42 protein-coding genes, 1 other RNA gene and 1 pseudogene are annotated in these 46,948 nt (G+C 48.6%); 22 read left to right on the top strand and 22 right to left on the bottom strand.

The window, feature by feature from the left end; translation table 11 throughout:
* Nucleotides 1-290: 290 nt before the first annotated feature.
* The 4 genes from NDI44_RS26170 to NDI44_RS26155 all read left to right on the top strand — a co-directional run bounded on the left by NDI44_RS26170 (nucleotide 291) and on the right by NDI44_RS26155 (nucleotide 3,692).
* Nucleotides 291-512 carry a hypothetical protein gene (locus NDI44_RS26170; RefSeq protein ID WP_190414601.1) on the top strand — a complete coding sequence of 74 codons (222 nt, stop codon included), beginning with the start codon at nucleotides 291-293 and terminating at the stop codon, nucleotides 510-512.
* Nucleotides 490-747 carry a hypothetical protein gene (locus NDI44_RS26165; RefSeq protein WP_190414600.1) on the top strand — a complete coding sequence of 86 codons (258 nt, stop codon included), beginning with the start codon at nucleotides 490-492 and terminating at the stop codon, nucleotides 745-747. The genes NDI44_RS26170 and NDI44_RS26165 overlap by 23 nt, the downstream gene beginning before the upstream one ends.
* 378 nt (nucleotides 748-1,125) lie before the next feature.
* Complete coding sequence (locus tag NDI44_RS26160) at nucleotides 1,126-3,105, top strand: long-chain fatty acid--CoA ligase (RefSeq protein WP_190414599.1); 1,980 nt, start codon at nucleotides 1,126-1,128, stop codon at nucleotides 3,103-3,105.
* A gap of 137 nt (nucleotides 3,106-3,242) precedes the next feature.
* Nucleotides 3,243-3,692, top strand: coding sequence for a YlqD family protein (locus NDI44_RS26155; RefSeq protein WP_190414598.1), 450 nt, complete (start codon nucleotides 3,243-3,245; stop codon nucleotides 3,690-3,692).
* Between the two features lie 74 nt (nucleotides 3,693-3,766).
* Here NDI44_RS26155 and NDI44_RS26150 read toward each other — a convergent pair whose 3' ends face one another.
* Nucleotides 3,767-4,282 carry a hypothetical protein gene (locus NDI44_RS26150; protein ID WP_190414597.1) on the bottom strand — a complete coding sequence of 172 codons (516 nt, stop codon included), beginning with the start codon at nucleotides 4,280-4,282 and terminating at the stop codon, nucleotides 3,767-3,769.
* Between the two features lie 198 nt (nucleotides 4,283-4,480).
* Here NDI44_RS26150 and NDI44_RS26145 point away from each other — a divergent pair, with 198 nt between their 5' ends.
* Nucleotides 4,481-5,818, top strand: coding sequence for a dihydrolipoamide acetyltransferase family protein (locus NDI44_RS26145; RefSeq protein ID WP_190414596.1), 1,338 nt, complete (start codon nucleotides 4,481-4,483; stop codon nucleotides 5,816-5,818).
* A gap of 75 nt (nucleotides 5,819-5,893) precedes the next feature.
* Here the strand turns inward: NDI44_RS26145 and NDI44_RS26140 are convergent, their stop codons facing one another.
* Nucleotides 5,894-6,388 (bottom strand): Uma2 family endonuclease, encoded by a 495-nt coding sequence (locus NDI44_RS26140; RefSeq protein ID WP_348235333.1) that lies wholly within the window; start codon nucleotides 6,386-6,388, stop codon nucleotides 5,894-5,896.
* 82 nt (nucleotides 6,389-6,470) lie between these two features.
* Complete coding sequence (locus NDI44_RS26135) at nucleotides 6,471-6,647, bottom strand: hypothetical protein (protein WP_190414594.1); 177 nt, start codon at nucleotides 6,645-6,647, stop codon at nucleotides 6,471-6,473.
* Nucleotides 6,648-6,680: 33 nt separating this feature from the next.
* Here NDI44_RS26135 and NDI44_RS26130 point away from each other — a divergent pair, with 33 nt between their 5' ends.
* Complete coding sequence (locus tag NDI44_RS26130) at nucleotides 6,681-8,363, top strand: GspE/PulE family protein (RefSeq protein WP_190414593.1); 1,683 nt, start codon at nucleotides 6,681-6,683, stop codon at nucleotides 8,361-8,363.
* Between the two features lie 72 nt (nucleotides 8,364-8,435).
* Here NDI44_RS26130 and NDI44_RS26125 read toward each other — a convergent pair whose 3' ends face one another.
* Together NDI44_RS26125 and NDI44_RS26120 are read right to left on the bottom strand one after the other, a co-directional pair.
* Nucleotides 8,436-8,813, bottom strand: coding sequence for a hypothetical protein (locus NDI44_RS26125; protein WP_199300591.1), 378 nt, complete (start codon nucleotides 8,811-8,813; stop codon nucleotides 8,436-8,438).
* Nucleotides 8,814-8,815: 2 nt separating this feature from the next.
* Entirely contained in the window at nucleotides 8,816-9,025 is a 210-nt protein-coding gene (locus NDI44_RS26120; RefSeq protein WP_190414592.1) for a hypothetical protein, read from the bottom strand.
* A gap of 277 nt (nucleotides 9,026-9,302) precedes the next feature.
* Here NDI44_RS26120 and NDI44_RS26115 point away from each other — a divergent pair, with 277 nt between their 5' ends.
* From NDI44_RS26115 to NDI44_RS26105, 3 genes are all read left to right on the top strand, one after another.
* The gene (locus NDI44_RS26115) at nucleotides 9,303-9,542 is read left to right on the top strand and encodes a helix-turn-helix transcriptional regulator (protein ID WP_190414591.1); all 240 of its coding nucleotides are present in this window, start codon (nucleotides 9,303-9,305) and stop codon (nucleotides 9,540-9,542) included.
* Between the two features lie 117 nt (nucleotides 9,543-9,659).
* Nucleotides 9,660-9,887, top strand: a complete 228-nt coding sequence (locus NDI44_RS26110; protein WP_190414607.1) for a type II toxin-antitoxin system HicB family antitoxin — start codon at nucleotides 9,660-9,662, stop codon at nucleotides 9,885-9,887.
* Nucleotides 9,880-10,104 (top strand): type II toxin-antitoxin system HicA family toxin, encoded by a 225-nt coding sequence (locus NDI44_RS26105; protein ID WP_190414590.1) that lies wholly within the window; start codon nucleotides 9,880-9,882, stop codon nucleotides 10,102-10,104. Before NDI44_RS26110 ends, NDI44_RS26105 begins: the two co-directional genes overlap by 8 nt.
* Nucleotides 10,105-10,263: 159 nt before the next feature.
* Here NDI44_RS26105 and NDI44_RS26100 read toward each other — a convergent pair whose 3' ends face one another.
* The 3 genes from NDI44_RS26100 to NDI44_RS26090 all read right to left on the bottom strand — a co-directional run bounded on the left by NDI44_RS26100 (nucleotide 10,264) and on the right by NDI44_RS26090 (nucleotide 17,015).
* Nucleotides 10,264-12,309, bottom strand: coding sequence for a DHH family phosphoesterase (locus NDI44_RS26100; protein WP_339380762.1), 2,046 nt, complete (start codon nucleotides 12,307-12,309; stop codon nucleotides 10,264-10,266).
* Nucleotides 12,310-12,389: 80 nt separating this feature from the next.
* Nucleotides 12,390-15,575, bottom strand: a complete 3,186-nt coding sequence (locus tag NDI44_RS26095) for an efflux RND transporter permease subunit (protein ID WP_190414589.1) — start codon at nucleotides 15,573-15,575, stop codon at nucleotides 12,390-12,392.
* 78 nt (nucleotides 15,576-15,653) lie between these two features.
* Complete coding sequence (locus NDI44_RS26090) at nucleotides 15,654-17,015, bottom strand: efflux RND transporter periplasmic adaptor subunit (RefSeq protein WP_190414588.1); 1,362 nt, start codon at nucleotides 17,013-17,015, stop codon at nucleotides 15,654-15,656.
* Between the two features lie 186 nt (nucleotides 17,016-17,201).
* On the opposite strand from NDI44_RS26090, the gene NDI44_RS26085 reads away from it, so the two are divergent.
* A complete protein-coding gene (locus NDI44_RS26085; RefSeq protein WP_190414587.1) occupies nucleotides 17,202-18,209 on the top strand; it encodes a zinc-dependent alcohol dehydrogenase family protein in 1,008 nt (335 codons plus the stop codon).
* Nucleotides 18,210-18,222: 13 nt separating this feature from the next.
* Here NDI44_RS26085 and NDI44_RS26080 read toward each other — a convergent pair whose 3' ends face one another.
* From NDI44_RS26080 to lgt, 3 genes are all read right to left on the bottom strand, one after another.
* The gene (locus NDI44_RS26080; RefSeq protein ID WP_190414586.1) at nucleotides 18,223-18,834 is read right to left on the bottom strand and encodes a hypothetical protein; all 612 of its coding nucleotides are present in this window, start codon (nucleotides 18,832-18,834) and stop codon (nucleotides 18,223-18,225) included.
* Between the two features lie 166 nt (nucleotides 18,835-19,000).
* Complete coding sequence (gene cobM, locus NDI44_RS26075; RefSeq protein WP_242037136.1) at nucleotides 19,001-19,852, bottom strand: precorrin-4 C(11)-methyltransferase; 852 nt, start codon at nucleotides 19,850-19,852, stop codon at nucleotides 19,001-19,003.
* Nucleotides 19,853-20,238: 386 nt separating this feature from the next.
* Nucleotides 20,239-21,123, bottom strand: a complete 885-nt coding sequence (lgt, locus tag NDI44_RS26070) for a prolipoprotein diacylglyceryl transferase (RefSeq protein ID WP_190414585.1) — start codon at nucleotides 21,121-21,123, stop codon at nucleotides 20,239-20,241.
* Between the two features lie 416 nt (nucleotides 21,124-21,539).
* Here lgt and NDI44_RS26065 point away from each other — a divergent pair, with 416 nt between their 5' ends.
* Nucleotides 21,540-24,449, top strand: coding sequence for an ATP-binding protein (locus NDI44_RS26065; RefSeq protein WP_190414584.1), 2,910 nt, complete (start codon nucleotides 21,540-21,542; stop codon nucleotides 24,447-24,449).
* A gap of 28 nt (nucleotides 24,450-24,477) precedes the next feature.
* Nucleotides 24,478-25,605 carry a 23S rRNA (adenine(2503)-C(2))-methyltransferase RlmN gene (rlmN, locus tag NDI44_RS26060; RefSeq protein ID WP_190414583.1) on the top strand — a complete coding sequence of 376 codons (1,128 nt, stop codon included), beginning with the start codon at nucleotides 24,478-24,480 and terminating at the stop codon, nucleotides 25,603-25,605.
* A gap of 30 nt (nucleotides 25,606-25,635) precedes the next feature.
* On the opposite strand, the gene NDI44_RS26055 is transcribed toward rlmN, so the two are convergent.
* Nucleotides 25,636-25,818, bottom strand: a complete 183-nt coding sequence (locus tag NDI44_RS26055; protein WP_190414604.1) for a replication restart DNA helicase PriA — start codon at nucleotides 25,816-25,818, stop codon at nucleotides 25,636-25,638.
* Between the two features lie 698 nt (nucleotides 25,819-26,516).
* Nucleotides 26,517-28,853, bottom strand: coding sequence for a glycoside hydrolase family 31 protein (locus NDI44_RS26050; protein ID WP_190414582.1), 2,337 nt, complete (start codon nucleotides 28,851-28,853; stop codon nucleotides 26,517-26,519).
* Nucleotides 28,854-29,305: 452 nt separating this feature from the next.
* Between NDI44_RS26050 and NDI44_RS26045 the strand changes: the two genes are divergently transcribed.
* The 3 genes from NDI44_RS26045 to NDI44_RS26035 all read left to right on the top strand — a co-directional run bounded on the left by NDI44_RS26045 (nucleotide 29,306) and on the right by NDI44_RS26035 (nucleotide 31,474).
* Nucleotides 29,306-30,142 (top strand): dienelactone hydrolase family protein, encoded by an 837-nt coding sequence (locus tag NDI44_RS26045; protein ID WP_190414603.1) that lies wholly within the window; start codon nucleotides 29,306-29,308, stop codon nucleotides 30,140-30,142.
* Between the two features lie 372 nt (nucleotides 30,143-30,514).
* A complete protein-coding gene (locus tag NDI44_RS26040; RefSeq protein WP_190414581.1) occupies nucleotides 30,515-30,997 on the top strand; it encodes a flavin reductase family protein in 483 nt (160 codons plus the stop codon).
* Between the two features lie 123 nt (nucleotides 30,998-31,120).
* On the top strand, nucleotides 31,121-31,474 hold the full coding sequence (locus NDI44_RS26035) for a phenylpyruvate tautomerase MIF-related protein (RefSeq protein ID WP_190414580.1): 354 nt from the start codon (nucleotides 31,121-31,123) through the stop codon (nucleotides 31,472-31,474).
* A 248-nt stretch (nucleotides 31,475-31,722) separates the two neighbouring features.
* On the opposite strand, the gene NDI44_RS26030 is transcribed toward NDI44_RS26035, so the two are convergent.
* Entirely contained in the window at nucleotides 31,723-32,691 is a 969-nt protein-coding gene (locus NDI44_RS26030; RefSeq protein ID WP_242037135.1) for a pentapeptide repeat-containing protein, read from the bottom strand.
* 109 nt (nucleotides 32,692-32,800) lie between these two features.
* Nucleotides 32,801-33,757, bottom strand: a complete 957-nt coding sequence (locus NDI44_RS26025; protein ID WP_190414578.1) for a type II secretion system F family protein — start codon at nucleotides 33,755-33,757, stop codon at nucleotides 32,801-32,803.
* A 285-nt stretch (nucleotides 33,758-34,042) separates the two neighbouring features.
* Here NDI44_RS26025 and coaD point away from each other — a divergent pair, with 285 nt between their 5' ends.
* Both coaD and NDI44_RS26015 read left to right on the top strand, forming a co-directional pair.
* Nucleotides 34,043-34,594: a pantetheine-phosphate adenylyltransferase gene (gene coaD / locus NDI44_RS26020; protein WP_190414577.1), complete on the top strand. Its 552-nt coding sequence runs from the start codon at nucleotides 34,043-34,045 to the stop codon at nucleotides 34,592-34,594.
* Nucleotides 34,504-35,214 (top strand): DivIVA domain-containing protein, encoded by a 711-nt coding sequence (locus NDI44_RS26015; protein WP_242033260.1) that lies wholly within the window; start codon nucleotides 34,504-34,506, stop codon nucleotides 35,212-35,214. The genes coaD and NDI44_RS26015 overlap by 91 nt, the downstream gene beginning before the upstream one ends.
* Nucleotides 35,215-35,417: 203 nt before the next feature.
* Here NDI44_RS26015 and cysC read toward each other — a convergent pair whose 3' ends face one another.
* Nucleotides 35,418-35,951: an adenylyl-sulfate kinase gene (cysC, locus tag NDI44_RS26010; RefSeq protein ID WP_190414576.1), complete on the bottom strand. Its 534-nt coding sequence runs from the start codon at nucleotides 35,949-35,951 to the stop codon at nucleotides 35,418-35,420.
* A gap of 121 nt (nucleotides 35,952-36,072) precedes the next feature.
* On the opposite strand from cysC, the gene gor reads away from it, so the two are divergent.
* From gor to NDI44_RS25985, 5 genes are all read left to right on the top strand, one after another.
* The gene (gene gor / locus NDI44_RS26005) at nucleotides 36,073-37,473 is read left to right on the top strand and encodes a glutathione-disulfide reductase (RefSeq protein WP_190414575.1); all 1,401 of its coding nucleotides are present in this window, start codon (nucleotides 36,073-36,075) and stop codon (nucleotides 37,471-37,473) included.
* Between the two features lie 291 nt (nucleotides 37,474-37,764).
* Nucleotides 37,765-38,346, top strand: coding sequence for a sigma-70 family RNA polymerase sigma factor (locus tag NDI44_RS26000; RefSeq protein WP_190414602.1), 582 nt, complete (start codon nucleotides 37,765-37,767; stop codon nucleotides 38,344-38,346).
* Nucleotides 38,343-38,705, top strand: a complete 363-nt coding sequence (locus NDI44_RS25995) for a hypothetical protein (protein ID WP_190414574.1) — start codon at nucleotides 38,343-38,345, stop codon at nucleotides 38,703-38,705. Before NDI44_RS26000 ends, NDI44_RS25995 begins: the two co-directional genes overlap by 4 nt.
* Before the next feature lie 129 nt (nucleotides 38,706-38,834).
* A complete protein-coding gene (locus NDI44_RS25990) occupies nucleotides 38,835-39,347 on the top strand; it encodes a Spy/CpxP family protein refolding chaperone (protein WP_190414573.1) in 513 nt (170 codons plus the stop codon).
* A 33-nt stretch (nucleotides 39,348-39,380) separates the two neighbouring features.
* The gene (locus NDI44_RS25985; RefSeq protein ID WP_190414572.1) at nucleotides 39,381-40,013 is read left to right on the top strand and encodes a YqiA/YcfP family alpha/beta fold hydrolase; all 633 of its coding nucleotides are present in this window, start codon (nucleotides 39,381-39,383) and stop codon (nucleotides 40,011-40,013) included.
* A gap of 581 nt (nucleotides 40,014-40,594) precedes the next feature.
* Here NDI44_RS25985 and NDI44_RS25980 read toward each other — a convergent pair.
* The 6 genes and pseudogenes from NDI44_RS25980 to NDI44_RS25955 form a co-directional block, all read right to left on the bottom strand.
* Nucleotides 40,595-41,617: a hypothetical protein gene (locus NDI44_RS25980; RefSeq protein ID WP_190414571.1), complete on the bottom strand. Its 1,023-nt coding sequence runs from the start codon at nucleotides 41,615-41,617 to the stop codon at nucleotides 40,595-40,597.
* 866 nt (nucleotides 41,618-42,483) lie between these two features.
* Entirely contained in the window at nucleotides 42,484-43,302 is an 819-nt protein-coding gene (locus NDI44_RS25975) for a peptidoglycan-binding protein (protein WP_190414570.1), read from the bottom strand.
* Nucleotides 43,303-43,452: 150 nt separating this feature from the next.
* Nucleotides 43,453-44,733: a pitrilysin family protein gene (locus NDI44_RS25970; RefSeq protein ID WP_190414569.1), complete on the bottom strand. Its 1,281-nt coding sequence runs from the start codon at nucleotides 44,731-44,733 to the stop codon at nucleotides 43,453-43,455.
* Between the two features lie 111 nt (nucleotides 44,734-44,844).
* Entirely contained in the window at nucleotides 44,845-46,113 is a 1,269-nt protein-coding gene (locus NDI44_RS25965; RefSeq protein ID WP_190414568.1) for a pitrilysin family protein, read from the bottom strand.
* Nucleotides 46,114-46,309: 196 nt separating this feature from the next.
* Nucleotides 46,310-46,491: non-coding RNA, 6S RNA (ssrS, locus tag NDI44_RS25960), on the bottom strand.
* Nucleotides 46,492-46,852: 361 nt separating this feature from the next.
* Nucleotides 46,853-46,948 (bottom strand): annotated as a pseudogene (locus tag NDI44_RS25955) (IS5/IS1182 family transposase); the annotation flags it as partial.

Here is a 46,948-nt window from a genome sequence, read left to right as displayed (position 1 = left end):
TTTCGGACAGCGATGTCTTTCCGTTTTATGGAGTGGGTGAACGCTAATCGAGATGTATTCTCAGCCTATAAAGCTGCTTTGGGTTTTATTTGGGCTTGAAATCTGTTTAAGTCCCGTTAATCAAAGTTGATCCTAGAGTAGAAGTCATTGCCGCTCTCCAAGAAGCCTGCCAAGATGAAGATGAAAGTGTTCGACAAGCGGCTAAGGAAGCGCTAAGACAGATTCAAGAGCAAAGCTAGTGGTTGGGCGAGCGCATAATAATATAAAGGGATTTCCACAGACTTTTCTCTATGACTACCTTGTTAGAAATCGAAGCAGCAATCAAACAGCTTCCAGAAGGTGATATTCGTAAATTAGCAACATGGCTTCAAACCTATTTGGATGAAAAGTGGGATCGGCAAATCGAAGAAGATTTGACATTAGGTAAATTAGATAGCCTCATTGCTAAAGCAGAAGCAGATATTGCAGCAAATAATGTGAGGGATCTTGATGAAATCCTCCACAACACCTGAGTTTTGGAAAGCCTATGCAGCGCTGTCTTTAGAAATGAAACAGCAAGCTCAAAAAGCCTATCAACTTTGGCAAGAGAATCCATCGCATCCATCTTTACATTTCAAGAAAGTGGTCAAGAATCCCTGGTCGGCTCGGATTACCGACAGCTACCGAGCCTTAGCTTTAAAAAAGGGTGACGATTATTACTGGTTCTGGATTGGCTCTCACCAAGACTATGATGCTTTGCTGAGTTGAGTAGCGCCGCAACTAACATGAACACAATCAGACATCATTAGCGATCGCATTCTTTCGCTAAGCCGTATATTAGATGCGATCGCTTCTCGTATCTAAGTAGAGAGTAAGTACGAGCGCTTCATTATACTGAGGTATTGCGTTTTAAAAAATTTATGGGTGTGCCTCTTTGAGTTTTTCTTGGGCGCATGGATTCCCATTCTCAATGAATATACTGTCAAGTAGCAATAGTCAAGTATCAATTATTACAAATAATTAAATGCGATCGCTCTGCACAGATAGCATAGACACAATCAATTCTGTCCCTAAAACCTGTTATTGAAGCAACAGAGGAGTATTTTGGAAAAAGAGCTGATTAACGATTGCAGCGATTAATAGAATATGTCGAAAGCCCCTAGTTCCTTCCAACTCAGCGAGCGAGACCGTGCTAACCTTAGCCGCATGGTAGATTACAGTTCGGTGGAATCTCTACCCGCGATCTGGCCGCTGGCGCGATCGCACTTTGGTAATACCATTGCCCTCCACGACCCCCACGCTCAACCAGAAGTAGTCATAAATTACACCGAACTAGCTCAGCAAATTCAACAGTTTGCCGCTGGGTTGCAGGCATTAGGAGTCCAGCCAGAATCTCGCCTCGCCCTGATTGCCGATAATAGTCCGCGCTGGTTTATTGCCGACCAAGGGGCGATGACCGCTGGGGCAGTTGATATCGTCCGTAGCTCTCAGGCAGAGCGGGAAGAGTTACTATTTATACTGGCAGATAGCGGCAGCACTACTTTAGTGGTGGAAGACCTGAAGACGCTGAAAAAACTTAGGGAACGCCTCAATGACCTCCCGATTCAGCTAGTCGTCTTGCTCTCCGATGAAGAACCCCCCGAAGAATCCACTCTGAAAACGCTGAACTTCTCTGGAGTCATGGCAGCAGGGGCAAATCAATCCTTGCAGCCGGTGAAGCAAAACCGAGAAATGCTGGCGACGCTCATTTATACTTCTGGTACGACCGGCAAGCCGAAAGGCGTGATGCTAACGCATGGCAACCTGCTCCATCAGATTACCAACTTGGGAACCATCGTTCAGCCGCGACCAGGCGAACCTGTCCTGACGATTCTCCCCACTTGGCACAGCTTCGGGCGCACTGGCGAATACTTTTTCCTCTCCCACGGTTGCACCCAGATTTACACGAGCATTCGCCACATCAAAAAAGACTTTAAAGAATTCCAACCCCATTATTTAATTGCTGTCCCTCGACTGTGGGAGTCTATCTACGAAGGCGTCCAGAAGCAGTTCCGCGAACAACCTGCAAACAAGCAGAAACTGGTTAAAAATCTGCTAAGCATTAGTCAGCGCTACATTGAAGCTCGCCGTACTTGGCAAAACTTGCGCTTACAACCTCAACCTCCCTCCATGCAAGAACGGCTATTAGCTGGAAGCCAAATGGTTGCTTTGGCTCCTGCCCATGCGCTTGCCGAGAAATTAGTGTATGGAAAAGTCCGAGAAGCCACCGGAGGCAAATTAAAGTACGTCATCAGTGGCGGCGGCTCCCTCGCCATGCACCTGGAAAACTTCTTTGAAATTATTGGACTTGAGGTGCTGGTGGGCTACGGTCTTACAGAAACATCCCCCGTCTTAACAGCTCGTCAGTCTTGGTGCAATTTGCGGGGTTCATCTGGGCGATTCCTGCCAGGGACGGAAATTAAAATTGTTGACCCCGAAACCCGCAAACCCCTTCCGGCTGGGAGTCGCGGTCTGGTTTTAGCACGAGGGCCACAAGTGATGCAGGGATATTATCAAAATCCCCAAGCGACTGCCAAGGCAATTGACTCTGAAGGTTGGTTTGATAGCGGCGACTTGGGTTGGCTAACAGAGGCGAATGACTTAGTGCTGACAGGTCGGGCGAAGGATACGATAGTTTTAACTAACGGCGAAAACATCGAACCCCAGCCGATTGAAGATGCCTGTCTGCGGAGTCCTTATATTGACCAAATTGTGCTGGTGGGTCAAGATGAGCGATCGCTTGGTGCTTTAATTGTGCCCAATCTGGAAGCTTTGCAAAAGTGGGCAGCAGATAACAATCTGCACTTGCGGCTTCCAGAGGAAACTTCCTCACCCAGCAATCTCCCTACTGCATCCACTCAAGAAATTGACCTGAATAGTAAGATTGTTCAGGAATTATTCAAGAAAGAATTAAACCGGGAGGTGCAAAATCGTCCTGGTTATCGCCCAGATGACCGGATAAGTCTCTTTAAGCTGATTCTGGAGCCGTTCTCCATTGAAAATGGCATGATGACCCAGACGTTGAAAATCCGCAGACCTGTCGTAATGGAACGCTACCGCGATATGATCGACGGGATGTTTGCCTGATTTGGTCGGAAAGTTGGAAAAAAGTCTGAAGGATGAAGTGTAGTGCGAACTACACACACCGCCTTCATCCTTTAGCTCTCACCCTGAGCGCCTTTCCTACAAACCTTTACTCTTTAATTTTTCCAAGCAAAACGGATATGGATGTTTCTCAATCACACCTGCTGCTGAAGCGACCCGTTACAATCAAGGCCGTTGTTACTCCTCGTTGGAAAGAGGAAGCACAGCAGCAACTCCAGGCGCAAATTAACCAGCTTGACTCTCAGTTGCAACAGCTTGAAATGCAAGGACAGCGGGCAATCTCAGAAATTCAAAAGCAGAATCTGCAACCCCCTGGCCCTCAAGTGATGCAACAAATTGACAATATCCAAATCCAGGTTAATCAAAAGAAAAGCGAACTGCTTGAGCAGAAAAATCAACTTCTGCAACAGTTGCAACAAGTGCAGCTGATAGAACTCAACGACGAAGTGAATCACGGTCAGATTGAAGGCTTCTTTAAAGTAGAGCCGGGAGATAATCTGATTCAAAAAATGCAGGTAGAAATTCTCCTGCGCGATGGAATTGTAGAAGAAATTCGCGGGGAAATTTAATGCGAATGGTTAATGGCGAATGGCGAATGGGTAATTCGGAGATTGCCATTCGCCATTTGCCAATATTGGGGCATCTACTGACAATTTTGAGTTGACCAATCTTGATGACCTCGCCCCACATGACACTTGACTTGGGAACCAGCCCATGCCAATTTCCATTCCTTGGGTGTTTGAGCTGATGGGGAGGTCGGCACCAATTCAACGCGATGCCTGATAGCACCGACAGAATCATCTGCAACGCCGGTTTGGGTAATCGTTACAACCGCTAGATTTTGTTGCGGATACTCAAGCGTAACTTCCCGCGTCCCCCCCTCGGATTCAGTTTGACCGAAGTGAGCAATTGCGATCGCTTTGGGGTCAGTTCCCTTCAAAGAGTTAGCGGACTTAATCTCTTGTAGCGGTATCGGTTTATACTTAGTTCGCTCAGCTTCTGCTACAGGTGCATTTTGGCTTACCTGTTGGGAGGATTGCTCAACACTTGGACTGCTGGCAGGCGTGGGAGTTGATTGAGTGCTGTTGCTGATGCTGCAAGCACTCAAGCCCAGTGCCATACCGACTAACACCACGAGGGATTTAAACTTGCCAGACATCGTTATAATAGAGAGTTTGAATTAGTTTTCTCTATCCAATTCTATTCAGCAGCACCAACGTCCGGAGAATTCGGCGTTGAAGGATACAAACTCAATAGACTGTTGTAGAGTCGGATAGTTGTAATGACCATCGGTCAAGATACAATTCAATCTGGCTTTAATCTTGTTTATATAGACTGTCGATTCGGAAGACACCCCATGATTCACGAAGTTTTCATGCCCGCCCTTAGTTCCACCATGACCGAAGGCAAAATTGTCTCCTGGGTCAAATCTCCCGGCGACAAAGTGGAAAAAGGCGAAACCGTGGTGGTTGTCGAGTCGGACAAAGCTGATATGGACGTGGAGTCCTTCTACGAAGGATATCTCGCCACCATTATCGTACCTGCCGGTGAAGCAGCTCCGGTCGGGGCTGCGATCGCGCTCGTCGCCGAAACCGAAGCCGAAATCGAAACAGCCAAGCAACAGGCTCCTGGTTCTGCCCCCGCAACGCCATCGGTAAACGAATCCGCTCCCGCTCCTGCCCAACCTACCGCAGCCCCAGCCACCGCAGCCCCAGTCCCTGTAGAAACGACACCAGCCGCCGCCCGTCGCAATGGACGCAGCATTGTCTCCCCCCGTGCCCGGAAGTTAGCCAAAGAGCTGGGCGTCGATTTGAGTACCTTGCAAGGCAGTGGCCCCCACGGTCGGATTGTGGCAGAAGATGTGGAAGCATTGGCGAATAAGGGTAAACAACCCGTCGGTACAACTGCCACACCGACAATGACGCCAGTGGCTCCCCCGCCAGCCGCACCCGCCGCAGCCCCGCCAGCCGCACCCGCCGTTAAACCCGCCGCCGCAGCCACCGTACCCGCCGTTGCCGTATCCGGTAGCGTCGTCCCCTTCAATACGCTGCAAAACGCCGTGGTGCGGAATATGATGGCAAGCCTGCAAGTGCCGACCTTCCGCGTCGGTTATACCATCACCACGGATAATCTAGATAAGCTCTACAAGCAGATTAAATCCAAAGGTGTCACCATGACCGGGCTACTCGCCAAAGCAGTAGCCGTAACCTTGCAAAAACATCCCTTGGTGAATGCCAGCTTCTCAGACCAAGGAATTCAGTATCACAGTGCGATTAACGTTGCCGTAGCCGTGGCAATGGATGGCGGCGGCTTAATTACGCCAGTTCTGCAAAATGCCGACCAGCAGGATATTTACTCTCTATCTCGTACTTGGAAAGATTTAGTCGAACGCTCCAGAAGCAAGCAACTGCAACCCGCAGAATACAGTTCTGGCACCTTTACCCTCTCGAATTTGGGGATGTATGGGGTAGACAAGTTTGATGCCATCTTGCCGCCAGGAACAGGTGCTATCTTGGCAATTGGCGCGTCGCGTCCTCAAGTCGTCGCCACAGAAGACGGGATGATGGGAGTGCGCCGACAGATGCAGGTAAATCTTACCGCCGACCACCGGATTATCTATGGTGCCGATGCTGCTGCTTTCCTGCAAGATTTGGCAAAATTGATTGAAACCAATGCCCAATCTTTAACTCTCTAATGTAACCTTCTAAAAAGGGTGGGCAGTGCCCACCCTTTTTACTTTTTGACTTTTAAAAATTAAATAATCCACACCTCACCCCAATAATTCATCGACTGCCACGCTAAAGCCTTGTAGCACAACTTGAGTGCTAGCAACTTCGCCAGAAATAAATACAAGTCGTTGATTTTGAGTAACTACAATAATCCAACGATTATCAGGAAACACTAGCCAAACTTCCTCAGCACCAGACTGTAAATATTCTTGAGATTTGGCAATTACATCTTCAGCAATATCCGTAGGCGAAACAATTTCAGCAATTAGCGGGAAATTCTTGGGAAATACAGCAGGTTCTCCAAACTGGTTAATTAGTTCTGGTGTTAAATAAGCAACATCAGGAGAACGTCCTTGTTTATTAGTGCGACAGGGAGGTGAAATATAGACGCTTCCCCCTTGAGTGCTAGAACGCCTGTAATTTTCCCAGTATGCAGAGAGTCCAGCTTGAATTCGACCATGAGTTAATGTAATTCCGTTTTTCTCTACTAATTTCCCATCCACCCATTCTGTGTTGTTATAGGGGGGATTTTGCATCCAATCTTCTAGTGAGTATTCCTTTGAGATAGTAGAAGTTACCATTGCTATCTACTCGCTTTTATAACACTTGCCTTTATTATTACTTAGCTGTTTCTTTTCCTACTCTGGGCAGCAAAAAAATAGCGTAGGGCAAAGTTTGGAGCAATCGCGATCGCATTCCCTCCATTACAGAGCGATCGCTTCGCCTTAGACTCCGTTTTACGTACACTTCTGATGTCACAGAGCGATCGCCTAAGTTAGGCTGGTGTAGTCTCAACCCCCAGCTGTTGATTTTTCGCTGGAAACAAGAATGCAAACCTCCCCTCCTGCTTCATCCGCTTGGCAACGGCTGAAAAATCGTGAAATTAACTGTGAAGAAGCGCTAAAACTCCTGGTAGACGAGCAAGGAACGCTCCACTTAGCTCTGTTGGATCGAGAGGTCAGTTACCGATTTTTTCGAGAATTTCCGGATCGAAAGTTTTTACCTCCGGTAGTTCCCCTGCTGCTGTGGCGAAACTGTTACTACCTGGGAAGTCCGATGGCTCTTTCTCTAGAGGCGATTAGAGAATTGAGCGATCGCACTTTAACCGATATGAAAATTATCCCCATTGCCGACAAGAGCTATCGCACCTGGTATCACACCCAAAACCTAGACCCCAAACGTATTTCCTCGACTCCCTTAGTGAATCCCCTCACGGGTGAGCAAGAGCAAGAAAACATCAGTGAAACGACTGAGCTATACCTCTCCAAAGCAGTTGACCAAATTGGACGACTGAAAACCCTGATTTCGGGAGCATTGCGGAACCGCGCCAGCGATATCCACATGGAACCCGCGCCAGAAGGCTTGAGAGTCCGCTATCGCATTGATGGCGTCTTGCGGGACATTACCACTCTGCCCGTCGATGTCAGCCGCAAGGTCATCGTCGCCCTCAAAGTCATGTCTGAAATCGACATCGCCGAAAGCCGCCGCCCCCAGGATGGACGGATTGGAGAGAAATATGCTTCTGGCGAAGAATTAGAACTGGGAATGGATATGCGCGTCAGTACCCTTCCCTGTGTGGGTGGGGAAAAAGCGGTGATTCGCTTACTACCGCGCAAAAACCCCTTTTCTAAAATCCAAAACTTAGGATTCACTCCCACAACCCTCGAAACCTACAAAACCTGGTTGGAACAGCCCCAAGGGATGATTATCCTCACCGGACCGACAGGGAGCGGGAAAACCAGTACGCTGTACACCAGTCTGCAATCCGTCGCCAGGGAACACGTCAATGTGGTGACGGTAGAAGATCCGGTAGAGTACATTTTGCCCCGCATCACCCAAACCCAGGTAAATGAAGCGGCGGGAATGACCTTTGCGGCAGGCTTGAGATCAATTTTGCGCCAAGACCCGGATATCATCATGGTGGGAGAAATCCGCGACCACGAAACCGCAGAAACCGCAGTTCGAGCGGCGCTAACGGGTCACTTAGTTTTTACCACGCTGCACACGAACGATGCTCCTGGTGCGATTCCCAGAATCAAAGATATTGGCCCAGATCCTGGCTTAATTAGTGATGCTCTCTTGGGAATTGTGGCTCAGCGCTTGGTGCGCCGAGTCTGTCCTCACTGTGCAGCACCCTACAAGCCAACGGAGAAGGATTTGCAGGTACTGAGTTTGGAGCCAACTCAGGCAAATTTAACCACTTGGCGCAAGGGTAAGGGCTGCGCCAAGTGTTTCAATTCTGGTTATCTGGGGCGAGAGGCAATTGTCGAGTTGCTGGATATCGATGATACGGTGCGCGAAATTATCTATGACGGCACGATGACGCAGCTGAATCGCTACCTACGGGAAATCAAATTTTTCTCTTTCGGGATGGCAGCCGCAGAAAAGGTAACAAATGGGATCACAACGGTTGAGGAAGTGTTGCGCGTCCTACCCCGCAGTGCCTTCTCGCGCCGCAAGTCTATGGGCGGAAGCCGCACGGAACAGTTTACGCCGTTGGGGGTGGGATAGCGATCGCGCTCTTGCGGTAAGGCTGCATAAGCTTCGCTCTCGCGCTTCCCCAAAGGTACTATTTTCCTGACTTTATGCGGCGCTTTCCTTTCCTGGTAAGCTGCCCAGATAGTCTCGGCGTTTTACCCAAAGTTGGCGGAGGTCTTCCATCATCTCTTGGTAGTAGTCGGAGAATTTCTGGCTGTCTTCTTTAATCTGAAGTCCGAGTTGTTGCAGTGCGCTAGGGGTGTGGCACGTTTGAAATAAAAGCGCGATCGCATCCCACCAGAGTCGCAATTGACGATAGCTCACAAATTGTCCGCCGCGATCTGTGCGATGTACAAAAAGGACATTTTGCCAACACTCGAATCGCACAATGAAGGATTCTGGTATTTTCAGGTATTTCGCCAAGAGTGCAACAGTGAGGCGAAATGTCTTTGGCGGTTGAATCCGGCGAAACAATGTTGTCACAATCAATTCACTCCAGGTTTAACTCTTGAGTCGCTGGTTTCTGGCGTGGTGTCGAAAATGATGGAGTAGGGAACGTTTGGAGTATTCGCTTTGAGGATTTGCAAATGCGCTTCGGCATCGCTGCGACGACGAAAACGGGCGATAATCAGAGATCGCATATCAGGAAGGGATCGCACGATGCACCACGGATGGAGTTTGGAGTAATACGTCATAAAACTCTCCCAGTCATAGCTGCGAGTTACTTAGTTATGGGTTTTGAATGGATTTTTACAAGGCTGTCGCTAACAAACCCAGCCAAAGATAGCGATCATGCGATCGCGTGACAGTTATGTAAGAAACTAAAGTCAGGGCAGGCATCAAAGAAAGTCGGACGGCAATTTAGCTAGATGGTAGCTTTTTAAGTTACCTGCTCATTTATAGTCTCTTACTTATCCAAACACGCTTGTAATGACTTTGTCAAGCCTGCTTGGATAAGCTTGTTTGGAAAGTATGACAGAAGAACGACAGCAAGAGCGAGAGTCTCCTTTAAGGCAGCGAAGAGAGGAATTAGGCTTAACTCAAAGAGACATTGCACTGGCTCTGGGTAAGACTGACCAAACAATTAGCAATTGGGAGACAGGTATGTATGAACCAAAGCTCACCCCCCGTGAAATGAAAGCGCTTTGCCGTCTGCTGAAATGGACGCTAGAAGAACTGCCAGATGAGTTTGGCTCATTGCGATCGCAGTGAGGCGCGATCGCATTTTTGGTGTGGAGATGCGATCGCGTTTTTAGTGTGAAGGATGCGATCGCGCATCTTAAACTAGGCTTACAGGTAATGGATAAAGTATCCAAAAAAGAAGTAAATATGAAAAAAAATCAACAATTTACTGCCATCATCGAACGAGAAGGGGATGGATATGTATCGCTTTGTCCAGAATTAGATATTGCCAGTCAAGGTGATACAGTCGAACAAGCAAAAAATAACTTAATTGAAGCATTAGAGTTATTCTTTGAAGTTGCCGATCCTCTAGAGGTACAAAATCGCTTGCGGACGGAAGTTTTTGTTACCAGAGTAGAGGTATCTGTTGGGTAAGTTACGAGTTTTATCAGCGCGAGAGGTTTGCCAAATCTTAGAGCAAAATGGCTTTGCGGAAGTGCGGCAAAGCGGTAGTCATATTATTATGCAACGGCAAACAGATGAAACTACGATTACTGCTGTTGTTCCAAATTATGCGGAGTTACGCATTGGAACTTTACAGTCAATTATCCGCCAGTCTGGATTACCGCGTTCTCTGTTTGAGGTGCTGTGATGGCTAAAATATATCACTTTGATATTTAGGATAAACGTGAATATAAATTCAAGTTTTTGTTAGAAAATGACGTTTATACAGTTAACCGGGCAGAGGATGCGATCGCATTTTTTGGGCGAAGGATGCGATCGCCTTTCACTAAATCTTCAACTATTTTGGCTACAAGCAATTATAGGCAAATTGGTTAAGACTTTTTTGAAACGCTTTTAGATTCTCAGCGGGCATAGAAAAGCCACCAGCGATTTTGTGTCCGCCAAACTTACCGAGTAAATCTTGACAAGATTGTAACGCTTGAAATACATGAAATCCTGAAATTCCTAATCCATAACCGCGAATCCTGTTTTCATTTTCGTAGGTGCCAATGAATGTAGGAACACTATAGCGTTCGACTAACCTTCTTGCTACAATCCTAAACACACCGGGATGCCAATTATGTTTAACAATTACCAATACAAGCTCTTGCTCTAAATTAATCTGACTTTTTTCAATCCAAGCTACAGCTTCGCGTTCAATTTTCTCACAGAGTACCTCACATTTCTGGTTTACTTTTTCACACTGGATTGCTCGTTCCAGAGCTATATCACTATCATCTGTTATTAGCAACTCAACCGCAGTTACAGGGTCAGAAATGCTTCCTACTGCTTCAATTGATTTAACTAAGTGAAAGCGAACATCTTCTAGGAGCAGGGATTCTCTCTTATCACTTAGTCCTCTCACCTGCATTAAAGCCTGGATACCTACTAGCTTAGATTCAGGCAGTTGCTGCAAACCTCGCTTGATCCATAGTAAGTTTATGCCTGTCAATGGTGGTGGATTGTCAATATCAGTAAGTATTCCTAGCGTAAACAGTTCCAGCAGTGACTTCACTAATCCCTGAGTTTTACTCAGTTGTTGAAGAAGAGATATAGCCAATACAGTGACAACTCCGACACCAGCCAAAACTCGATAAGGTGAGGATTCAGAAATTAGCTTGGAGTTGAGGATGGCATCAGCGGGGGCAAGTTTTGCTGGGATGTCATGGTAATCGATGATAATCACCTTCATCCCTAGCTGTCGCGCTCTAGCAAGAGGTTCAAAAGCAGAAGTGCCATTATTTACAGTTAAAATCAGCTTCACACCTTCTCGGTAGAATGCTTCAACTATCCGTTGATTAATTCCATAGCCTTCATTCATGCGGTTCGGAATGGCGTAATCTACTGATACGTTTAACCAGCGTAACGTTCGTAATAAAATAGCCGTGCTTGCCATCCCATGAGCGTCGTAATCACCACAAATGGCGATTTTTTCTTGAATATCTATTGCCCTCTTTAACAACTCTATACTAAGTGCTAAATCAGGAAATTCCTCAAGTGGCGAAGGCAAAAAATGAGGCTCTAATTTCCCAATTTTGTTATATTTATTTAATTTTGATTTTGAGGAAAATGAAGAAAAAGTATTAACTGAAACCTGTTCAATTGGTTGACCATCATGATAGGTAGGCTGTAGTTGTTGCATTTTTTCTTCATGATTGCCTTTGACAGATTCTAGATAACTGCATAGCCCTCCGCTGTATAGTAAATCTGCTATGCTAAATGAGGCTTTCCCCTTATTTGAATCAATCATGTTGCTTGGCATAAACCCAGCCAATATGAGATTATATCGAACTTGCCTATCATCAAATTCTTCTTGACTGAGAATGCAGACTAAAACAGCATTCTTCTTAACTTCTTCTGCGCTTATTTCCCATTGAACTCTATCAATGCTACCGTAACGAGTTTTAACTTGGATTCCCACAGATGGGTCAGAAGTTAGTCTAAAATCGACTTTGCCATCACCGCCAAGTCGTTTTTCATAGTCAACTTCAGTAACAAAATCAGCCAGACGAATTTTGACAACTTCCTCACCCAGTTTGCCTTTTAAGTTGTTGTTAAAGACGTTACGGACTGGGTTGTTTTGCTTGTACTTCTCAGCCATCTCCCAGCAGAAGTCAACCAACTGCTTTAACTTTTGACCTGAGATAACGGTTAATTCACTGTGCTGACCTACAGTTTCACAATGCAGGAAATTACCAGATTTCAGCCTTTGAATGAAGTCAGCTTGTTGCGATCGCAGTAGCGTAATCCAGTCCATATCCAGTTTTACAGCTTTGTTATGACTACCTTTAACACTTCGACTGGCGATAGAACATCCGGAGCAATACCCAACTGTTACAGTTGTGCTTTCCACCTCACAAGCGCGATCGCTCCTATAAAATAAAACCCCGTAGGTTGATACTTACGGGGTTTTAGTTGTGAAACGCACTCTAACTACTTTTTACCGACTGGGAATTTATCTTGCTCTGGGTTGGGAGTAGTGGGAAGCGATCGCTTCTCCTGTGACTTTGTTTTACGCACCCCTCCATTTTTGTGCCCCCGTTTTCTGCCAAATCCGCGCTTCGGCAGTTGCACAAGCCAGCGCTGCAAGTTGTCCACGTAGGTGAATAGAACTGGCACCACCACCAGCGTTAGCAGCGTTGAAGTCGTGAAGCCGCCCATCAGCGCAATTCCCATCGGAGCGCGGACTTCAGCCCCCGCACCAATACCCAAGGCAAGGGGAATCGTACCCGCAATCGTAGCGAGAGAAGTCATCAAAATCGGTCGCAGACGATCCATCCCAGCGGCGATTAACGCCTGATATTGCGACTTGCCTTCTTCCTGGTTAATCAAGGTATAGTCCACCAGCAAGATGGAGTTTTTCGTCACAATCCCCATTAGCAAGACAATCCCAATTAGCGCATATAACCCCAACGCTTCTTGGGCAATCATTAAGCCCAACAGTGCGCCGCCTAAAGAAAGAGGCAACGCCACCATGATTGTCAGGGGATGGAGGAAGTTGTTGTACAGCAGCACCAGGATGGCATAGATACACATAATTGCCAGTCCGATTGCCGAACCAAAACGACCGAAAATCTCCTGCATAATCTCGGCATCTCCAGCGGATTCCTGCGTGACCCCGGCGGGAAGATTTTTGAGGGCAGGTAGCTGCTGCACCGCTTGCACCGCATCTCCTAGCGCAACACCTTGCAAGTTCGCTTGTACCGACACCTGACGAGCGCGATTAAACCGATCGATTTGCGCCGGACCGCTGCCAAAGCGGATATCTGCCACCGACAGTAAGGGAACCAGATTCCCGTTTTGACTAGGCACCTGAAGATTTTTGAGGGTGTCAATATCCTGCCGCGCATCGGGATTTATCTGTACTCGAATCGGAATTTGCCGATCGGGGAGGTTAAACTTAGCCAGATTCGCTTCGTTGTCGCCAATGGTGGCAAGGGATGCAGTACGCGCGATCGCCTGCACTGTCACGCCCAAATCTGCTGCTCGTGCCGCATCGGGAATAATCAGAATTTCTGGTTTCACCAAACTGGCAGTAGAGGTTGCTTCCACTAAACCGGGCACGCTTCTCATCTGCTTTTCCAGAGCATCCGCTGCCAAGTTCAAAGCTTCCGGGTTTTCACTTTTGAGGACAATTGATAAATCCTTGCCCGCTCCACCGGCTCCCTGGCTTTGGAAACTAATCCGCGCCCCCGGCACTTGGGAGAACTGTTGGCGCATTTGATTCTCAAATTCCTTTTGAGGGATATCCTCTCGTTGTTCCTTCGGCTTTAAGTTGACAAAAAGATTGGCAGTATTGACTTCTGTCGTTGCCAAGACACTCTCAACAGCTGGGCTTTGCTGAATTAACCGAGTTGTCTGCTGTACAACTTTTTTAGTATCTTCCAGCGTCGAACCGGGAGGAAGTTGCACCGCAACTTCCGAGAAACCAATATCCCCGTTATTAAATAATCCCTTGGGGATAAACGGGACTAGCGCCAAACTGCCCAGGAAAAAAGCCAACGCGATCGCCATCGTGGTCAGGCGATGCCGCAAAGCCCACTTCAGCACAAAGCGATACGGTTGAAATCGATTTTTTTTCCGGCTGTTAGCGCCGTTCCCGTTCCCATTTCCGGGTGCATGATTGGCGGGTGAGGCTTTCTTCTTCGGTTTGAGCAAATAAGCGCCCATCATTGGGGTAATCGTCCGTGCCACTAGAGTAGAGAAGATTGTCGAGACCGCAACCGTCACCCCAAACGGCTGGAAAAACTGCCCCGGAATTCCACCCATAAACGCAACTGGCAAAAACACCGCGATAATCGTCGCCGCGCTCGCCAGCACTGCCAAACCCACCTCTGCTGAAGAATCTAAAGCCGCTTGGAAGGGCGTTTTGCCCATATCCATGTGGCGATCCATATTCTCAATTTCTACAACGGCATCATCCACCAAGTTCCCCACTGCCAGCGCCAATGCCAGCAAAGTCATATTGTTGAGGGTGTAACCCAGCAAATATTGCACGGCAAAGGTAGGCAGCATGGACAACGGCAGCGCCACGGCAGTAATCAACGTGGCACGCCAGTTCCGCAAAAAGATTAGAATTGTCAGCACTGCCAGCCCGGAGGCTTGGATCAAGTCATCAATCGTGCCTTCGTAGGATTCGCGGATAAAGTCAGCGCGAGTAAAGATGAGTTTTAGCTGGACATCCGTCCCCAGAGTTTTTTGCAGTTCTTCTACTTTCTGGCGTACCCCTTCTTCCACCGTCACCAGGGTGCTGCCAGTGCTACGCAAGACGGAAAAAGACACGACGGGTTGATTATTCAGTAGTGCCGCCTGCCGGGGGTCGGCAGAGGCATCGCGGATCTCTCCCAAGGCGGACAAGGGTACCGAACCCCCATTCGGAAGGATAATCTCATAGTTTTGCAACGCCTGGACGTTCGGCGCACTGCCTAAGGTGCGAATGCTTTGTTCGCTCCCGCCTAACTCCGCGCGTCCGCCGGGTAAGTTGACGTTGAGGGCGCGGATTTGGTCGTTGACTTGAGTGGCTGTAATTCCCAGAGCTTTCAGACGATCGGGATCGAGATTGACGCGAATTTCGCGGTCAACACCGCCAACCCGCTTGATTTGAGCGACTCCCTCCACCGACAGCAGGGCGCGGCTAATCGTTTCGTCAACTAGATTACTTAATTCTTCTACCGATTTTTGCTTAGAAATGACGGCGTAGTTCATAATCGGCCCACCGGAGAACTCCAGCCGTTGCACGATCGGTTCGTTGATGTCTGCGGGTAAACTTTGGCGAATTTGGGCGACGGCATTGCGGACATCATTCGTGGCGCGATCGCTATCTGTCCCCAATACAAAATTAACGACGGTGGTAGAGACGCCGTCGTTAACTGTTGAATTTAATTGGTCTATATTTCCCAGACCCGCTACAGCATCTTCAATCGGTTTCGTCACCTGAGATTCCAGTTCCGCTGGTCCCGCCCCTGCCTGGGTGACGGTAATCGAAACCGTTGGTAGATCGATATTTGGGTTGATATCAATGCCCAAACCTGTAAAAGAAAACCAACCTACCACGGTCAAAATCAAAAATAAGACCAGGGTAGGGACGGGTTTGCGAATTGACCAGCCGGAAATGTTCATAAAAGGCGAATTGAAAGATTAAAAGATTGCTGATTGCTCGTGGCTAATCGCTGATTATCCTTCGCGATTAGCCATTGGCTATTGACTATCGACGACTCGAACTTTGTCGCCTTCTTTGAGATATCCGGCACCCGCGACGACGACGCGATCGCCTGGTTTTAACCCGCTCTTAATCTCCCTTGTGTCCCCGCTCGCCACTTCTCCTAGTTCTACCTTCCGAGCTTGAACCGTGTCTTCACCCGATAGCAGGAATACAATTGCACTACCATCCGGCTGAGGGAGTATCGCCTTGGCAGGTACCGTTACCCCAGTTGTCGTAGTAGTCGTAATTGCGGCACGGGCAAACATCCCCGGTCGTAAAGACAAGCTTTCCCCACTTGAAGGTTGGGGCAGATCAATCGTGACGGTTGCTTCACGCCTTTGCGCGTTCACGAGGGGCGCAATTTCTCTGACTCGCCCCTGCAAGCGAATGCGGCTATCGTTATCCGAGGTGATCGTGGCGGGTGCCCCAATTTTTACTTGCGGCAGTTGGATGGCGGGAAGTTGTGCCTCTAGTTCCAGTTGTCCGTTACGGATGATGGAAAAAAGCGGTTTACTGCCAGAAGTGACATCTCCAATCCGGGCTATTTGCTGAATTTCATCATCTACTTTTGGTCTGGTAACAATGCCGCTAGCCGGAGCGCGAACCTGGGTTTGCCCTAGCTGAGTTTGCAGTTGTTGCAGATTTGCCGCACTGCTCCTGACCTCGGCTTCGGCACTATTGATATTCGCTTGGGCAAGGCGAACCTCTTCTCTAGCGGTTGCGGCAGTGGTGGCGCGAGCATCTAGCTCTTGACGACTAATCGCGCCTGCCTGAGCCAGTTGCTGATAACGCTGGAGGTTCCGTTGGGCTTCTGCAAGGGTGGCGCGGCTTTGCGCTAAGGCAGCTTGTCTTTGCCGGACAGCGGCTTGGCTTGATTCTAGCTGTGCCTTCCCCCGATCGAGTTGCGCTTGTAGGACGGAATTATCCAGAACTGCCATTACCTGTCCGGCTTCCACCGTTTGTCCCTCGTCCACCAAAACTCTCTGGATTTGTAAGCCGGTTGTCTGGGACAAAACGGGGATGAGTTCGCGGGCTTCTACTGTGCCGCTGGTTGTCAGAGTGCGGGCAACTTCGGCGGATTGGGCGACAGTTGCGGTGACACTTTGGCTGGGTGGTGCTGCCTGTTGCGTGGCATCTGGCTTCTTCGCAGTCTTAGGCTGTGAAAGCAGTTTCATTCCGCCTGCGGTGAGGGCGATGCCTATCCCTACGCCAAGCGCCACACCCTTCCAACCAGACAGACCTCTTTTTTTGCGATCGCTCCGCTTCCAGCCATCGTCGGAGGATTCTTCGTCACCGTCCCAGGTTTCATCTAATTCATCTAATTCATTAACTTCTATCTTTTTTGGGGCTTCGTCCATCACCGCGCTCCCTCCACGCTTTCACCTTACTGGCGGCAACCTTGTGCAAAGAAATGTTGCAAGGGCTACTTTAACTATGATGCAAAATTTCTGGTAAAAGATGCGATCGCAATGTGACGCTAGGAACCCAGACTTGCGGTAGAGTTCTCAATAAAAGACCCTTGGCTTAGCAACAAGAACGACCTGATGAAAGCAGTTTTGATGACAGCATCTGGCGCACCGGAAGTCTTGCAACTTCAGGAAGTCCCAAACCCGACGATTGAACAAGACACAGAAATCCTCGTCCGTCTCCGGGCGGCGGGAATCAACCCGATTGACACTAAATTGCGGCAGCGGGGCACCTTCTACCCAGACCAAATGCCCGCTATTTTAGGCTGTGATGGGGCGGGAGTCGTGGAAGCGGTCGGTTCTGGCGTCCAGCGGTTTAAGGTTGGCGACGAAGTGTATTTCTGTGCGGGTGGATTGGGGGCAAAGCTGGGAAATTATGCTCAAATGGCGGTTGTCGATGAGCGATTTGTTGCCAAGAAACCCGCCTCTATAAGCTTTGCAGAAGCCGCCGCTGCCCCTCTGGTTCTGATTACCGCTTGGGAAGCCTTATTTGAAAGGGGGCGGCTAGAACCCAAGGAACGGGTGCTGATTCACGCGGGTGCTGGCGGTGTCGGTCACGTCGCCATTCAACTAGCTAAGCTAAAAGGTGCGGAAGTTTGTACCACCGTTAGTTCTCAGGACAAGGCTGATTTTGTCCGCGAATTAGGTGCCGATGAGGTAATTTTTTATCAGCAAACTGACTTTGTACAGGCGGTTCTAGATTGGACTGGAGGAGAGGGCGTAGACTTAGCCTTTGATACGGTGGGCGGGGAAACCTTCTATAAAACGTTCCCCGCCGTGCGGGTTTATAGCGATTTGGTGACGATTTTGGAGCCAGACCCCGCTTACTCTAATTGGAAGATTGCGCGATCGCGCAATCTCCGGATTAGCTTTGAATTGATGCTAACCCCTGCATTGCAAGGACTTCTGGAAGCTCAACAGCATCACGCAGAAATTTTAGAACAGTGTGCAACCTGGATTGATGAAGGTTCGCTGAAAATTCATCTGGCTAAAACTTTCCCTCTAGAAGCCGCCGCCGCCGCCCACCAACTGTTGGAAGCCGGATCGATTACAGGTAAAATCGCCTTGCTGATCGAGGGTGAATAAAACTAACCAGCGATCAACCCTCATTGCGTGGCTTCATTAGCTGCAAAAGTGCTGTCAAAGCCTTGTCTTCCGAGGCATTGACCCGGCGATCGAGCAAGGCAATGCTGACCGCTTTGGGAAGTGCGATCGCTGCGATGTCTGGATCGAGTCCTTCCATCAATTGCTCAAGCGACTGGGGCACTTTCAATGCCGATCTGACACCGAGCAGCATGGGTTCTTCTAAACCGAGTGCCTGAAGCTGACGAGACCAAACCTCCCAGCTAATCCTGACTTCCGGTTCCGCCGCTTGAATCAAATAAGCCAGCAACCGCTGTAGCTTACTTTGTTGCTGGGGGGTTAGCTGAGGCTGGGAATGTTCTTCTGGGTCGGTATCGACAGTTTCTTGGTTAAGGTTGCTGACAATTTGCTGCCAGTCTTGTTTGTCGCACCCTTCGGGTTGGTCTACCGTCAGCGAAATGCTAATTTTTTGGTCTGAACCGGCGTTGAGCTGAGTAACTTGGGCACGTACACCGAGAAAGCCCAGCCACTGGGCAATCGTCCCAATCAGTGTGGAACGAGTTGCCTGACAGCTAGCGAGTAACCGGATTTGAGTGCGAACCATTGGGCGCACGATTTGCGAAAGCATAGTTTACAAAATTGCCTCGATTATTATCTGGTTATTAACGCTTCATCTGCATTGGGTGCTGTTACCAATCAGACTTTTCTCACCTTACATTTTGCACCGGGAAACTTCTTCCCTACAGGTGTAGGTTATTGACGATTTCGGAGCCTTAAATATTCAAAACCGACCCTTATAAGGAGGAGTTGGGGGAGTTCGCGGATTTCTGGCGAAACAGATGAGTATGTTCAGGATCGTACAGACGCGAACGACGTTTCGCTGTCCCCAAAGACTCTGGCGTATTTTCCACCGTCCCCAGCGCGGGACTAATCACATAAAGCGTCGTCCGAATCAAATTTTCCTGCTGTGTCACAGTTGCCATTTGATCCAAAGGAACTAAGAAGATTTTCTCATCAGGCCAACCGACTCGAAAGCAAATCGCCACAGGTGTATCGGCGGGGTAGTGCTGCATCAGTTTCGCTTGCGCGTCTTCGACGTGACGCGCCGCTAGATAAAGGCATAAACTTGCCTGATGCGCTGCTAGGGAGGCTAATTCTTCTCGTTCCGGCACCGCTGAAGCGCGTCCGCTAATCCGGGTGAGGATAATCGTCTGCACCAGTCCTGGCACCGTTAGCTCAACTTTGAGCTTGGCGGCGGCTGCCTGGAAAGCACTGATGCCGGGGACAATTTCAAAAGGAATGTCAGCCTCTGCCAAGGCTTGCATTTGCTCAAAGACAGCACCGTAGAGGCTGGGGTCGCCAGAGTGGAGGCGGATCACAGATTTATGCGATCGCACTCGTTCAATCATCACTGGCAGAATTTCTTCGAGGGTTTTATTCCCGGTGCGAATAATTTCCGCATCCGCACGCACCCCCTGCAAAATTTGCACCGGCACCAGAGAATCGGCAAATAAGATTACATCCGCAACCGCGAGTAGTTTCTGCGCCTTAACCGTCAATAAATCTGGATCTCCCGGCCCTGCACCGACAATGTAAACGGCTGGTGCCAGGGGAGACAATGATTCGCCAATAAATTTAGTCGCCAATTCAGACAAACCTCTTCTAGAGTGTGTAACTTATCAGTCATCTGTTGATCGTTCTGCAATTTTGTCAAAATTGCAGATTGCTTCTGATTCCCGTACAGCGGTACCTATCTGCGCCTACCGAGTCAAAAAAATTAAATTGATTACGGACACTTTCCGGATTCGTTCCACTTCCCCGGTAATTAAGGAATGGTAGATGCACCCTGGTTTTGCTCTAGAGTTTGACTCTAGAGCATTTTTTTTGGGATTTTTTTGGGAATAATTTCTCCTGAAACCTGGCTTTTTCTACCAATTCACTTGATTAACGCGACACTTCAATTCTTAAAGCCCGATCGGAAAGACGGTTGAGGCATCTGAGGTGTAATCTCACCCCCGTGAAATGGGATGATTCATCGTTGGGCATTCTCGCTGGAAGCATTCTCATGACTAGAGGCTGACACGACATCTGGCAGAGAACGACGCAACAAATAAACCCAAGCCAGACCCGCCAATCCCAGCGCCATTCCCAGCAAACTGATCGCTTGTGCCATTCGCAACGGCCCCAGCATCAAGCTATCGGTGCGTAACCCCTCAATCCAAACGCGACCGGCGCTATAAGCCACCATGTAAACCAAAAACAGCGTACCTGCCTTGAGACGTGGTCTCTTCAAATCCCGAAAAAACAAGGTCATCAGCAACCCAAAAACCATTAAATTCCAAAGAGATTCATAGAGAAAGGTGGGATGGAAGTAGGCAAAATTTTGGTAATCGGGCGGACGGTTCTCGACCGGAATCAAGAGTTTCCAAGGCAAATTTGTGGGTGCCCCGAAGGCTTCAGAATTGAAGAAATTACCCCAACGCCCGATGGCTTGACCCAAAATGACAGAGGGCGCGACTAAATCGGCAAGTTGCCAGAAAGAGATTTTTTGGATTCGGGCAAAAATCAAAGCTGCCAAAGTGCCACCGATGATCGCCCCATGAATGGCAATGCCTCCTTTCCAGATGGCAATGATGTCACCCGGTCTTTGGGCGTATTGTTCCCACTCAAATAAAACATAGTAAAGTCGGGCACTGGGAATCGCCGCTACAACTAGCCAGAGTGCGAAATCGCCCGGTATATCTGGGTTGATGTGACGGCGGGACGCCAGATATCGAGAAAGGGTGACGCCAATTAATACGGCTGAGGCAATTAATAGACCGTACCAGCGAATGGTAAACGGTCCCAGCTCAATGAGGATTGGGCCTGGAGAGGTAAATTCAAATGCCAAAGGCAGAGAGGAAATATCAAGAAGCATCGGCTTTGATTGAGTTCCAGCGTAGCCCGGACAAGACTCGCTGCTAGCACTTCATAGTTTATCGAATGCTTGATTCAAGTCTTGCATAGCAGCAGCTAGATCGCGATCGCTCACACGCCTCTAGCCAATTCTCAGTCCCCTAGTCTCAGTCCCCTGGTCTCAGTTCCGTGGAAATCTGGACACGCTGACACCCCTTTCCAAGGGCAATCAACATTCAATCAATCAAATTACTGCTGACCCTTGCGAAAAATGTCAAATTGTGCAACTAAACAAGTTTCACGATCGCAAGCAGCAAGATTAAGACAAATAGCGGTAGCGAGTACCGATCCGATAGATAGATATTGATATTGCAACTGTACTTATATACGACCGTGATGGCAGCACTCGCGGAACCATCACGCTGAGATCGAACAGAGATGACTGAAGACCGAATTACTCAAAATCTTATCGTTGAAAATCGTAATCTGCGCCTAAATCAGCGTTCATCTATGCACCTGCCGCGCAGCCTGAGTGCCTTAGAAACTTGGGGTTTTGGGTTCACAGGTCATCTAGCCTGGATTGGCACAGCCCCGCTAATTCATGCAGCATTAGGAGCATCTGCCATCTTTGTGTGGTTGCCCGCAGCGATTGTGGGCATGCTGCTGAATCTGCAAGTGAAACGCTTAGGAGAACACTGGCCTGAAATATCGGGAGGAACTCCAAATTACACGACTAAGTTACTCAAAAACTATCCCGGTCTAGCTCGTTATGCGGCGATCGCGTACTTCATCGGCTGGGCAGGATATCTGCCAATCAACCCAATTATCCTGACGAATCTCATCAAGACTAATCTAGAACCTTTAGGGATTGATTGTCCAGAAACGGCTCTGAAAATAGGATTCACGCTGATTGCTTATATTGTCGCGTTCAGCGGCACGCGAGCTTTAGCAATCTTGCACACGTTTTTCATTCTTCCAGCAGTCGGATTCTTATTGGTGTTTTGTCTTCAAGGTCTAGGATGGTTAGCCTTCTCGCCCGCGAGTCCCGGATTTTTTCCTAGCACCTGGTCAACCTTAAACTTTGTGGATTGGGCAAAGTGGTCTTTTTTCGCAATCTACATTGCCTACGCCTGCGAGACAGCCTCCGCATTTGTCGCCGACAGCCGACGCCCTGGAGAAACGCTGCGATTTCTCAGCTTGGCAGCTTGGCTAATGCCGCCGGTCATTCTGGGCGGTTCTTGGGTACTCATGCGCTTGGCAACTGTACCAGACTTGGGCGAAGACACGTTCTTGAACTTTTTCACAGCAGCAAAGCCCTTCTGGGGCGAGTCAGCTTCCTTAATCGTGACCCTCCTGATCGTCTCTAGCTGCCTTCTCGCTTGCGCGACTGCGGTTTCTAATTCTCCCCGCATTTTGTACCAACTTGCCCTAGACGGACACCTTTCACCCGTCTTCGCGGTCGTCTCCCGGCAAGGCGTTCTGCAACCTGCCCTAATATTTTCCCTTGGCATCAGCTTGATCTATTTGCTTTGGGGAGATATTTCTCGAATTGTGGTAGTAACGGGTACTGGCTATCTTGTCGCCATTATGTCAATCCAGCTGGGCTTGTGGTTGCAGCGAGGCAAACCCGAAGTGCGCTGGCCTTGGTGGTCGCTGGGCTTCTTCGCCCTCGAGGCGGTTGTTCTGGTAGTGGGGGGTTTAAGTTGGAGCTGGCAAGATGTGCTAGTTGGGCTGCTGTCTCCGATCGCTGTTTTGGCTTGTGATGCAGCGATTCGTCGGATCGCATTTGAGCCTTTCCACCCAGCCTGGTGGATTGAGCGTTACCGGGTGAAAAGCTTTCAGGCCAAAGATTTTGTTGCCTTTCAGGTGATCGTCCTGATTCTATTGGTTTGTAGTGCGACAGCGATCGCCTGGGTGCTTCGGAACGGGATTGGGCAGATTTCTGGGAATGCCAGTAACAATCTTTTAGTCATTTTGCTGATGACGCTCGCTTTTGTAGCGATCGCAGTTGCCTGCTGGACTAGCTTGCCTCAAGTGGCTGCGATCGCTGAAGCACGGGAACACGCGGAAAATCTTTTTATCACTGCCCTAGACACGGTTCCGGATACCATTCTCGTTTTGGATGAGAGCGGCGCGATTCGTCAAGCCAACCCAGCCGCTGTTGCCCTTTTCGAGATGGACGCTCATCAGCTGATTGGGCGTCGCCTCAACGATTTCCTCCCTGGGTTAGCTGGGTCGCCTGAGATTTGGCAAAGTCGCAGCGAACAGACATTCCGGCAGGATGAAACAAGCTTACGCACGATCGAGGTGACGCTTTCCCACCGCTCAAATCGCCAACTTCAAGAATATATTGTCATCCTACGCGACATCACGGAGCGCAAGCTCTCAGAAGAAACATTGCAGCAATCGGAAGAGACTGCTAGAAAGCAAGCGATCGCTCTAGAAAAAACTCTGCGAGACCTGCGGCAAACCCAAGCTCAATTAATTCAAACTGAGAAAATGTCTAGCCTCGGTCAACTCGTTGCGGGTGTTGCCCATGAGATTAATAACCCTGTCAACTTCATCTACGGAAATCTGACCCATGTGGGTAACTACACTCAGGATCTTCTCGGTTTAGTTAACTTTTACCAGCAGGGTTATTCCTACACTGACCCCAACATTCAAGGCTTGGTTGAAGAGATCGATCTTGATTTTCTAATTGAGGATTTGCCGAAAACTTTGTCTTCGATGAAAGTAGGGGCAAACCGCATTCGGGAGATTGTTCTGACTTTGCGTAACTTTTCTCGGTTAGATGAAGCCGAGATGAAACCTGTCAACATTCATGAGGGAATCGATAGTACCCTCGTGATTTTGCACAATCGCCTCAAGCATAAACCAGAGTTTCCGGCTATTCAGGTTATCAAGCAATATGGCAACTTGCCGCTGGTGGAATGTTATGCCGGACAAATGAATCAGGTATTTATGAATATCTTGAATAATTCGATTGATGCTTTGCAGGAGCAAGATAAAGCGCGAAGCTCAGAAGAAATTAAAAAGAAACCCAGCACTTTAACAATTTCTACCCAACTTTTAGACAAGAATTGGGTGAGAATCGGGATTAAAGATAATGGGCCGGGGATGAGTGCAAGTGTACTAGGGCAACTGTTTGACCCGTTCTTTACAACAAAACCAGTCGGTCAAGGCACTGGACTGGGTTTATCGATTAGCTATCAAATTGTTGTAGAAAAGCATGGCGGAAAGATGAAGTGTCTATCTCGACCTGGGGAAGGTGCAGAGTTTCAAATTGAGATTCCGATCGGGCAAACTTATAAAGTGAACCCCAGCGTCGATCGAGAGGTTCTAGGATAGAGATCCTAGCGAAAACTTTTGATTATTTATGTCTGCTACGTCCCGCTCTCAGGTTCAGTCTTCTACAGACAGTCAGCATCAAAATCAGTTTGATGAAACTGCTCCCGTTGCTAAACAGGGGGTAACGAATAAAAACCCAGCCAGAACGATTCCTCCCCTTTTAGGGGCAAATTTAGCTGAATTAACCCAATGGGTGCTTGCTCAAGGACAACCGGCTTACCGGGGACAGCAACTGCATCAGTGGATTTATGAAAAAGGAGCGCGATCGCTTTCTGAAATTACTGTATTTTCTAAGCAGTGGCGCGACCAAGTAGCAGATGTCCCGATTGGACGCTCTACGATACATCATCGTTCTGTTGCTCCAGATGACACGGTGAAGTATCTGCTGCGGTTGGCAGATGGTCAAATTATCGAAACAGTCGGTATTCCCACAGAAAAGCGCCTCACGGTGTGCGTGTCTTCACAAGTGGGTTGTCCGATGGCTTGCGACTTCTGCGCTACTGGGAAGGGTGGTTTTACCCGCAATCTCGCACGTCATGAAATCGTCGATCAGGTGTTAACGGTTCAGGAAGACTTCAAGCGACGAGTCAGCCATATTGTATTTATGGGGATGGGCGAACCTTTACTGAATACGGTAAATGTTCTGGGAGCGCTAGAGATACTAAATAAAGATGTGGGAATCGGACAGCGTTCGATGACACTCTCCACCGTGGGAGTACGCGATCGCATCCTCGATTTAGCGCAACATCACTTGCAAATCACCCTTGCAGTTAGCCTCCACGCACCCAATCAGGCACTTCGGGAAAAACTTATCCCCACAGCTCAGCGATATCCCCTGGAAGATTTGTTAGCAGAATGTCGGGAATATGTTCAATTAACAGGTCGCAGATTGACATTTGAATACGTCCTGCTTGCGGGTGTGAACGATCTTCCCCAACACGCCAATGAACTTGCATCCCGCCTGCGGGGATTCCAAACTCACGTCAATTTAATTCCCTACAATCCTATCCACGATGCTGACTATCAGCGTCCGGATTCTACTCGGATTCAAGCTTTTGTGGCAGCTCTAAAAAAACAGCATATTGCTGTTAGCGTTCGCTACTCTCGTGGTTTGGAAGCCAATGCTGCTTGCGGACAACTTCGAGCTTCTAAATAATCAGTAAAAGCAATTCTTTGAGGATTGCTTCTACAGACGACTTGCATCAAGACCGGGTGCGTATGCTTCGATTACTCTCCCGGTTCGAGAACAAGTCACCATCAAGTAGTCACAAGTACGGCATTGTGTCCGCGTTAGCTGGCTGCTAGAAATGTAATGCCGTTCACCCGGACTGCCACAGTTAGGACAGCGAATTGCTTGGACGAGCTGCATTGTTAAAGTTTTCATGTCAGTAAGTTTTTTAAAACAAGAGAATTGCTAGATTTGACCCCGATACCATCCGGTAAAAGTGTAGCTAAAGTAACAATTTAGCTACATGCAATGAGTGAAAAATCAATTTACCTTTCTAGACTATTATGGCAACCTTTTTGATAATTATCCATAATCAATTGAATGATTTATATGAATCATTCTTTAGGAATATGAGTCTATCTAGCTTTGATCCCCATTGTGAACTTATGCAAATGCGGGAGGTTTGCACAGGCATTTAACATCGTTTAGACATTTCTGACGTGTTGATTTTGTAAAGTTGGGCAGTTCTTTAGTAAGAATTTATAGAAGTTCTCAACATCTATCAGAATTAAATTTACAGCTAAAATAAAATTCTCTGGTTAAACTTTATGTGGATTTAAGGTTTAATAAAATTCTGGCATCTGTCTATAGAGATATTTCTTTTTTACAAAATAGGGTTGAGCGAGAAGATTGCAGATAGGGGCATCAGCGATCGCTCTGATGAAACGTAAAGGATGCCAAAAAAAGCGATTCACCCTCAAGAGCAAATCGCTGACCGTTAAGGATTGAGATTAAATCCGGTTGATCGCGCCTCCCATTAGAAGCACCTCTTCACTCCGGCTCCGGCTCCCCTCTCCGTGAAGGTCGAGGGTCTGGGGGTGAGGTTCTATCAAGCCAATTTAAAAAGTCAGTTGACGCGCCGTACTATCGTCAACGAAACGCTGTTCGCCAACACCCACTAGCTGCACGATAGTTTCGCGGCTGGGTGGCGTCCAATTGCCTTCTCGTGCTGCAATTGCAACCCTGGTTTGTTGCCCTTGGGAATTAACGCGGTAGGTTGTGGTGGCAAAAGCACCCGTTTGATATTCAAACGTATGCCCATCATCTTCATAGAGCCTAAACTCGCCATTTCCAGGCCAGATGCGGAGGGTGAGTTCGTCAAGGGGACGCTCATCCGTGGATTGCATCACCGGCTGCATGGGGATAATCGCTCCCGCACGCACATATAGCGGCATTCGCTCTAACGGTGCATGAGCTAAGATATGCGTCGCGCCTTGGTAACGTTCTCCTGTCCACCAGTCGTACCAAGTGCCTTCGGGAAGATACACTGCGCGGTATTCCACCCCTGGTCGATAGATGGGTGCTGCCATTAGGGAAGAACCGAGCAATACTTGGTCGTAGAGTTTATAGGTTTTCGGGTCGTTGGGGAAATGATAGAGTAAGGGACGCAAAATTGGTGCGCCAGTAGTTGCAGCTTCCCAGAAAAGCGTGTAAATGTAGGGCAATAGCTGGTAGCGGAGATTAATATATTCACGGCAGATGGCTTCAACGCGATCGCCAAAAACCCAAGGTTCGTGTCTTGCCGTACTCATTGCCGAGTGACCGCGCATCAACGGGTAAAGCATTCCCACTTGCATCCACCGAGCAAATAATTCCGCCGTGGCGTTGCCAGCAAAACCGCCAATATCGGAACCGACAAACGCCACACCGGATAGTCCCATATTGCAGAGCATCGGCAGGGACATTTCCAGATACTCCCACAGCGATTGATTATCGCCCATCCACACCGACGACCAACGCTGAATTCCGGCAAAACCGGAGCGTGTCAGCACAAACGATCGCTCTGTAGAACGCAGCCGCTTCAGCCCTTCGCAAGCCGATTGAGCCATTGATTGCCCATACAGGTTGTGAGTTTCGGCATGGGTAGTGCGTTCTTCCGGCGAACCTTGGGGGGCATCTAAGGGAAAGGATATTTTATTCCCCGGATCTCCAAACGGGCGATCGTCTATCGCCGGTTCGTTCATATCGTTCCAGATACCCGCAACGCCGACTTCAGTTAGGCTTTTGTGCAAGTCGCCCCACCACTGGCGCACTTCCGGACGCAGAAAATCGGGAAATACTGCTTTGTCGGGCCAAACGTAGCCGTGGAATAGCTCACCCTCTGCCTTGCGGATAAAATAGTCATTTTCTATGCCTTGGTCGAAGACGTGGTAATCGGCTTCCGGCTCGTACTTGACGCCCGGATCGATAATTGTCACCGTCTTGAAGCCATCCCGCCCCAAGTCATTGACCAATTGGGCAGGATCGGGGAACCGTTTGGGACTCCAGGTAAACACCCGGTAGCCCTTCATGTAGTCGATATCGAGATGAATCACATCGCAAGGGATGCGACGGTTGCGGAATTCCTGGGCAAGTTCTCGCACCACCTCTTCAGATTCGTAACTCCAACGGCATTGGTGATAACCAAGCGACCATTTCGGTGGAAGTTGCATCCGACCTGTTAGCTGGGTGTAGGTGCTAAGAATTTGCGCCGGTTCCGGGCCATAAATGATGTAATAATCCAGCTCATCGCCCCGCGTTTCCATCCGATAGACGCCCGGTTGTTCTGCACCAATGTCGAACTGGCTCCAAAAAGTAGTGTTAAAGAAGATACCGTAGGCGAGTTCTGGACGCAGCGCTATCAAAAATGGAATCGCCTGGTACATTTCATCGGTAAATGAACTGTAATCGAGGGCGTCAACTGTCCAGTTTGTTTGGACTTCGCTGAGTTTGTCGAGTAGCTTGGTGCGTTCGCCAAAACCGTAGAAATGTTCATCAGCTTCGATGCGTTTCCAGGCAGCGATCGCGCCCATACGTCCAGCCATCCCCATTCCGGTGTCTTGCGCGAAAGGTCGCCCGGTTTTATCAAAACACTCGATCCGACACCCTTGGCGGTGGATGTACACGCGCATCTGGTCGGTTTCGATTTCTACTGCTGCGTCGGTTTCCCGAACTTGGAAGGGGACAACTGACCATTCTGCATCATCCAAGGTCACTGCCCAAGAACGACGCGGCATAAATTCGCCATTCGGTGCCCACCGGACTCGGACTAAGTTCGGTGCCAGTATGCTAATTGCAAGGCGCGAATTCTCACAATCGCAGTAGATTCCTCGATCGTGGCGTTCTATTGTTTTTAGCGTTCCAATTGTTGACCAAGATGTCCCTGTCGTGGGCAGTTTTCCAAAATATTGCGGCATCACCCCTCCCGATAAACTGTGAATTTGAGTAGAAGCGATTGATAAATTGCCCCTACCGCTAGCGATCGCTAATGAGCAAAATGCTTTTACTCACCTCGATCCAGCTTGTAACAGTTGATCGGCTGCGGCTTCTTCCAGGGGGAAGGTTTTGCTGCGGAGAAGCAGGGCTTTGAGAAGTCCGTTTAACATAGATCAGGACTTACGCTCTCGTTATGGAAAAACGAACCGCCAAGGACGCCAAGGACGCGAAGGAATAAGAGTTTTAGAGAGTTATTGCGTAAGTCCTCATAGGTGTCAGCATCAATTTAAAGCGTATGGGATATGATTGCGCGATCGCGTTAGCGAAGCGAGGCGTTAGCCTAGCGCTGAAGGCTGCTGCCGAGAACATCGGCAGTTATCCCCGCCCAACTGATGCACAATCTAGACTTGAAGAAGTTTTTTGGAGAAAACTGCTGATGAAATTCACGCGCCGCGAATTTATCATGGCCTCTACGCTGGCGGCAGGGTTTGCCGTAGCAGTTCGCCCCATTTCTGCCCAAGTCATCACGACCGATAAGAAAGGCTTGGTGGCGGGTGAAGTGAAGATACCCGTAGAAGATGGGCAAATCCCCGCTTATCGGGCGATGCCTGCCAAAGGTAAGAATTTCCCCGTCGTGCTAGTTGTGCAGGAAATCTTTGGCGTCCACGAACATTTGCAAGATATCTGTCGCCGCTTTGCAAAACTGGGTTATTTAGCGATCGCGCCGGAACTCTATGCGCGTCAAGGCGATGTTTCCCAGATGAGCGATATTCAAGAAATTATCACCAAAGTAGTTTCTAAAGTCCCCGATGCTCAAGTTATGTCAGATTTGGATGCAACGGTTGCTTGGGCAGCCAAGTCCAGTAAGGGCAACACTGATAAACTGGGAATTACAGGCTTTTGCTGGGGTGGGCGAATCGTTTGGCTGTATGCGGCTCACAATCCCACGCTAAATGCTGGCGTTGCCTGGTACGGACGCTTAGTAGGCGAGTCTTTGCCCCTCATTCCCAAATATCCTCTCGACCTAGTTGATGAGCTGAAAGCGCCCGTACTGGGACTCTATGGTGGCAGCGATACCGGCATTCCGAACGAAACTGTCGAGAAGATGCAGGAGGCACTAAAAGCAGCAGACAATGCTTCGGAAATTATCCTTTATCCGGACACGCCCCACGGCTTTTTTGCCGACTACCGCCCCAGCTACCGCAAAGAGGAAGCAGAAGACGGCTGGAAACGCCTACAAGCTTGGTTTAAGAAGTACGGGGTTGCTTAGGAAGCGATCGCTCATTCTACGATTCGGTTGCTTCTAAGTCTACTTAAGCCCTGGCGATTGGAAATCGCGGCTATACAAACGAAGTCCGCCTTGCGCGGACTAAGAAAAAATCAGAAGCTTTAAACCTGCGTTAGCGAAGCGTTCCGAAGGCTAGGCAGGTTTTGTCTGTATAGCTGCGGTTTCAACCGCCAAGCGTGAAGTCTTTGAACCTGTGAAGGCAGGTTTTGTCTGTATAGCTGCGGTTTCAACCACCAAATCTTAATTTGAAACCGCTGTGCAATGTCATGCCCCTATGGAACTATCTCCAGATTGATGTTTCTTCCCAAGACATTGATAAACTAAGCGATGTATCAGTAGCTGTCAGGTAAAACTTTGCTAGACGAACAAGCCAAAAAAACTATTCTGCGTAAGATTCCTCACGGACTCTATATCTGCGGTGTCAAAGATGGCGAAGAAGTTAACGGCTTCACATCCAGCTGGGTGATGCAAGGCTCGTTTAAGCCACCGCTGGTTGTGAATTGCGTTAAGCAGGATTCTAAATCCCACGCCATGATCAAAGCCAGTGGCGTCTTTGCACTTAGTTTCCTGGATGAGGGACAGCAAGACTTAGCGGAAAAATTCTTCAAGCCGCAGCGCCGCGTCGGGAATAAATTTGAAGAGGTGGAATTTTATCTAGGACAAGAAACCGGCTGTCCCATCATCTCCGATTCCCTTGGTTATGTGGAGTGTAAGGTTGTCGGTGCTGTGGAACACGGCGATCATACGGTTTATGTCGGGGAAGCGATCGCTGCTGGCGTCCACCGCGAGGGTAAACCGCTTTTACTCGAAAATACTCCTTGGCAATATGGTGGGTAATTGGTAATTGGTAATCGGTAATTTGTAATTGGTAATTGGTTAGTAGCAAAGGACTAATAACGAATGACTAATAACGATTACCCATTACCTAATGCCTTTTGAAAGGAATTAGAGTAAAAGATTATGCCGCTAATCAAAGTTCAAACTTCTGTTGATTCTCCCGATTGGGGTGCTGTTGAGGGTCTGCTGAAAAGTCTTTCTGCTAAATTAGCGAAGCATACAGGCAAACCGGAATCTTATGTGATGACGGCTTTTGAGCCGAGTGTAGCGATGACATTTGGGGGGACTCTCGATCCCGTCTGTTACGTCGAAATTAAAAGTGTCGGTAGCATGAGTCCGTCGCAAACAAAGGCAATGAGCCAAGATTTTTGCCAGCAAATTAATGAGAAACTTGGTGTATCTACAAACCGAATTTACATTGAGTTTGCTGATGCAAAGGGTTCAATGTGGGGTTGGGATGGGTCAACATTTGGTTGATTAAATCCTACTTGATAATGCCCGCACCTTGAAGGCTGGGGCTACACAAATAAAGCCCGCCTGCGTGGGCTAAGAAATTGGAAATATTGAGGTTTGTAATTGGGTGCAATACATTGTGACCTCTCCCCAACCCCTCTCCTACAAGGAGAGGGGCTTTTCCCCTTCCCTACAAGGGAAGGGGGTAGGGGGTTAGGTTCTATATTTGATTCAAATAACAAGCATTATATTGGGGCGATCGCATTTGTCTCTCACTCAGCTTGCGTCCAATGTACAGGTCTTTCCAGATTGTCCGGCAAGATAGTTGCGCTATCTCCAAATGCTATTTTAATTTGCTCTTGTTTAAGGTTTTGAGCTAATGCAAGGTCTGCCCCTTGCAGGTTAGCTTCCCTGAGGAATGCCCCTTGCAGGTTAGCTTCAATGAGGAATGCCCCTTGCAGGTTAGCTTCAATGAGGAATGCCCCTTGTAGGTTAGTTCCACCAAGGTCTGCCACGTGTAGGTTAGCTTTACTGACATATGCCCCTTTCAGGTTAGCGTCGCTGAAGTCTGCCTCTTGTAGGTTAGCTTCAATGAGGTCTGCTCCTTGTAGGTTAGCTTCACGAAGGTCTGCTCCTTGTAGGTTAGCTTCACGAAGGTCTGCTCCTTGTAGGTTAGCTCCGCTGAGGTCTGCCCCTTGTAGGTTAGCTCCGCTGAGGTCTACTCGCTCAAGGTTTGTATTTTGTAAATTAAGTCTCTGATTGTTCGGATCTCTTTTTACGTCGCGCTGTCCGATAATTGTAAGTGCTGCTTGAATATCCGTAGGAATTTTTGGTAATTGCTCCTGCTGTATTTCTTCTTTCTTCAAAGGAGCCTTCTCTCGCACAAAAGCAGTCAACACTTTCATAATTGTCCAATGGTCTTTTTCGGAATCCTTAGCGATTCGTTCTAGGGCGTAAATTCCCCCTAAACGGATAGAGATATTCTCAGAAGCAAGAAGTTCAACAGCCTTAGTAAAGCGTTCTGTGATTTGCTTATCTTGTGCTGCTTCTGCATTTTTTAGAGCAGCTTTAGCGTTATCTAGAGCAGCTTCAGCACTTTTATTGGCAGCGATCGCGCTATCATCCATCGCTTTTGCTCGCTTCGCCGCATAGAAAACGTTAAAGAGGATTGCGGCTCCTCCAAAAGTTGTTGCAACAACTTTTAAAACTTCAATAATGGTTGGTATAACCGGATTTTTCAAAACCTCGCTATTCAATGAAACATAGCAAACTATCAATACTATCAAAGCAAAAAAAACTACCAAACTTATAAGCCGGTTTTTTAATCCCTCTATTTCATCACGCATAAAGTTATCCTGGCAGAGAGTTTATCAGCGAATTAATTGCTCGAATTGCGACTAAAAGCACTAAACCTCCAATCGCTAATAGGCTCAAAGGACGCAAGATTCCCTCCAACTGCCTCAACCGTTTCTCTAAGTCGCTTTCGTAATATTGCTCCAATTTTCGCAGCGCCGCATCTAGATTGCCGGTTTCTTCACCAGTGCGAATATATTGGATTGCAAGTGGGGGTAACTTGGTTTGCAGACTCTCGGTGAGGCTTCTACCGAGACGAATTTGCCGAGCAGCTTTTGCTACGTGGGTTGCCATCTGAGGATCGGGGATGCGATCGCGCAACAATTCCAGCGCGGCGAGAATTGGCACCCCGCAACTTAAAGGCAACGACAACTCAGTAAAGTAAAGGAGCGATCGCGCTTGCATGACTTTATCCAAACCGGGAAGTTGCGCCGCTAACCGCTGTAAACCGCGTCCGGGAAAGCGAGAATTCAGGATAGCTACCCCAACCAAAAGCACTGCTAATCCAAAACTGCACAGCCAGAAACCAGGATGGGTAAGCTTTTGAGGATTTCGCTTGAAAAGTGCGGCGGCAAGTACCAGCAGACTCCAAATCAGGGCGATCGCGGCGATTCCCACGGAACGATAGAGACGTTCCCGTTTGACTTTCGCTTCCGCCGCCGTTGCCAATCTCTCAAAAGTCTCTGCTAGCGATCCGCTGTATTCTGCTAACCGAATGAGGCTAATCGTCCAGCCATCAAAATATCGAGCGTCTAGTGTCAAAGCAGACGCCAAATCTTGCCCAGAATCCACCGCTACACTGACTGTTTGCAGATAGCGCCCGAAGGGAGAATTGCGATCGCGCTCAACCAAATTTAAGCTTTGCTGTACTGAAATGCCAGAATTCAGCAAAGTGGCGAACTGCTGGAAAAATTGAGCCTTTTCCTGGTTTTTCAACTTTATGTGTAGATTCACTAATCGGATTTTAGCTTTTGCTGATTTTCTAACGAATCTCTTGAAAGTTAAGGAGTGGCTCTGGTTGCACTAATCTAGAGACTCTCTGCGATCGCAGCAGAGGGCGATTGCTGGCTCGTGTATGCCGCGAGAAGAGGCTGCTGACGCGATGAATCCTAATCTGGTTGCGATCGCTCTCGTTTAGTGGTCGGTGCTTCTCGCTAAAACCGGAGACTTTTAACAATTCGTAGTTTTAGGGGTACTGTATGAGTACAATTTCCTTAAGCTAGCTCACACACCTCTTCCGTGATTGCAATCTATCCTGGCAGCTTCGATCCAATTACTCTGGGGCACCTCGACATCATTAAGCGCGGTTGTCGGCTTTTTGATGGGGTGATTGTTGCGGTGTTGCGGAACCCCAACAAAACGCCCCTGTTTACAGTACAGGAGCGCATCGAACAGATTCGTCTATCGACGCGATCGCTGCCGAATGTAGAAGTTGACAGTTTTGACGGTTTGACGGTCAACTATGCCAGAATCCGAGAAGCGGGCGTGCTGCTGCGCGGTTTGCGGGTGCTTTCTGACTTTGAACACGAGCTACAGATGGCTCATACAAATAAAACTCTGGACGACCGGATTGAGACGGTTTTTCTAGCAACCTCTAACGAGTACAGTTTCTTAAGTAGTAGCTTAGTGAAAGAGATTGCCAGATTCGGCGGCTCTGTCGATCATCTTGTTCCCCAGCACGTCGCCTTAGATATCTACCGATGTTACGCCAAGACTCTTCCCGCCTCGAACCCGATAGTAATGGACGCTTCCCCGAAGGTGAATTACCCGACAGTGGATCGGGAAGTGTAGATATTCAGCGGGAACTCGACCGCATCGAAGAAATGATTCTCGATAGTACGCGCATTCCCTTGACTAGCCTGCGCTTAGTCGATGAGAATCCGTTACTCGATCAGCTGGATTTGGTGCGGATCAATCTGCCACCAGCTTTTCAGGAAGCCGAAGAAATTGTTCGGCAGAAGGAAGAAATTCTCCTGCAAGCGGAGGATTATGCACAGCAGATTATTGAGACAGCAGAACGCCGAGCCGATCAGATATTGGATGAAATGGGCTTGATTCGGCAAGCAGAACGGGAAGCGCAAGCGATCCGGCAGGCGGTGCAGCAGGAGTGCGACGCCATCCAAGAACAAACGATCGCAGAACTAGAACGGATGCGCCTACAAGCACAACAAGAGCTAGAGCAGATGCGATCGCTTGCTATCCAAGAATGCGAGGACATTCAAAACGGAGCCGATGACTACGCCGACCAAGTTCTCACGAATATCGAGCAGCAGCTCAACGATATGCTCAAGGTCATCCGCAACGGTCGGCAACAGTTACAAAATGACGCTCCTCCACCGCCGTCGCCGCGTACTCCCACGGTTAGAGAAGTGGAGGGGGACAGAGGCAGAGGCGCAGATAAGAAGAAGTAAGTGTTGGGTGGGCGGTGCCCATCCACGATACTTTTGTGCTTTAGCTCTCAAACCTTCCTATTAGATTTGTGTAATTATCCATAATAAAAGAACCCCACCCCCAGCCCCTCCCCGCAAGCGGAGAGGGGAGCCGGAGCCGGAGCCGGAGCCGGAGCCGCAGGTGAGGGCGGGGAGGGGTTCCTCTTAATTGCGGTTTATCCTTACTAGAGGTAGCCCAGTTCTTCCAGCTTTCTCAAAACTTTCTCTGTGCTTTCCTCTATCGTTTCTTGGTCTGTGTGGCATTCGATTTGAGGATGCAGGGGCGATTCATAGGGGTCATCAATCCCAGTGAAGTTTTTGATTTCCCCAGACCGCGCTTTCTTATACAACCCCTTCACATCTCGCTGTTCGCAAACCGCTAACGGTGCATTCACATAAACCTCGACAAAATCTCCAATACGCGATCGCACTTCTTCTCGAATTTCCCGATAAGGCGAAATTGCCGAAATCAGTACGACCACACCGTTCCGAGTCAGGAGGTGAGCCACAAAACCAATGCGCCGGATATTCTCATCCCGGTCTTCTTTACTAAACCCCAAACCTTTGGTCAGATTTTGGCGCACCACGTCTCCGTCGAGGATTTCCACCTTGTATCCACGTTTCTGCAATTCTTGCGCCACTTCCTGGCTAATGGTGGTTTTTCCCGCACCGCTTAAACCTGTAAACCACACGGTGACACCACGATGCTCTCGATCCATTGTTCTTCGCTAAAACTGACGGTATTCTCATCCGACTTTAAGCGATCTGCGGAAAATGGGAAAGCAGGAGCATCATCGTTACATCTTTTAAACTAAATGAAGAAAGAGAGGACTTCCAGTCATGGCATTTGATTACGATTTGTTTGTCATTGGGGCGGGTTCGGGAGGATTGGCGGCTTCCAAACGTGCGGCTAGCTACGGAGCAAAGGTAGCGATCGCAGAAGGCGATTTAGTAGGTGGTACCTGCGTCATCCGGGGCTGTATTCCCAAAAAATTGATGGTTTACGCCTCTAAATTTTCTCATTTGTTTGAGGATGCCGCAGGCTATGGCTGGACTGTGGGCGAGAGAAGCTTAAACTGGGAACATCTGATAACGACTGTCGATAAGGAAGTCCACCGTCTCAGCCAGTTGCATATTGGGTTTTTGGAAAAAGCTGGGGTGGAGTTAATCAAGAGCCGCGCCACTTTAATAGATCCGCATACTGTGGAAGTGGATGGACGCAAAGTCACGGCTGATAAGATTTTAATCGCCGTGGGAGGGGAAGCCATCAAGCCGAATTTACCAGGGATGGAACACACCATCACTTCCCGCGAGATATTTCTCCTCAAGGAACAGCCGAAGCACATCGTCATTATTGGCGCTGGCTATATTGCCGTGGAATTCGCCTGTATTATGCACGGACTGGGATCGAAAGTCAGTTTGTTGCTTCGAGGCGATCGCATTCTCAAAGGTTTTGATGACGATATTCGCGTTGGCATTCAAGATGCCATGTCCCATCACGGCATCAACATTATCACCAATGTTACCGGGAAAGGCATTGAGCAAACCCCAGAGGGTCTAAAGGTCGCCTTCACCGAAAAAGGCAAAGACGCGGATACAACCCTCACCGCAGACCAAATTCTAGTCGCCATCGGTCGCGCACCTTTGTTAGGAAAACTTGGTTTGGAGAATGCGGGCGTTAAGGTTGTTAATTGTGAGGATGAAGATTTACCCAGGTTGCACGGGTACAGCGTCAACTGTGCAATCGAAGTCGATGAGTACAGCCGCACCAACCAGCCAAATATTTTCGCTGTGGGCGATTGCACCAACCGGATCAATTTAACCCCCGTCGCCATTGGCGAAGGGCGCGCTTTTGCCGATACTGAGTTTGGCAACAATCGCCGGGTATTCAATCACGAAAATGTTGCCTCCGCCGTATTTACGCAGCCAGAAGCCGCTACGGTAGGAATCAGCGAAGCCGATGCGCGGAGAAAGTTGGGCGATGACAACGTACAAATTTATCGCGCCCGATTCCGTCCTCTGTTCCACAGCCTCACCGGCGCGGATGAGAAAGTCATGGTCAAGTTGGTTATTGACAAAAATACCGACCGCGTGCTGGGCGCTCACATGGTAGGCGAGTATTCAGCTGAGGTGATTCAAGGAATTGCGATCGCAGTCAATATGGGAGCCACCAAAAAAGACTTCGACGCCACCGTTGGCATTCATCCTTCCACCGCCGAAGAGTTCGTCACTCTGCGATAAATTACGCTTACTTGTGATTTTGTTAACCCGCTTCTAAAGCCTTTTTAGGGCGGGTTTTTGGTAGCACTCGGTTGGCATCCTCCAAGCGCAGCTCCTCGTCATCAAGAGTAGTGCGATCGCTCTTTTTTCTCATTTTCTCGATAGATGCGATCGCACTTTCTCTAGTGATTCACCGCATAGATGCGCTGCTTGCCTTTGAACCTTTTCCCCAGATGCCCAGTCTAAAGCATTAGAAATCCAACAGTGGTAAGAGAGAGCCAATCGGTGCCAGCTGTACCAATCAATGCGCTAATGGGCGATCAACCCAACGAAAAACTCCATCTCGACACCGATGCTTACCTGGTAAAGCGGTGTCAAGAAGGCAACAAGCAGAGCTTTCAGCAACTCTACCAGCGCCATCAGCAGCGCGTTAGATCAACTCTTTACCAACTCTGCGGTACCTCATACTTAGATGATTTGGTGCAAGAAGTCTTCTTACGCGCTTGGAAGGGATTACCAAAATTGCGGGAAACCGCCCATTTTTCGACTTGGCTTTATCGCATTAGCTGGAATGTCGCTTCCGATCGGCGGCGGCAATTTGCTGTAGAAACCCGAAATTTTGCGTCTTTACAGCAAAGCGCTACCAATGCCTTCCCAAGTCAGCAAGCATCTCCCGATCTGATGCATCTACATTATGAAGATTTAGTGCAGCGCGGACTGCAACAGCTAAGTTTCGATCATCGCGCCGTACTGGTTCTGCACGACTTAGAAGACGTTCCGCAAAAAGAGATCGCAACTATCTTGTCAATTCCAGTTGGCACAGTAAAATCGCGGCTCTTTCATGCTAGAACCTCCATGAGGCAATTTCTCCAGAAGCAAGGAGTCCACCTATGACTCAGTTCCCCGATGATGACAAACCCCTGGTAGAGTTTCTGCGCCAACACCGGGGTCATGTTCCCCCATCTGCACCCGATTTAGAGAGCCAGATTATGCAAGCCGTAGCCTCTGCGCCGCCACAGCCGCAATGGCGACGACAGAGGTGGATTTTACCCTCTGCCCTTGTTGCTAGTCTGCTAGTTACCTGGGCAGGATATCGCGTGCTAGTGCCTAACACTGCATCGACTGCATCCACAAACACCGCCGAACTGGAAGCATTTCTGGCGACGAACTGGGATAGTGTTGTCGCGGGTGAAACGCCCGCGTCGTCGAGCAGCCAAGATGCAGAAGCTGATTGGTTGCTCTCAGAAAATTAGCTTTTTTAGGGAATCGGTAATGGTCAGTTATCTTTAATCAGCTCATTGCGACTACCTCATCAAGAATGGCTAATTGCGTCTTAACGAATTACTAATTACTAATTACTACTAACGACGGAGATTGTTTTCATGTCCCTAAATCGTATTTCTCTGTTAGCGGTTCTCATACTATCTATAGGGAGTGCGGTTGCTCTTGCCGATCCGAATCCCCAATCTTCTCAAACAATTGCCCAAAATTCGCCGGGTGCCCGTCCTCAAAGAGGCAACAAGGATGGACTCCTTCAGCAACTCAATCTTACCCCACAGCAAATGCAGCAAATGCAGGCGATTCGGCAGAAGTATAGAACCCAGATAGCGCCGCGCCAGCAAACTCTACGTCAAGCTCGGCAAGAGCTAGCGACACTGATGAATAGTACAGCTTCCGCCAGCCAAATTCGCTCTAAAAATCAGCAAGTTGAAGAGTTGCAGCAGCAGCTACAAAAGTTGCGGTTTGAAAGTATGTTAGAAATGCGAGAAGTTATGACTCCAGAGCAACGCGCCAAGTTTGTCCAACTGATGCAACAGCGACGACAACAAAAGGGGCAACGGGCGGGGAAAAATAGAGGACAAGGATTTCCAGGTTCGCTGGAGCGAAATTTTTAGCGGTTGATACGCCGGAAACTACTGCCCAATTGGATGCTTGATTATCTTTATCTGCATGGATTTGCCTCTAGTCCCCAGTCAACGAAGGCGATCTATCTGCGCGATCGCTTATCTTCCCTGAAAATCCCCTTGACAATCCCCGATCTCAACCAAGGCGATTTTTCCCATCTGACAATAACTCGGCAAATAAAGCAAGTCGCCGCTGAATTTCCCCCAAACTCAATGCCTGTTACTGTCATTGGCTCCAGCTTAGGGGGTTTAACAGCGGCTTGGGTGGGAGAAAAATACCCGCAGGTTCAGCGGTTAGTGTTGCTAGCTCCCGCTTTTGAGTTTCTGACTCACTGGTTGCTCCGACTGGGGGAAGAACAGCTGCAACAGTGGCAGACAGAGCAATATTTGCCGGTATATCACTATGGCGAGAAGCGATCGCTTCCTCTGCACTACCAGTTCGTCACCGACGCCGCCCAATATCAAGACGAACAGCTACAGCGCCCCATTCCTACTCTGCTTCTGCATGGGCGTCACGATGAAGTGATTCCGATTGCTGCTAGCCGCAACTACGCCGCCTCACGCCCTTGGGTTAAATTTATCGAACTAGAGGACGATCACAGTTTAGGAAACGTCCTACCTGAAATTTGGGAATTGATCGAAGCTTTCTGCTATTAATACCTGTTTGTTTCGCCACGCCTTTAGGCGTTCCGCTGCCGTATAAAAAACTAAAACCCGCCTAAGGTACCGGCGGGTTCGTGAACGAGCTATAAATGGTCAGGTTACTCAAACGAAAGAGGAAAAATTCTAGAAAAGTTGACGAAACCAAAAACTAACTCTACTAGGGTGGACTTAATTCGCAACAAACCTTTTCTAACTATCTTGCATTCCCTACGCCGATTCAGGCAATGATCTAGATCCGCGACCAACAGTTCAAATTCAAAAAGAAGCGAATGAACTTCAGCGCGATCGCTACATTTATTAGAGAAATACAACCGAGATTCGGTGTTGCGTTGGATAAGAGCGGGAGACACAGGCTCGAATCCGAAAACTTGGTGTCGAAGGTTCTTACTTCGTTGTGCCTATATTTAAATTAGCACTTGATTCTCCAACCTAACTCGTTCGTTAAATTAAATTCATATCCCTTTATGTGTTGAAATGTTTTCAAAATACTCGTTCAAAAATGAAAGATTTGCGGTACACCGATAATAAAGCCCCCGCCAATATTAGGAGGGGGCTTTATTATCAAGTTTTAGTCGTTATTGACCCGTACTGCTTGACCCACCAGTTGTAGAACTGCTCCCCGGCGTAGTGCCGGTGGTTCCGTTGGTGGTAGAACTGCTTCCCGGTGTAGTGCTGGTGGTTCCGTTGGTGGTCGAACTGCTTCCCGGTGTAGTGCCGGTGGTTCCGTTGGTGGTCGAACTGCTTCCCGGTGTGGTGCCGGTGGTTCCATTGGTGGTCGAACTGCTCCCCGATGTGGTGCCGGTGGTTCCATTGGTGGTAGCACCGCTATTCGGTGTGGTGCCAGTTGGATTTTGGGTGCCTGGGGTGGTGCCAGAAGTATTCGTTCGAGTTGAGTTCTGACGCACTGAAGGCGCGGTTAGAGTTGTACTAGGACTTGATTGAGTAGTCCCAGAAGTATTCGTTCGAGTTGAGTTCGACGGTTGAGAAGGCGTTACGTTAATATTTGTCTGATTTCGAGTCGGTTGTTGCCCGGAACTCGGAGGAACTGTAATGTTTACATTTGGCGCTCTTTGAGCAGGCGGTGCGTTTTGTGTCTGAGGAACCTGAATCACCGTAGGAGCCTTCTCAACTGTGGTTCTTTCGATAATTCTCTCTTGTGTAGGCTGTTGAGAAGCGCCCGATGAAGACGTATCTGGTGCAGTTGAGTTCGGTGCAACAGAAGCTGAAGGTGAAGGGGAAGGTACGGGAACCACCACAGGCGCAGGCGCAGTGTACTCTTCTACCTGCTGATTTCGTTGGTTGAGGAAGTAGAGGGCACCGAGGGTCAACCCTAGCAGAGAGGTGAGGGCAATCCCTATCAACAAGCCTCTGGCGGCATTATTATTATCGCGGATTTCTTGTCCTTCCTCGTTGACGCGGCGCTCGGAAACGCGACCGTGGACATAACCATCTCGATAGGAGGTCACTTTGCCTGGGTCTACAGTGCCATTTCCGTGAACCGTGTTAGTTGGGCCAACCGGATTATGGGGAGAAACCGGCTGATTTGGGTTCTGGGGAACTTCACGGTTATCGTTGTTGCGATTTTGTAGGTTAGACATGAGTATTACTACAACTCCTGAATGGTTTAAAGGCAGAAAAGGATGTTTAAAACTGTTTATGGTCAGTAGATTTGAGCAACGCTGTCTCAACCAAGCCTAGCTAGGAAGGTTAGGAGCCTACCTCGCGCAGAGTTAGAAACATTGTTTTCAATGTCCCCTGTCCTGCTTGTTATTGAGGCGCTGGAACGAGTTCCTGAATTTCCTGAATATTTATCTACAGTTCTTTCAAAGATGGTTGTCTTTTTCTCGATGCTTTGAGAGGGACTGTCATTGGGAACAGGCACAGAGGGTAGAGAAGATTCATTTCGCTGAGCAACGAAGAACAGAGTTCCAACGAGGAAACTTACAATCGATGTGAAAGCAAGATTCATCAGCAAATTAGTCAAGGCATTGGTATTCTCATCAACGAGATAGCTCTGTTCCTGAAAACGACGTTCAGAATTGCGACCTTTAAGGTACTCATTCTGGTAGGAAACCCGTTCAGAATTGCCTCTACCCTGATAGACCGATTTAGGCCTTTGATTGTTATCGGTTCTAGGGTGGTTGTACATGAATGTCGATCGAACTCTTTGTGTCAATCAGGAAACCGAGAAGACCCTGATTTTTTTAGATTGATTGGCAACTACAAGCTAAGGAAGTTAATACTCAGCTGTCTTGTCCTTATAAGCAATACGATATCCGTTAGTCTTGCCTGAATCTCTCTATCTGAGAATGGATTGTCTCCTCCATCCAAGGATTGAGATCGAAAAATCGAAAGGAAGAAGTCCGTGAAAACAGCACGCAGTTGTTCAAAAAAGCGTAAAAAAAACCGTTTTCATCAAGAAAACGGATTTATGTCATTTTATTTTTTTATAATTGCTATTTAATTAACGCAGCAAAACGTTCCAAGTCGCTGGACCCACTACACCGTCGGCGTCTAGCTTAAATCTTTGTTGAGCAGCTTTGACCGCAGTTTGAGTCGTTTCACCAAAGACACCATTCACCGTTCCTTTGAAAAAGCCAAGGGTTCGCAGGCGCTGTTGCAAACTGGTAACGGCTGGGCCTTGCGTTCCCAGCCTCAGAACTGGAAAATCGAGCTGTCTGGGCTGCTGCGGGTTCGTCCGTGTCTGAGAGCTAGGAGCAGCAGTTGTGGAACGGTTAGCGGTGGTTCTGGCAGCTGCCGGACGGTTGGGGGTTCTGGCAGTCGTTGCCGGACTGTTGGAGGCTGGAACATTCACACTGGGACGGGAAGTTGCCGCTGGTCTGGGATTGGCAGCAGTGTTTGTTGTAGTTGGGACGGGAAAAGATGCTGCCCCAGTGGTAGAAATTGTTGAAGCTGAAGGAGACGGGATAACCAGTGGTGTCGCGGCTGCTGTAGATTCCGATGGTGGGGCGACTGGAAATAAACGCTTCCAGGTTTCTGCACCCACGATTCCATCCGGTGCTAAACCAGCGGCTTGCTGAAAACGGGAAACTGCGATCGCGGTATTTTCCCCGTACACGCCATTTACGTCGCCATTATAGTAACCCAATAGTTTAAGAGCTGCCTGGAGTTCCGCTACTTCAGTCCCTTGGCTACCAGGTCGTAACGTTTGCCGAGTAACGGTTGCGGATGGAAATGTTTGAGCGATTTCTTTGGCATCACTGGGGATCGCCATAAAAGGTAAAAGTAAAAAGGCAAAAGGCAAAAGAATGTTTTTTTTCATTTTTACTTTTTCCTCTTGAGTTTACAAAAAGGCAAAAGGATGTTTTTTTCATCGCTTTTTCCTCTTGACTTTACAACGCGATTGGAAAAAGCGAAAAGGTTCAAGAAAAAATCTTTCATTTTTACTTTGTCTTTTTACTTTTTTCCTTTTTTAATTTTTAATGTCTAATTTTTCGGCTGGACCAACGAGAGAGACATAAGGTTCGGTAAAATACCGGGAAGCCACTTTTTGGATCAACTCTGGGGTGACGCTGGTAACTTTTTCCTGAAACTCGGTATCAAACTCAATTCCCAGCCCCAAAATTTCGTACCAGCCGAAAACTTGAGCCAGCTGAGCATTGGTTTGTTTGCCGAGAGCGTATTGACCAAGCAGCTTGTTTTTGGCAGCTTGTAGCTCCCGATCGCTCAGTTGAGTGGTGCAAAGGCGTTCCACTTCAGTTCGCAAGCCTTCATAGGCGATTGCGGTGTTTTCCGGTGCCGTGCCCATATATACCACAAACTGAGAGGTTTCTAGCCGAGTCGGATAAAAAGCTGAGACATCGTAAGCCAATCCCCGCTTCTCGCGCAGTTCCACAAACAAGCGGCTAGAAAGACCGTTACCTAAGTAAGTATTGAGCAGTTTCAGGCAGGCGTAGTCGGTTTCTTGCACGGATGGCGCGACGTAGCCCAGCATCACGATGGATTGCTGCGTATCTTGTGGGGTAGCGCAAGAAATGGGTTCAGGGGTGATTTGGGGCAGACTGAGGGTAGGTAGAGGGGTGGTTCCACTCTGCCAATCTCCAAACACTTGATTAACCAAATCAGTGGCGTCTTGGGGAGTCAGGCGACCGGCAATACTGATAACTAGGTTATCGGGACGGAAATACGTCTGATGGTAATGCTGGAGGTCAGCGCGGCTTAAACCAGAGACGGTAGCTTCGGTGCCCAGGCTGGAGAATCCGTAGGGATGATTCTGGTACATGGCTTGCCGCAGCTGGTCGAAGGCGATGGTGAACGGCTGTTCCTGCTGGGAGCGAATATCCTGCAAAGCGAGACGCCGTTCCAGTTCCACCTCGGCTTCTGGAAAGCTAGGCGATCGCAATAATTCCCCTGCTAGTTGCAACATCTCCGGAAAATCTGCGGATACTGTTTTGAGACTCAGCAAAAAATAATCCGCAGCCGCATCAGCACCGAGACTCGCTCCCACTGACTCTACTTGCTCGGCAATTTCTAGGGAGGAAAGCCGATCGGTTCCTTTGGTGAGTACCGTGGATAGCAAATGAGACAGTCCCGCTTTTTCTCGTGGCTCCCACCGACCTCCAACCCGTGCAAAAATTCGACCAGCAATAATATCAGCCGCTGGATTTTCCACCGTAATTAATACAATGCCGTTGTCTAGAACACTGCGGTGGATAGTTGGGTTGGCGAGCGATCGCGTCACACTTTGAGTCATTCGTTGTAGAGTCCTTAGTCATTGATCGTGGGTGATGAGTCATCGATCGTGAGTGGTAGGAACAACTTACGACTCGCTAATGACGAATGACTCATCACTCCTCTCCTCAAGCTAACAAGGTTTGAGGATTGTGACCGCATAGCGGTACGGGGAGAGATACTGCTGCGCCAGCTGCTGAAGTTCTGTGTTCTGAAAAGACTGAATTTTCTCTGGATAGGTCGTGGCGACTTCAGCCGCTGCAATGGTGTTGTAATAGCCATACAACCCCGCTAGCTGGCTGGGTGCTTCTGTGGAAAAAGCATAGTCATTCGACAGCAAGCGTTTACAGCGAGAAAGTTCTCCCTCTGAAACGGGAGCGTTTTGCAACTCGGAGATCGCATCGCCAATGATTGCCTCTACTCGATCGAGATTCTCTGGAGCGAGGCAGGCACTAATCGTAAACAAACTGGAATCCCGTTGTAGGGAGAAACTACTACTAATGTTCTGGACTAATTGCTGCTGTTCTCGCAAGTTTCTGATCAGTCGGGAAGACCGCCCTTCTGCCAACAGTACCGAGATCAAGTCTAAGCCATAGGCATTTCGCAACTGCTCTACACCCGGCCCCACCCATGCCATCATCAGACGAGCTTGTCCTAGCCTAGGTAAGTGGATTTCCTGACGCCGAATTTCTATCATTGGAGGTTCGGCTTCGGCTTCAGCCAGGGGACAATACAGGGGCGGAGCGAAGTGCTGGAACGAGCGATTTACCAGTTCTAGTGCGGGTTCTTTCTCAACTCCCCCCACAATGACGACGGTCATGTTTTCCGGCTGGTAGTGGGAGCGATGGAAGCGACGCATCTCGTCGGGCGATCGCTCCATCAAATGAGCTTCTGTTCCTAAGATGGGACGCCCGTAAGGATGGCGCTGGTAAATGCTTTCTGTCAGCGCCTGAAATCCAATAAAGTCGGGATCGTCGTAACTCTGGCGGATTTCCTCTAAAACTACATCGCGTTCCCGGATAAATTCTTCTTCGGGGATCGCCGCGTTTAAGAGAATGTCTGCCAGGGCAGGCAAGGTATTTTCTAAATACTGAGCGGCTGTAACAATAAAGAAATGGGCGTAGTCGTGGCTGGTCGCCGCGTTCGTCATGCCGCCGGTATTTTCAATTACTTGGTCAAATACACCGGGCGGCAGTCGGTCGGTGCCTTTGAAAATCATGTGTTCCAGAAAGTGAGCCATTCCCGACCACTCTTCTGTCTCCGCGATCGCTCCCGCCCGCACCCAAACATCTACCACAACCACTGGTGTCGCTGGGATGTGTTGATAAATCACTGTTAAGCCGTTGTCCAGCTTGAATACCTCAGCTGGAAATTTTGAAGTAGTATTTAAGAGTTGCAACAAACTTTTTATTTTCTAACTCTAGTTAGATACGAATTCAATTATCCTAGCGCCTAACGCTAAATAATTATCATTTGTCGATCCAAAGTTGGCAGCTTTGGATCCATTATTTAAGAAATACAATCAAAATTTAAAACTTTCAGCCAAGTAAGATACAAAAATCCCCTTATCTCTTGGACAAGGGGATTTTAATTCTATGAGGTTCACCGCAACGCCGTTTTACCTCAGTTTATGACCTGGATAAACCAGGTGGGCACCTAATGTCTGACTTAAAGTTTCCGGGTACTTGCCCGGTCTACTGCTGTCAAAGCTTTTTGGTTCCCGTTAGAACAAGGCAAGATCAAAAAACGTTATTGGCAGTCACCAACGCCGCAGCGTAACCTAAAAATTATTATAGCAAAGGAGCTAGGCTGTCGGGGAGTGGAAGAATCTCATTTAGTTCCCCCCTCCTGTGTTCACTCCTAACCCATACCTCCCAACCTCTAACTCCTAACTCCTAACTCCTCAGCCCTCAGTCCTCAGTCCTAACTCCTAACTCCTCAGCCCTCAGTCCTCAGTCCTCAGCCCTCAGTCCTCAGTCCTCAGTCCTAACTCCTCAGTCCTCAGTCCTCAGTCCTCAGTCCTCAGTCCTCAGTCCTCAGTCCTCAGTCCTCAGTCCTCAGTCTTCAGTCCTCAGTCCTCAGTCCTCAGTCCTCAGTCTTCAGTCCTCAGTCCTCTTCCCTCATTAGACCTCCTGCATGAATCAGTGAGTATGTGCCAGTTCGTAGTTCAACAGTCCCGCAATCAAGTTGAAGCGTAAGCCAAACCGCTTTCTACGATTGCGATAGCGTCCCGAAAA

The sequence above is a fragment of the Trichocoleus sp. DQ-A3 genome, assembly GCF_039961975.1.
Lineage (GTDB): Bacteria > Cyanobacteriota > Cyanobacteriia > Cyanobacteriales > FACHB-T130 > FACHB-T130.
Note: the sequence above shows the minus strand (reverse complement) of the source record. Positions and strands in the feature narration are given on the sequence as shown.

Excerpts from the sequence above, each read along its gene's own strand:
- NDI44_RS25970 (WP_190414569.1), bottom strand. The coding sequence starts at position 44,733 with ATGACTCAAAGTGTGACGCGATCGCTCGCCAACCCAACTATCCACCGC.
- NDI44_RS26145 (WP_190414596.1), top strand. The coding sequence starts at position 4,481 with ATGATTCACGAAGTTTTCATGCCCGCCCTTAGTTCCACCATGACCGAA.
- NDI44_RS26085 (WP_190414587.1), top strand. The coding sequence starts at position 17,202 with ATGAAAGCAGTTTTGATGACAGCATCTGGCGCACCGGAAGTCTTGCAA.
- NDI44_RS26090 (WP_190414588.1), bottom strand. The coding sequence starts at position 17,015 with ATGGACGAAGCCCCAAAAAAGATAGAAGTTAATGAATTAGATGAATTA.
- NDI44_RS26080 (WP_190414586.1), bottom strand. The coding sequence starts at position 18,834 with ATGCTTTCGCAAATCGTGCGCCCAATGGTTCGCACTCAAATCCGGTTA.
- NDI44_RS26120 (WP_190414592.1), bottom strand. The coding sequence starts at position 9,025 with ATGACGTATTACTCCAAACTCCATCCGTGGTGCATCGTGCGATCCCTT.
- lgt (WP_190414585.1), bottom strand. The coding sequence starts at position 21,123 with ATGCTTCTTGATATTTCCTCTCTGCCTTTGGCATTTGAATTTACCTCT.
- NDI44_RS26165 (WP_190414600.1), top strand. The coding sequence starts at position 490 with ATGAAATCCTCCACAACACCTGAGTTTTGGAAAGCCTATGCAGCGCTG.
- NDI44_RS26110 (WP_190414607.1), top strand. The coding sequence starts at position 9,660 with ATGAAAAAAAATCAACAATTTACTGCCATCATCGAACGAGAAGGGGAT.
- NDI44_RS25990 (WP_190414573.1), top strand. The coding sequence starts at position 38,835 with ATGTCCCTAAATCGTATTTCTCTGTTAGCGGTTCTCATACTATCTATA.
- NDI44_RS25995 (WP_190414574.1), top strand. The coding sequence starts at position 38,343 with ATGACTCAGTTCCCCGATGATGACAAACCCCTGGTAGAGTTTCTGCGC.
- NDI44_RS26035 (WP_190414580.1), top strand. The coding sequence starts at position 31,121 with ATGCCGCTAATCAAAGTTCAAACTTCTGTTGATTCTCCCGATTGGGGT.
- NDI44_RS26050 (WP_190414582.1), bottom strand. The coding sequence starts at position 28,853 with ATGCCGCAATATTTTGGAAAACTGCCCACGACAGGGACATCTTGGTCA.
- NDI44_RS26065 (WP_190414584.1), top strand. The coding sequence starts at position 21,540 with ATGACTGAAGACCGAATTACTCAAAATCTTATCGTTGAAAATCGTAAT.
- NDI44_RS26155 (WP_190414598.1), top strand. The coding sequence starts at position 3,243 with ATGGATGTTTCTCAATCACACCTGCTGCTGAAGCGACCCGTTACAATC.
- NDI44_RS26055 (WP_190414604.1), bottom strand. The coding sequence starts at position 25,818 with ATGCAGCTCGTCCAAGCAATTCGCTGTCCTAACTGTGGCAGTCCGGGT.
- NDI44_RS26160 (WP_190414599.1), top strand. The coding sequence starts at position 1,126 with ATGTCGAAAGCCCCTAGTTCCTTCCAACTCAGCGAGCGAGACCGTGCT.
- NDI44_RS26150 (WP_190414597.1), bottom strand. The coding sequence starts at position 4,282 with ATGTCTGGCAAGTTTAAATCCCTCGTGGTGTTAGTCGGTATGGCACTG.
- NDI44_RS26095 (WP_190414589.1), bottom strand. The coding sequence starts at position 15,575 with ATGAACATTTCCGGCTGGTCAATTCGCAAACCCGTCCCTACCCTGGTC.
- NDI44_RS26000 (WP_190414602.1), top strand. The coding sequence starts at position 37,765 with ATGGGCGATCAACCCAACGAAAAACTCCATCTCGACACCGATGCTTAC.
- NDI44_RS26015 (WP_242033260.1), top strand. The coding sequence starts at position 34,504 with ATGTTACGCCAAGACTCTTCCCGCCTCGAACCCGATAGTAATGGACGC.
- rlmN (WP_190414583.1), top strand. The coding sequence starts at position 24,478 with ATGTCTGCTACGTCCCGCTCTCAGGTTCAGTCTTCTACAGACAGTCAG.
- NDI44_RS26140 (WP_348235333.1), bottom strand. The coding sequence starts at position 6,388 with ATGCAAAATCCCCCCTATAACAACACAGAATGGGTGGATGGGAAATTA.
- NDI44_RS25980 (WP_190414571.1), bottom strand. The coding sequence starts at position 41,617 with ATGTCTAACCTACAAAATCGCAACAACGATAACCGTGAAGTTCCCCAG.
- NDI44_RS26115 (WP_190414591.1), top strand. The coding sequence starts at position 9,303 with ATGACAGAAGAACGACAGCAAGAGCGAGAGTCTCCTTTAAGGCAGCGA.
- cysC (WP_190414576.1), bottom strand. The coding sequence starts at position 35,951 with ATGGATCGAGAGCATCGTGGTGTCACCGTGTGGTTTACAGGTTTAAGC.
- NDI44_RS25975 (WP_190414570.1), bottom strand. The coding sequence starts at position 43,302 with ATGAAAAAAAACATTCTTTTGCCTTTTGCCTTTTTACTTTTACCTTTT.
- NDI44_RS26170 (WP_190414601.1), top strand. The coding sequence starts at position 291 with ATGACTACCTTGTTAGAAATCGAAGCAGCAATCAAACAGCTTCCAGAA.
- NDI44_RS26130 (WP_190414593.1), top strand. The coding sequence starts at position 6,681 with ATGCAAACCTCCCCTCCTGCTTCATCCGCTTGGCAACGGCTGAAAAAT.
- NDI44_RS25985 (WP_190414572.1), top strand. The coding sequence starts at position 39,381 with ATGCTTGATTATCTTTATCTGCATGGATTTGCCTCTAGTCCCCAGTCA.
- gor (WP_190414575.1), top strand. The coding sequence starts at position 36,073 with ATGGCATTTGATTACGATTTGTTTGTCATTGGGGCGGGTTCGGGAGGA.